The following is a 55,962-nucleotide window of genomic DNA, read 5'->3' on the forward strand; positions in this document are numbered from 1 at the left end:
GTCATCAGCGGGCTGAACTCGGTTTTGAGTTGAACCCTGCCTACCAGGGACAAGGAATCGCGAAAGAAGCAGCGCTTGCAGTCATCGAATATGGCTTTAAGGAACTTTCACTCAACCGAATCGAAGCACTCGTCTTACCGGAAAACACCGCTTCGCACCGATTACTTGAACGGCTTGGTTTTAAGCGTGAAGGGTTGCTCCGACAATATGAGAAAACGCGTGGTCAGTTTGATGATTTGTATATGTATTCGATACTAAGGAGTGACTGGTCTGTCTAACGCCTCATTTTAGATTCTTGGACTCTAAGTCTTTTATCCGTCGGTAGACTTCTTCTACTTCGGATTGCGCAAACCAGACATCGGGATGCTTTTCAAACATCAACAAACTGATATACAAATCGATGTTATCAGGATCTAGTTCGACTGCTTTTTTGGCATGGAATAAAGCGATTACGCAAGCTCCCTCGAGATGACAAAGTGGATGTAGCAACAATGAAGACGTCAGATCATGTATCTCACTTGATTCATGGTGTTGTAGTAAATAATTCATAAAGGCATATATAGTGAGATTAAACGTCTCAAACCCTAAACTCAAGATCATGTCAAATCGCTCTTTTTCCGTTAACTCCAAAAATAGTTTTGCTGCTTTCTCAAAGTCCATCTCAGCAATGTATTTTCGCAATCGGTACTCTAACTCTTCCACGTCGGTTATCCTCCTCGATTGAAAATACGCTGTTAATCAGCAACATCTTCCACTAACAAAGACATGTTCTTAATACTTAGAATGTGTCTTTTTATAATGTATTACACTATTCTCCCTGCAGATGCTCAACTGTCATTCCTTTTCATCGATAAGATCGTGCCTTCATGAACTCAATGATTGGTAAGATGACTAAAGCAATCGCGAACAAGACAATCAATAAGAGATTTGCTGACCCATGTATCCATTGATCGAGACAGATGAATCCGAAAATCAGGACGGTCAGGATTTTATAGCTAGTTAAGCCGCTCTCTGTCGTAATTTTTTGACCGAGTTCATCATCTGGTACCGGACGCTCGTCCTCCGTTGTCCGTGCCCACGTGAAATACGAGAAGAACATGATCAACAAAATCGCCAATTGAACGATTGAAAAGAACGTCACGTTATTCTCGATGACCATACTGATGACCGTCAGACTTGCTACTGCCACTATCGTCACTAAAAAAAGAAGCGTTTTTTTCTGCTTAGACATTTTATTCCTCCTGTTCTCCGATAAATAGATGATCGACTTGTGTCTGCAGAACTTTGGCAATATTAAATGCTAACTGCAACGTCGGATCATATTTATTGTTTTCAATCGCATTGATAGTCTGCCGACTGACCTGACACCGGTCAGCCAGTTCTTGTTGCGACAATTGCGCCGCTAAACGTCGCTCTTTGATGTGGTTTTTCACGTTCATTCCTCCACGACGTGTCAAATTCTTTTTACATCTCTACTGTAATCAACATCTTGTTTCATGTCAAAAACTTTTGACACATTTATTTTAATAGTCATTAAAAAAGACACATCCCGGCGACCAGAACGTGTCTTTTTATCATCGATTATGATGTTTGTCCTTTCGCTTGCACGACCTCACGAATCGTCTTTAAGACACTATCCGCATCATTGGTTTCAATAATGGTATGCGCAGATGCTTTCAATTCGGGAACAGCATTTGCAACCGCATAACTATAGTGTGCTCTCTCAAATAGTTCCAAATCATTATAGCCGTCACCGAACGCCATCGTCTCTTCCGGTGAGACTTCTAGAATCCGTTGCAAGTGCTCCACTGTCGTTCCTTTATGGACGTCGACATTTGCGATATCAATCCAGCCTGCTTCGGATGCAACCAAATACGCGTCTTCCTGAAATTCATTCAGCTGTTTGATCGTCTCGAAACATTGCAAGGCGGGGTCATGCACCGTTATCTTGACGAAATCCTCGTTCAGTTCCTGTAATCGTGCAATTGATGTAACTTTGCGATAGGAGCCACGGACGATCTCGAACTCCTCTGGAGAAATCGTATCCTTTACGAAGGCACCATCAGGCGTACACGCAATGATCGTATGTACATCGGATAACATTTCCAAACGGTTGATGAGTCGTTGCCCCAGCTGATTCGGTAAGAGTGATTGGTAGACGAACTCGCCTTGACGTTTGATGCGTGTCGCACTATCTCCAACGATCCACATGCTTGAAGCATCTGTCGCAAATAATTCCTCGATCCGCTCGCATTGTTTGCCACTGACCGGTGCAAAATGAATTTCTTGTTGCTCAAGCAATTGGCGAATTTCTTCAAACAACGGTCGATTGAAGTCCCCCGTACTGTTCAGGAATGTTCCATCCATATCGGTTAATATCAATTTAATCACGTCGTCTCCTCCAGCTCTGACCATTCTTGTTCTGACTTTCTCCCCTGCAGTATACTAAAAGAAAAGTCTGGCGTCTTGAAAGGAGTTGATTTCGTGAATCATTTCGTCTGGCAAGTTCGATTTTTACGACTTATCGTCTTCTGTATCATCTTCGGTCTGTTCGGTTTAGCGGGTCTTGGCATTCCACTTGTCTGGCATGGGATCAAGGAACACTTATTACTCGAGCGCCCTGGCTACAGTGTTCTGTTGACCGCGTATCTTGTCTTCATCCCGACCCTTTTGATTTTATTCCACGCGCTTCGCATTCTACGATACATCTCAATGACGCCTCCAGCTTTTCCGCTCATCACGGCATCCATTCAATCGATGAAGTTATCTTTTTATATCGTTACTATCTTAACGACATGTTTGTTCCCCGTCTTTTTCTACATTGGGCAGATTGACGATGCACCCGGTTTGATTGTCATAGGCATAGTACTAATCCTTGCTCCGTTGACGCTTGGAACACTGCTTGCTTGCATCCACCAATTATTATTGCGATATGTGTTGCCACTCGAATCATGAAAGAAATGGAGGTGACATCAGATGGTCTTGATCGTTTTTGCTATCCTCATCATCGCTGGTCTCGCTTGGTACTTTACTCCATCTCGCTCCTAAGAGCGAGATTTTTTTAGATCACGTCGCATTGATGACTGTCCTGATGTCCTTGTCTCAAGAGAATCTTCGATTGACAACGAAGGCATGTCATCAATCGAAAGGTTGCTTTTTTCGGACTGATCGCGTGTCTTCGTAATTCATTCTCATATACGTGCTTCGCTTTGATTCGATGATTGACTTCACTTTCCATGTTGTTCCCTCTTCTCTCATATTGTATTTTTTTTCTAACTTTAATGTGCCCTAAATCATGCAACATAAATCCTTTTTTAAATGAATCGTTTTAACGAGTGACTAAGATACTCTAAATATCGTTAAAAGGTCCTGTTTAATATGTATTTTCTTAACCGATAAATGAAATATAGACAGAAAATATGAGTTGAGAGGACTAGTTGAACGTGAAGAACACAACCAAGAACCATTCCATCCGAACACGCCTTTTAGTAATGATTAGTTTGATTTTGATTGCCTTTTTTGTTTTTAGTAGCCTTGCCTTATATTTCAATACGAAACAAACGGCTGTCTCGACACTAAAAGCGACAGCTGAAAAAGATGCACTACGCATCAGCAAGACGTTTGATACAGCGGCTTACAGCGAATTTTTACAATCTCCTGTCGTTTCCGAACAATACGAAACGTTACGAACAGAACTCGATACGTTACGTAAGCAAAATGGACTCCTGTATACATACACAGCACGCATCGATCAAAACAAGGTCCGCTTGTTGATTGATGGTTTACCAAAAGATAAGGCTGCAAAAATTAATGCTCCGGCAAGCGGTGCGACCGTCGCCGATATGAAAGACGTATTAATGGGAGACACACATACGACGGACGTCATCAATGATCCGATTTATGGACAGTATATTAGCGTTTATGTTCCGTTAAAAGATACGACAGGGAACGTCATCGGGATCCTAGGAACAGATATTGCTGCGAAGGAAGTTGATGCCCTCACAACGGCGTTATTAAAACAAAATGCACCGCTCTTCATCGGACTGTTATTACTTCTGTTAACGGTCACGCTCGTCTTACTTTACGTCGTACTCGGTCGGAAATTACGTCCGCTTGAAACGTTACAGTCGGTCGCCGCCGCAATTGCCGACGGACGACTCGATCACGCGAAACAGACGTTGACCGACTTACAGATTTCATCGAAAGACGAGATCTATGCGCTTGCGATCTCGATTCGCGATATGAACGAGATGTTACGGACGATGATCGTCGACATCAAACAGACAGCAACTCTCGTCTCGACGACGAGTCAATCGATTGACCAAAGTACGACGGAAGTCCTCGATGGTTCTCAGCAAATCGCCCATACGATGTCGGAAATTGCGACCGGGACCGAAAGTCAAACACAAGTCACTCTCTCATTGAATGACGAGATGAATCGATTCGCTCAGTTAATCGAGACGACGAATCGCTCCGGTCACGCGATTCATGGAACGACCGATCAAATGGATAGCCTGACGCGCATCGGACGGGAGCAGATGTCTGCGTCCGTTGAACAGATGGGTCACATTCACCAACATGTCACCCAGTCAGCGGAACAAATCGATTTACTGAAACAACAATCATCAGATATCCAGACGCTCGTCGGGATCATCCGCGGTATTTCTGAGCAGACGAATTTACTTGCACTCAATGCTGCAATCGAAGCCGCTCGGGCTGGCGAACAAGGCAAAGGATTCGCCGTCGTCGCGACCGAGGTCAAGAATCTCTCGAGCCATGTCGCAAGTAGCGTCAGTGAAATCGCGACCATCGTCTCGTCGATCGAAGCAAGTGCGAAACAGATGCAGCAGAGTTTCAAGACGACGGTCGAAGCAACAGTAGCCGGGAAACAGATCGTCCTTGATACGGACACGACGTTCGAACAGCTAACGGATCAAGTCACGCATGTCGCAACGGCAACAAAACAGATGACGCAACAGATGGAAGACGTTTTGCAGGCAGAACGGTTCATTCGTAATGCCTTAACGGAAATCGCCGCTGTTGCGGAAGAACATACCGCAAGTAACGAGGAAGTCGCCGCTGCCTCTGAACAAATGATCGCAACGATCACGACGTTGCATACGCTCGTCGGTGATTTAAACGAGCGAACGGAACACTTAGAACAAGAAGCCCGTCGCTTCGAGATTTAATCCTTCATTTGTTCTTTTCTAGTTCTCACTCTATACTGGTATGAACTTACATATGAAGGAGTCGAACTGGATGTCCCATTATGATGTCATTATCGTTGGTGCCGGATCCATGGGGATGGCAGCCGGCTACTATCTCTCACGCACTAATCAGAACATCTTACTATTAGACGCTCACAATCCGCCGCATGATCAGGCGAGTCACCACGGGGAGACCCGGATCATTCGCCATGCATACGGTGAAGGAGAAGCTTACGTCCCACTAGCGTTAACAGCGCAACGCCTCTGGTATGAGTTAGAACAGATCAGCGGTCGGCACATATTCTTGAACACAGGAGTCTTAAACGCTGGTCAACGCTCGTCTCGTTCGATGCAGACAATCATCAAGAGTGCTCAGCAATACGATTTACCGCTTGAGATTCTGACGGCTGAGGAAGTTAGAACCCGCTGGTCCGGCTTAACGATGCCTGACGATTATATCGGTTGTTTTGAACCGACGTCTGGTGTGTTGAAGTGCGAAGAGTGTATCGAAGCGTACCGTGACCTTGCGGTCGCGAACGGCGTCGACATCCGAACGAATGCGAAAGTGACGACGCTGACTGCCCGTGCAGATGGCGTTGATATAACCGTTGGACAGGACACCTATTCGGCAAACGCATTAATTGTCGCTGCCGGTGCCTGGTCCGGACCATTACTCGAGCAAATCGGACTCTCCTTACCGCTGCGCCCCGTCCGAAAGACCTTCGCTTGGTTTAAGGCAGAGGAAGAGGTGTTCAACGAAACGCTGTTTCCCGCTTTCGCCTTTGATACACCCGCTGGATACTACTACGGTTTCCCAAGTATCGGACGAGCTGGTCTGAAAATCGGACGCCATGACGGCGGGATCCCGGTTGATCCGAATCAGCCGCGCCGTCCATTCGGTCAGGAGACGGGTGATCTGACTGACCTACAACAGTTCACGAACACGTTCATGCCAGCAATCGATACGTTGTCTCATGGTAAAACCTGTCTCTATACGATGACACCGGACGAGGATTTCATCATCGATTTGCACCCAGACTACCCGCATATCGCGATTGCCGCTGGGTTTTCCGGTCATGGATTCAAGTTCAGCAGCTTAGTCGGAAAAGTCCTTAGTGAATTAGTCATCGAAAAATCGACTCCTGAACCAATTGCACCGTTTTCGATCAAGCGATTTAAACAATTGAAAACATGAAACGACAAAGACCGGCAACGAAAATTCGTTGTCGGTCTTCTCTATCGACGGTATGATTTCACATCGATTCATTCGATTCTTGCTGACTTTTTGCAGCTAGCTTCTCACGCTGCTTCTTCTCATCTTCAGTCCACCAGCCGTGGATAAGTAAGACGAGTCCAAGGATCAATGCACTCATCGGGAAGTATGTTAAATAGTATTCGCCCAGGTTTCCCCCTAGAAATTCTGGTGATAATTCAATATACGCTCGAAACATCTGAACGATGAAGAACAAGAAAAAGCTCGTGATCAGGGCATATGTACCGTAGCGATAACTTGGATTTTTCATAGGATGACTCCTTTCTTTACTATACTCTAGTACAAACCATTCAAGAGATACATCACATTTCCTCTTTTTACATTATCATTTTTAAGAATGTTTCCAAAAACATGCTAAGATAGTTTTAGGAATCTCATCGCTAAAGGAGTCAGATACTTCATGAACTTTAACCTATTCAAAAACCATGTCCGCTTTAAGATTGCGCTCGAATTAATTGATCTTAAAGACGGCTTATCGATCATGCAACTGAACCAACGTTTAACGGATGTACCGCAGTCGACCTTGTACCGACAAGTCAATGCGATGATGGACGATCAGTTGTTGAAAGTCGTCGCCGTTCAGCGTGTCGGAAAAGTCGAAGAGAAAATCTATGCTTTGAACACAAGCGGTTATCAGATTAGTGAAGCAGACTGGAACAGTGCAACGTACGAGGAAAAAGTGAATTTCGTGTCGTTCTACTTCATGTACGTTTTACAGCAGTACCAGACATACTTCGAACAGACCGTTAAGACGCATGGTCAGGATCACTCGACGTTCTCGATCGCGAAACTGCAACTGACGGATGAAACCTTCAATGATTTTCAACAGGATATGCGGACACTCCTCGAAAAATATCATCACTTGGAGACAGAGGATCAGGCAACCGAACGGACCGTCTCACTCGTCATCTTACCGTAGACACTTTCCGTATTCAGGAGGATGTGTTTACGACACAACTTTATTAGGGAGTGAACTGGAGAACATGAAACGGATCAAAGAATACCTTGATAAAACTGAAATGGATACGTTGAACAGAACATTTACCAAATGGAATCTTGAGAACTTAAAGGAAGAACAGATAATAAGAATCGGCGAAGGTGCTTGGCATACGGTTTATAAAATCGAGAAGCTAGATGACCGAGACCTTGTGATTCGAATAAAAAAGAACAAGGCGTATGGAGAATTACAACCGATTGATGAAATCGAGTTAACGACAGAGTATGAATCAACGAAAGCGTATTATTCAAACGTAAACGAAAGTAATCGAGATGTTTGTCCTACCTTTTATCAGTATTTCATCGAGAACGATATCGTGTTTACAGTGGAAACGTTCATGGGTCATGGAACGGATTTATTATCACTTCATAAGGATGAAGCCAATTCTTACGGTAAGCAATTAGGTCGAATTTATCATCGTATTCACAACAATAAAACATCTATGGAAGGTTTCGGAGAATTAGACTGGAACGGGAAGACGTTACGAGGTAGCGACTTTAATAACATTGATGCATTATGGCAGGAAGAAAATAATCAGATCTTAATCGCCTTAAGTACCCTCGTTCATTCTGGTCTTCACTTTGATAAAGAAAAAGTTGATACGTATATCAGTTCTTTGATTGAGAATAGACGAACTCAGATTCAAAAAATTTCTCTCGTGAATCAAGACGTAACACCAGAAAATTTAATTTTAACTGGGGACCATATCGCAATCATTGATCCGTTTCCAAGATTGGATTTTGATTTAAAATATGCAGCTTACTTTGTTTTTTGTTACAAATTTCTGTTACCAGCCTTTTCAAATGCCCCACGATACATAAAACATGCCTATGAAGAGAAAAGTAGTATTTTGAATGAAATTGCTGATGGGTTTATAAATGGATACTTCTTTGACCTGGATGAAGACGAATTCATCACTCAATCTCGACGATTAATGGACGAATATACATTATGGCTATTACAAGAAGCATATGAGCACTACGAAATCTTGCAGCAACTTCACCTCAATTCTAAAACAACGCAACAGATGGGGGATCGAGAAATGATAACTGCTCGATTACATCTATGCCTCGCAGAATTAGAAAAATGGTGTACTGAATAATAGTAGACACTCTCCCTTTTCAGAGAGAGTGTCTTTATGTACCTTTACAGGGCAACGAGCGCTGACGTATCGAGTTCCTCACTTTCGATTACGATCGCCGTTAACCCCGTACCTGTCTTTGTTTCATGCCATTCTCCTTGATTCCAAAATACCGCTTCCCCACTCTGTACTTTTATGTAGTCATCCGTTTCCCCTCTTACCCATCCTTCCCCCTCTACAACTAACAGAAGTTGTGGCACGACAGCCTGATGATAACCGACCACGCCATCCTTCTCTAAATGGATACATCCGATGTGCGTCACTTTCTCGGTCTGCATGATCCGTGACATCACAAAATTAGAATCGAACTTCGTAATTTTCTTACCAACTTCTTTTTTGAATTGATAAATCTGCATGTAGCTTTCCTCCGAATCATGATTCGTCTTTCAATCAAATTAGTCAATCTTTACGTTATTTGGAAAATTTCGATAAGGAAATTTTATCATAGCTTTCATTGATTGCGAACTAACATTGATTCATTTCAAACATTGACTTTTCAATTTTCATTATTGATAATGGTAATAGAAAAGGAGGGCTTTTCATGAATACAGATTTCTCTGCCTTATCACAAATCGACTGGGAACGATTTTTGCCGTTGTTACTGATTTACATCTCCATCAACTTGATTCTACTCAGCTGCGCCTGCATTGATTGGTTTAGACGCAAGGACCGAATCGCCACCCCGATTACATGGTTATTGATTATTCTCCTCGTCCAGCCGATCGGCTCGATTCTTTACTTTATCCTCGGAAGGAGGATGACCGCATGATCCAGATTTCGCACCTCAAGCTTTCACTTCAACGCCGTCTTATCCTAGACGATATTTCATTTACGATTCACGAACATGAATGCCTCGGTCTGATTGGACCAAATGGTGCCGGAAAAACGACACTCCTGAAATGCCTCAGTGGAATCATCGACAGTGACCGTGGTTCGATCACGATGTATGATCGCCCGATCCGACAACAAAAACAGGTCATCGGCTACTTATCGCAACAGACTGATTTCAAGCCTTGGATGACATGCGAACAGTCACTACGCTTTTTTGGAAGCTTGTCTGGTCTTAATCGCGCAACGCTAACCAAGCGGATTCCAATTGTCTTAAAAGAAGTTGGATTAGGCGACCAACAAACAGAAGTGATTGAACGCTTATCAGGTGGTATGCGCCAACGCCTCGGAATCGCCCAAGCGATTTTACATGAACCAACGTTATTGATTTTAGACGAACCCGCTTCCGCACTCGATCCAAGCGGTCGACATGATATCAACCAGTTGATCCTTCGTTTAAAAAAACGGATGACGATTATCGTCTCGACGCATCTCTTAGAAGACGCGAAGACTTGTTGCGACCGCTTTTTAGTTATCAAGCACGGTCGATTACTTGGTCCGATCGCGCATCAACGCGACGTCAATCCATATCAGATTCAAGTCGAGACGCTCACACCTGCCCCGCCCCTTTCTACTACTGTTTTTCCAAAGATACAGATGGATCGAATCAACTCGTGCTACTATCAGTTCTCAGCACAGGACCAGCTTGATCTTTCGCAAGTAGCCACGACCTTGATTGCCGAAGGATGGTCGCTTGCTTCGATTGCCTATCAACCGATTGGACTCGAGGAGCGTTTTCTCGACATGGTGGCGGACGTATGAGGACGTTTTATACGTTGACGATGACCGAGTGGCTGGAAGCGTGGAAAGAATGGAAAATCGTCTGGTTGCCGCTTTTCTTCATCGCTCTCGGCGTGACGCAACCGTTGCTGTTGATGTATATGGATGTCTTACTCGAACACGTCGGAAACGCGGACGGGATCATCGTTGATCCGAATCGTTCTGCCCCGCATCCGCTTGACGTCTTCAGCGCAACGATCCATGGGCAATTCAATCAACTCGGATTGATCGTCCTGATCATGAGCTTCATGGGGCTGCTCGCGTCAGACCGACAAACTGGTATGCAAGATTTTATTTTGACACGAGCCGTCTCGCGAAATGTCTATCTCCTGTCGAAATGGTTCAGCCACAGTATGATCAGTTTATTCGGTATTTCGATCGGCGCAGTCACGTCTTATGGTCTAACCGTCTATTGGTTCGGATCCCTCTCACCGATACTTGCGCTACGCATCATTAGCGATTTTAGTCTTTGGACATTATTCGTCGTCAGTCTGACGCTACTGATCAGCACCTATTTACAACGTGCCGTGCCGATCGGCATCTTATCGCTCGTCGTCTCCTTGTTACTCGTCGCACTTCCTTCGCTATTACCAGACGTTCTATTTTTCACACCTGGTGCACTTCTTTCGGAACCGCCAACTGCACCGTTTTTTTCTTCGTCCCATCTAATCAGTGTCACTTTTTGTCTTGTTTGGATTCTTCTCACGCTCGTCTGGTCGGCACTTCGATTCAAAAAAACGGCTGTCTAATCCACCTCTAAAGCACAAAAAAGGATAACGGAGCAGTTCACAGTCCGTTATCCTTTGTTTGGTTGTGCTTGGCGAATCGTTCGTTGCCTTGGGTGAATGGCAAGCTTTGCTTGTCGCATTCGTTCTACGGCAGGATCCGTCGCAGCATCAAATGCAACTAGGCTCGGATAATGTCCGACGAGGCGTCCTTGCTCTAAGATCGCGAAGCTGTCGCAAAGTTGTTCAGCGGCTTTGATATCATGCGTGATGAAGACATACGTTAAGCCATGTTTTCGCTTTAAATCAGCTAGTAACTCGAGAATCAATCGTTTGTTGACCATATCGAGGCTGCTAACCGCTTCGTCTAGGACAATCAGTCGTGGTTCAGCAGCAATCGCTCGTGCGATTGCAATCCGCTGGAGTTGTCCGCCACTGAACTGTGACGGATACTTCGTTAAATCTGCTGCTTTAAGACCGACCTGTTCAATGAGCGTGACGAGACGCTGTTGCCGCGCTTCTCCCTTTAAACGAATGAAGTTATCAAGCGGTTCCGCAATGATAGCACCAGCAGTCAGCTTCGGATTGACGGCAGCAAATGAGTCCTGGAAGACGACTTGGACGTCACCTTGAAAGGGATGTTTTGTCGCGTGGCGATCGACACCATTGAACCAAATTGTTCCGCCTGAAGGCCGTTCAAGTCCGAGCAACAATCGTCCGAGCGTACTTTTCCCAGCACCACTTGATCCGAGTAATCCGAGACATTGACCAGCTTCGAGCGTCAACGAGACATCCTGCAAGACGGTCTGTGCTGGTCGAAAGCGGCGTTTGTAGACGTGTGAGATCTGATCAATCTGCAAGAGGCTCATCCGAGCGCCTCCCTTCCGATATGCTGTGCGAGAAGTGACTGTGTATACGAATGTTGCGGACGATCAAACAACTCAAAGACGTCTGCTTGTTCAACGATCCGACCTTGTTGCATGACGAGAACATCGTCTGCGAGTTCAGCGATCACACCGAGGTCGTGCGAAATCAGTAAGATCGCCGTTTCATAAGTCGCCCGCAGCCGTTCGAGTAATTCAAGAACCGTCTTTTGATTGAAGACGTCAAGCGCTGTCGTCGGTTCGTCGGCAATCAAGACGCTCGGACGGAGCGCAACGGCTAAGGCAATCATGACCCGTTGCAACATCCCACCGCTCAGTTCGAACGGATAAGCTTTAAGCACTCGAGCGGGATCCGTCAAGTTGACTTCTTCGAGTGCCGTCATTGCCTGTTGTTTCGCTTCACGCTTTGAACAACGCGCGTGCGTCTGAATCGTTTCAATCATCTGGTGCCCGATCGTATAGACCGGCGTAAACGCGCTCATCGGATTTTGCATGATGAAGGCAATCTCACCACCACGAATCGTCCGCACAGCGCGTTCTGATAAAGAGAGAATTGATTTTCCATTCAGTGTGATATCACCGGTCACCTGCGTTGTCTGCGGATTTAGCAAACGCAATAAAGCGAGGCTCGTCACCGTCTTCCCACAACCACTCTCACCGACGAGACCGAGAATCTGTCCAGCGTGGATCGAGAAGGATACCTCTTCAATCAATGTCACCTGTTGTTTCGTACGGACGGTTAGACCATCAACTACTAATATCGGTTCGATACGGGCACCTCCTCTCATTTCATCGTTTTTGAAACACCAAATCGTTCTGCTAACTGTTCTCCTAATACGTTAAAGCTGATGATGACGAGCATGATCGCAAGTCCCGGATAAATCATCAGTTCCGGGTTTGTCCGGATATAGGATTTTCCTTCGTGAATCATCGCTCCCCATTCGGCAGTCGGCGACTGGACACCAAGACCAAGGAACGACATCGCTGAGATATCCATGATCGCCCAGCCCATTTCAAGCGTACCGATGACAAGTAGCGGCGGTAAGATGTTCGGCAAGATGTGTGTCCGGATGATTTTCCATGAAGATGATCCATTGACGCGAGCAGCGGCGATGAATGCTTCCGTCTTCAGCGTCATGACCATCCCGCGGAACATCCGCGCGTAATAGACCCACTGGACGAGCATCAAGGCGATGATGACTTGCTTGAGACCTGGACCAAAGATACCGACGAGACCGAGGACGAGAATCAGACTCGGAAATGCCATCACACCGTCACATAGGCGCATCAAGAGTTGATCGACCCATCCACCGCGGTATCCGGCAAGTGTCCCGACGAACAAGCCGATCGCAAGCGAGGCAATGAAAATCAACACGGCACAGCCGAGTGAGATCCGCGCGCCGTAAATCAAGCGGGACAACAGACACCGACCGAGCTGGTCAGTGCCAAGCGGATAAGCAGACGACGGACCGTGTAGTTTTTGCGTCAAGTCAACGAGATTCGGATCATGCGGTGCGATCCACGGGGCAAACAAGGCAATGCCTGCCATCCCGATCAAGACGACTGCACAAAGATAGAGAAGCGGTGTATACCGTAAGCGGATCATCGTTGCTGGAAGTGGAGTATTCATACCGTCCCTCCTTTTTTCGCTAGTCGCGGATCGAGTACGGCTTGGATGATATCGACCAGCAAACTACTACCAATAAAGACGAGGGCCGCGAGAAAGACATACCCTTGGATGACCGGCATATCCCGATCAAAGATCGCTTCAATGAAGTAACGACCGAAACCCGGCCAAGAGAAGACGGTCTCGACGATGATGGTTCCCGTCAGTAACTTTCCGAGATTCATCCCGAGACCCGTGATCATCGGCGGAATCGCCATCCGGAGAACGTGTTTACCAAGAATGCTTCCTTCCTTCAGTCCGCGTGTCCGCGCAAATAAAACATACGGTTCGTTCAAAGCTTCAATCACACTGCCGCGAAGCAAGCGTGTATACAGCGCAATCAACGGAAACGCGAGTGTCAATGCCGGTAAGATCAAGTGCATGACGCTTCCTGTACCTCCGACCGGAAACCAATCGAGCTTTACGGCAAAGAAGAAGATGAACAGATAGCCGAGCCAAAACGACGGGATCGAAGCACCAATGAAGGCGATTCCCCGACTCAGATGGTCAAAGAAGCCATTCTTCTTAATGCCGGCAAGGAATCCGAGCGGAATACTGACGACAAGCGCTAGCAACAGACTTGTCACTGCCAGCTCGACCGTTGGTGGTAAGCGAAGTAAGACATCTTCTAAGACCGGCTTTCCGGAAAGATACGATGTTCCGAAATCAAGCTGCGCCAAGCGGATGACAGCATCAAAATACTGTTTGTAGAACGGTTGATCAAGACCGAACTCTGCTCGTTTGGCAGCGAGTAATTCATCTGTCGGCTGGATATGGGCAGCAGATAGATAGGCCTCTGCCGGATCAACCGGCGACAGATGAATCAGTCCCGTCAGAATCAAGACAGCAAGTAACAAGATCGGGATGACGGATAATATACGTTTGACGAGGAAGACCCCCATGTCATCCCTCCTTTAGTTGATTCCGATCCGCGCAAATGGACTTTCGTCCCGGTTCGCCGGGAACTGGAAGTTTGTCACGTCCGATTGATAGATCGCCATCTTCTTCAAGTACGAGATGGGAATTAACGCACCTTGATCTTGGAGCGATGGCAGAATGTCAGCGTACATCTTCTGACGCTTCGTTTCGTCTGTCGTCTTCAAGACATCTTTGATCTCTTGCAAGAGTTGTTCTTTATTCGGATAAGCCGAAATCGCTTCCTTGAAGCCGAAGCCATCCGTATCAATCAGGTTCACGAATGTATGTGGATCATACGGTGCACCAAAGTTACTGTAGAAGTTGATATCAAAGCGGTTGTCTTTGAAACGCTGGACTTGATCCGGCAGTTCGACAGCTTCTGTTTTCAGCTCGACACCAATTTTCGACCATTCGGACTGCAGTGTCTCCGCCATTGCCTTTTGGACCTGTTCGGCTGCGTCATACATCATTCCGATTTGCAACGGTTGACCGTCTTTGACGCGGACTTTTTCACCTTTCGGCAGTTTCCAGCCTGCTTCGTCAAGGAGACGGTTTGCTTCCTTCACGTCATAATCCCGTTGCTTCACTTTCAGGTTCGATGTGTACGGCATGTTCGGTGGTAGAAGGTAATCAGCCGGGGATTCTAGTCCCGACGTGATGCCTTCGACGAGTGCGGCTTTATCGAACCCGTGCTGAAGCGCCTGGCGGACGCGTTCGTCAGACAGACGTTTATTTTTCGTGTTCAAGACGAGGAGACGCGTCGCGACTGGTTCAGACATCTGCGTTTTGTACGACTTATCCGTCTTCAACTGGTTGAAAGCATCGATGCTGATCGCCCCTTCCCCGTAAATCAGATCAACCTGTCCTTTTTCGAGTGCTAAGACACGTGTCTCCGCATCCGGGATGATGTCGACTTTGATGTGATCAACGTTCGGCTTCGGTCCCCAGTAGTTCTTGTTGACCTTAAACGTCGCGTACTGATCCGGTTTGTACTCGTCAAGCATCCAAGGACCTGTTCCGACTTCTTTTTTGACACCCTTTGACGTATCACCGTTTTCCGGGAATCCAGCTTCTCCGAGGAAACGCACTGGACGGACGACCGCGAGTTCTTGAATCGTCGGATAGTACGCTTCTGATAATGTCAGGCGGAATGTCTTCGCATCGACCGCTTCTGTCTTCTCGATTTTCGTGATGAAACCAAGCCAGCTATGTAAGGCTTTTTGTTTGAGGATCGCGTCGAAATTCTTTTTAACGATCGCTGCGTCGAACGTCGAACCGTCCGAGAACTTGACACCGTCACGGAGCGTGAACGTATACGTTTTTCCGTCCTCAGAAATCTTCCAAGACGATGCTAAGTATGGCTCAAGCTTTCCACCTTCGCCGTAGTGGACGAGTGGTTCATAGATCATCGATTGTGCGAACAGTTGTGATGGGTTATAGACGTGCGGGTTCATCGTTCCGACGTCGCGTGGCCACGCGAGCGTCACTGTATCTTTATCTTTTCGCTCTCCTGTCGACTCGCTCGGATTCGAGCAGCCAATCAATACGGATGTCAAAGACAGGATCGAGACGGTAGACAGTAGTAGTTTTTTACGGTTAACGTTCATAGTAGACAGAACTCCCAACTTGTATTGATAATCATTTTCAATTGTAAGAGGGAAAGGCAAGGATTGTCAATGGATAATCCAGATGTTAACTGGACATCTAGCCGCTTTTTGACAGGATTTCCACTCTCAACTGAGAAACATTCTGAACACACTTCTTTTTTGTCAATAATTGTAATCCACTGTATTAAGCGGTATCCTAGTTTGTATGCTGCGTCTCTTGCCTGAACAGGCGAGTCGCACGGAAAGGATGATCTGATGTCACGACTGTTTTCTGCCTTCTCTCTTGTATTTCTCTGTCTCATCTTGGTGCTTCCTTTGCTCCTAATCGATGGACTAATCTTATACGTCGGAGGCGTCGCCTTCGACTCACTCGTTGGTTGCCTGATGTTTCTCCTATGCTTCTATCTCGCGAGTCTACTTGTTAGCGTCATCTTCGACGGAGTGATGCGTGCGCTCGGTGGATTGTTTAAGCGCCAGATCTCAAACGTCCTCTTTGCCGTAGTGAACTATTTAGTAAGCTTAAGCGTCTTGCTTTGGATGGATTTCTACGTTAAGTCCATCACGATCTCGTTTGCGACGAAAGTCGTCCTCGTGTCTGTCCATACATTGTTGTTTTATTTGATCCATCAATCAAGCGAGTCGACTGCTGAAGCTTCCGAAGTGAACGAATCCCATGATCCAATCGTCAAGGAAGCTCTCCGCTTGTTAGAGAATGAGGATCCTGTGACGTGCGTCGAGACGTTATGTCTCAGATTTCCTGACCGTCCGAAAAAAGACATCATTCGAATCGTCCATCGCCTACATAACAACTAAACAGACCTGACTGTTTCTGAAAAATTTCAGAAACATCAGGTCTTTTGTATGCCATTCATTTCTTCGCCAACTCGTAAAACTGATACGTATTCTTTCCAGATGACTTGGCAGCATAAAGCGCAATATCCGCCTGTTGCAACAAGGCTTGCAACTCTGGACGAAACGCGGTGTCATAGATCACAACCCCGATGCTCGTCGATACACGATAGTCCGTTTCCCACTCACTTAACGAAGTGACGATCTGATCCGCGAGTCGCTCCCATCCTTTCCTTGAATCCGAATGACCGAAATGCAAGATGAACTCATCGCCACCTAGTCGCACGGCCATCGCATCGTTTTGTTCACGAACGAGTCGTTGCAAGCGCTGTGCGACTTCTTGCAGAACGATGTCCCCCGTCTCGTGTCCGAAAACGTCGTTGACCTGCTTAAAGCCATCAAGATCAAGGAAGAAGATTGCCCCTGCTTGTCCTAGATGATCATCGAACTGCTTCGTTAAGTATCGACGATTGTACAATCCCGTCAATACGTCTTTCCATGCATACCGCTCGAGCTCTAAATAATACAAAAATAACCGCACGATGCGCTGCAACAACTGAACATTCTTCTGTTCATACAAACTGACTCGGTTATTGATCGCACATAATGTCCCGAACGTCTCACCGCTCGTCAAGACGATTGGGATACCTAAGTAGGACCGGACGTGAGCCTCCTCCAGATCCTTTCGCCAATCTCCGAGTTGTTCTGCGTTCGGAATACTCTCTAAGACGACCGGTTGTTTCGTCTCAAAATCAATCAACTTACATAACGACTGATTCAATTCAAGTTGCATCCCTTCGATCATCGGGATGTCTTCTTTATCGTTTGCAATCTTCAACATCCGTTGTTGTCCTGCTTCGATTGCCGATAAGTACAACATCTGATCCGGTAAAATCTCTTTTGCGAAATCGAGCACATCGTCTGCGAGCTCATCAAAATTTTGATACATCTTCAAGTCTTCAAATGGTTGATTCATACAGCACCTCATTTCGAAGTCGTCTTCTGCGATGTCTCTGATTTGAAATTTTGATACATATATTACCACTTTCTCTTTTTAGAGGTGTCTAAACCTCTGTTGCTTAAAAGCGTCCGATGGTCCTATTTCTATATCCAAATGAGAAAGATTATCATTTTTTTATTTTCGTATAGTTTATAGAAGTAAAAAAATGATTCAGGTAATTCCTTGGAAATTAGCGTTGCGTCTTCCAAATTCGTTTGCTATGATTCTCGGTGAACATGACAATGATAATCATTATCACTTATTGAGAACAGATTAATCTCGTAGACATACATAATCCATCTGCTGCTCAATCCGTGATCCATGCGTTATCAAATTAAACAAGAGGAGCTGAATCATCATGGGGAAATGGAAAACACCACTCGTCGTGAGTTCGCTTGCTGTTTTACTCGCAGCATGCGGGAACGCAGGAGAAGCAGACACGAAGAAGAACGCTGAGGCACCAAAGACGGTCAAAATCAAGGACGCACACGGAACGGTCAACGTACCGGTCAATCCGAAGAAAGTCGTCGCGCTCGATAACCGGACATTCGAAACACTTGCTGCATGGGACGTCGAACTCGTCGCAGCACCAGTCGGACTACTCCCGGCTGAATCACCATACGCAAAAGACAAGGATATCGTCGACGTCGGCATGCACTTCGAACCAAACCTCGAAGCGATCGCTGGTGTCAATCCGGATGTCGTCATCGTCGGACAACGCTTCGCTGATCATTACGAAGATATCAAAAAGCTCGTTCCGAACGCTGCTGTCATCGACCTCGATATCACTTTACCAGAAGACTCAGGTACACCAGGTGAATTGCTCGTTAAAGGACTCGAAGACACGACAGAAACACTCGGACAGATTTTTGATAAGAAACAAGAAGCCGATCAACTCGTGACGACACTCGAGCAATCGATCAAAGACGTCAAAAAATCGTATAACGGACAGGATAGCGTCATGTCGGTCATCGTCTCTGGCGGTGATATCGGATTCTCGGCTCCGATGAGTGGACGTGTCTTCGGACCGATGTATGATCTGTTCGACTGGAAACCAGCCCTCGAAGTCAAACAAAAATCAGGCAACGATCAAGGCGATGAAGTCTCAGTCGAAGCAATCGCTCAAAGTAATCCGGACTGGTTACTCGTTCTTGACCGTGACGCACCGCTTGGAAACGCAGAAGGTGCCGTACCAGCGCAAGATGTCATCGACCGCGCACCAGCTCTCCAGAAAACAAAAGCAATCAAAAACGACAACATCGTCTATGCACCGAAAGATACGTACTTGAATGAATCGATCCAGACATACTCGGAATTCTTCACTGATATCGCGAAAGCTCTGGAGAAGTAATGGCACACGCACAGCAACAAATGAATGGAAGAGTTGAGCCTCCGGCTCGACCTTCCTTTTCTGTCGTTTGGACGAAGCCGTTCGTCTTTACTTTATGTCTCGTATTAGCGCTTGCGACAGCGTCCCTCTTCACGGGCGTCTATGAACTGCGTGGTGCCACGAACGATTTCGATATGTTCTGGATTACCCGTGTCCCGCGGACGCTCGCCCTGATGCTAACTGGTGCTGCAATGGCGATGGCAGGACTCGTCATGCAATTGATCACACAAAACCGCCTTGTCGAACCGACGACGACGGGAACAATCGAATGGGCAGGACTCGGACTGTTAGCCGTTTACTTACTTGTTCCGGCACCGTCGCTGATGATGCGGATGACCGGTGCTATCGTGTTCGCGTTCATCGGGACGATGGTTTTCTTCTGGTTTCTCCGTTCGGTCCGATTGCGTTCATCGCTGATCGTCCCGATCATCGGTCTGATGCTCGGCGCCGTCATCTCTGCGATTTCGACGTTTCTCGGATTATTTTTCCGCGCTAGCCAAGCAATCGAAGGCTGGTTCGTTGGTTCGTTCGCGTCCGTTCAAATCGGTCGCTATGAATATCTCTGGATCATCATCGGTGTCACGGTCTGTATCTTCTTCCTTGCGAGTCGCTTGACGCTCGTCGGACTCGGCGAAGACGTTTCAACGAGTCTTGGTGTCAACTACAACCGGCTGATGCTGATCGCGACCGGACTGATTGCTCTATCCGTCGGGGTCGTCGCAACCGTCATCGGCAATCTGCCGTTTCTCGGGTTGATTGTCCCGAATATCGTCTCGATGTTTCGCGGTGACGATCTCCGCAGTAATCTGCCTTGGGTCTGCCTGATTGGGATGGCAACGATTCTAATCAGCGATTTGATTTCACGCACGATCATCCGCCCGTTCGAACTGCCGGTTTCACTGATTCTTGGAACCGTCGGGGCAGCCGTTTTTATCGTCATTTTGTTACGTCGACGTAAGACTGGAGGTGTCAGATGAGTACCGCAATCAAACAACAGGAACATATACGCCCTCAACCGAACGTTACACGTGAAACCAATCGCCGGGCGTCTGCCTTTCAATCGAAACGACTCGAGCGACGTTACTGGATCCTCCTCGTCCTGTTCATCAGCGGCGGAGTGCTCAGCACGATCGGTCTCTTGCTCTACAATAATCCGGTTCCGTTTGATTCTCCGTCCTTTTGGCCGGTCGTCGAACGCCGGATCACAGCTGTCATCACGATGGCGATTGCGGCAATTTGTCAAAGTCTAGCAACCGTCGCCTTTCACTCTGTCACGCATAACCGGATCATCACACCGTCCCTACTCGGTTTTGACGCCCTCTATTCGACGATCCAGACATCGATGATTTTCTTCTTCGGTGCGGGAGCACTCGTCGGCTTTACGGGCACGAGTGCCTTTTTGACACAGGTCGCGATCATGCTCGCGATGAGTCTCTTGTTATACGGATGGTTATTGTCTGGTAAGTATGCGAACTTGCAACTGATGTTACTCGTCGGGATCATTCTCGGTACTGGTCTGAACTCCCTGTCGTCGTTCATGCGGAAGATGCTCGACCCGTCCGAGTTCGATATCTTACAAGCGCGATTATTCGGTTCGGTCACGAATGCCGACGCGGCTTATTTCCCGATCGTCATTCCAGTCGTCCTCGTCGTTGGTCTGTTGCTTTACTTTTCGTCCGGACGACTCAACGTTGTCGCACTCGGAAAAGAGGTCGCGACATCGTTCGGTGTCAATCATCGCGGCAGTGTCATCTACTTCTTGATTTTGATTTCACTCCTGATGTCGATGTCGACGGCTCTGATCGGACCATTGACGTTCTTTGGTTTCTTAGTGGCGACACTCAGTTATCAGGTCGCTGCGACGTACGATCACAAATATGTTTTCCCGATGGCATTTGCAATTGGTTTCTTCGTTTTGACAAGTGCTTATTTCTTCATGTATCACATTTTCAACACGCCAAGCGTCGTCTCCGTCATCATCGAACTGTTCGGCGGGCTGATTTTCCTTATCGTGTTGCTTAGAAAGAGGTCCCTATGATATCACTCGAACAAGTTAAAAAATCGTATACGGACGATGTCCGGATCGGTCCGATTGATCTATCGATTCCAAAAGGCGGCTTCACGGCATTGATTGGTCCAAACGGCGCCGGGAAGTCGACGACGTTAATGATGATCGGACGCCTGCTTGATCTCGATGCCGGGCAGATCGAAGTCGCTGGAATGGACGTGACAAGTAGTAAATCGAAAGACTTAGCAAAGATCATCACGATCTTGCGACAAGAAAATCATTTCGTGACACGGCTGACCGTCCGGCAACTCGTCGGTTTCGGACGGTTCCCCTATTCACAAGGTCGCCTGACAGCGGACGACGAAACGATCATTTCGAAGTACATCGATTTTCTTGAGCTGACATCGCTTGAGAACCGCTATCTCGATGAATTATCTGGTGGTCAGCGGCAACGGGCTTATGTTGCGATGGTGCTTTGTCAGGAAACGGAATACGTCTTACTCGACGAACCACTTAATAACCTTGATATCGCACGCTCAGTCCAGATGATGGGCTACCTGCGACACGTCGCTGATACGTTCGGACGAACGATCATCACTGTTTTGCATGACATCAATTTTGCTGCCAAATACGCTGATCACATCTGTGCGATGAAGGACGGACAAATCGCCGCCTTTGGAACGGTCAAGGAAATCATGGTCGAAGAGACGTTATCCGATATTTTCGAGACACGACTTGAGATCATCGAAGGGCCCTATGGTCCGATTGCTGTGTATTGATACTTTATTAATAGAAATGAGGAATGAACGATGCAGATCGATTGGCTCCCACTAGAACAGGTAACGCAAGAAGGCGAACATACCTATACGTTTCATTTAAAACGTCCAGATGATTTCGTTTGGGAGGAAGGCGCACACACGCATATGGCGCTCGAAGGTTTTAATGCAGGAGAAAAGCCGAACCGTAGTCTGATCCGGCATATGTCGATTTCGACGTTACCTAGCGAAGGGACGATCGGGATCACGACACGGATCAAACCGGAATGTTCCGTCTTTAAGCAGACACTTCAGCAATTGAAAATGGGTGAGAAGATTGCCTTATTCAAGACACACTCGAATATTCCGCTGCGTCGGGAAGGTCGTACGGTGTACTTACTCTCAGCAGGCGTCGGTCTAGCAACATTTCGTCCAATCATTTTGCAATACCAGACTGACAGAAGTGGCATTCCGCACATGCACTCGTTGAACGTCGACTCTGCCCGAACTGAACTATTCAAGACGAAGCTTCCTTCGCATGAGCAGTTTAGCCCCGCTTATGTTGAGAGTCGCTCCGCCTACTACGATGCTTTAAAGGATATAACAGCAGACAAGGAAGGTTTGTTCTACATCGTCGGTAGTGATGAATTCCTCCATGAAACGATTGACGTGTTGCAGGCTGCTAATATTCCGACGGCTCAGATCATGATTGATAAACGCCAAGATCAACTCGATACGTTTTTGGCATGACGTACTCATGCATGGACTTCAGTATTAACTGGAGTCTTTTTGCTTTTTCAAAATAAAGAATCAGTATTTCATCTGTAAATATTTGTTATTATAAGTACATCAACTGACTTTTGGAGGGGTGCTTATGAATTTTGTTTTTGATCTCGATGGTACGATCTGTTTTAAAGGAGAAGCAATGTCTTCAGAAATCGTACAAGCGCTTCATGCAGTCGAGCAAGATGGACATCGGGTGATGTTTGCTTCAGCCCGGCCTATTCGTGACATGCTACCCGTCATTCATCCATCGTTTCATGACAATATCTTAATTGGCGGAAACGGATCATTAGTGGCATCAGAACAAACCATCATTCATTCTAAATCTTTCGAAGATCATGACCTTTCACTCATCATGAATTTAATTGATAAACATGATGCTACATACCTCATCGATAGTGACTGGGATTATACATATAATGGACCTCATGACCATCCTATACTGACCAATCTTGATCCGGATAATGTAGCGCGCAATATCCCTCTTATGCATCATGAGCGAATCATAAAAATACTCATTTTGAGTGCCAACAATCTGTACGCCCTAGAAAACGAACTACAACGATTGGATGTCGTCGTGCACCATCATGGAACTGAGCAAGTATTGGATATTAGTCCGACTAGCATCAATAAACGAACTGCTTTACAGACGCTTGGAATCGAGAGCGAGGGATACGTAGCTTTTGGGAATGATGCGAACGATATCGAGCTGTTCAAAGGAGCAGAGTATTCGGTCATGATCGGAAACTATAAATCGCTCCGTTTTTACACAGATTATGTCATTGACTCCTCTATCGATTTAGAATCTCGTATAGCAGAACAAATCAAGCATCTCAGTCAAAAATTCGTCTATTCGACGACGCATTCCTAAAAACCGCAGTGTGAAACTGTCGTATCAATCGTTAAATTTCTGTCATATGTCATATAAGTGATTCATCCAAAGATCAACACGATGGGAGAGAACAATACGCCCATCAGGAGCATTCCTAAAAATAACAACGACACTTGATTTGAACACCGACAGCGTTTGATCCTCTAAAGCCTTTAGTCGTTTAATAGGAACGAACAAAATTAATGCAGCAATGACTAATCCAAGTGGCTCAAGAATCGTTCGGCTCACCGAAAAGAACAGATCAATCATTAAAAAGACATTCAATATAAAGAAAAAACCGAATAAACGAACAATCATGGCTTTATTCATGTGTGCTCCTTCTTCAACTATATAAGCTATAGTGGACATGGTTTTCTGTAATCTATTAAAATTTCTTCTTTGATTATAGTACATCACAGAATAATTTTGGAAACGCATTCAAATTACTGGTGATTTAGTGGTAACGTACGTCATACTGACTATAGATAAGAGAAAAGGAGTGTTGAAGATGGAGTACAAAAAAGGACTAGAAGGCGTCATTGCCGCAGAAACACAGATCGGTTTAGTGGATGGGACGTTAGGGAATCTCGTCTATCGAGGACACTGGGCAAAGGAACTCGCATTATCTTATTCATTTGAAGAAGTCGCGTATTTTATTTGGAATGGTGCGTTCCCGACTGAATCGGAACTTTTGACATTCAAGGAACAGATGACAAGCTACCGCGAACTTCCTTCTTACGTAAAGACGATTTTAGATACATTACCGAACGAGATGGATGTCATGAGTACGATGCGCACAGCAATCTCGGCGCTTGGTACACCCGCTTTCGCTTGGCCACCAACGATTGATCAAGCGATGCACTTAACGGCACTCCTGCCAACGATCATTGCTTATAAATATCAAAAAAATCAAGGTGCTGACTTCATCGAACCGAATCCGGAACTTGATCACGTCGCGAATTACATCTATATGATCAAGGGACAATTGCCGAGTGACGTTGAGATTAAGGCACTGACGGCGTATCTGATCCTAACGATTGAGCATGGCATGAACGCTTCGACGTTTGCTTCCCGTGTCGTCGTCTCGACGGAATCGGAAATGATCTCTGGCGTCTGTGCTGCAATCGGATCAATGAAAGGACCGCTTCATGGTGGTGCTCCGTCAGAAGTCATTGAAATGATTGATGAAATCGGAACGATCGATAACATCGAGCCGTGGATTCGAAACAAGTTAGAGAAAGGCGAAAAATTGATGGGCTTTGGTCACCGCGTCTATAAAACACGTGATCCCCGTTCAGAAGCCTTGAAAGTCGTCTCGAAAGACCTTGCGCAAGAGAGTGATTGGTTCAACCTGATTACACAAATGGAGCAAACGGCGATCGATTTACTCGAAGAATACAAACCAGGTAGAAAATTGTATACGAACGTTGAGTTCTTCGCGGCAGCTGTCTTAAAAGGACTCGATATTCCGAAAGAACTGTTCACACCGACCTTTACATCTAGCCGCATCATCGGCTGGACGGCACACATTCTCGAACAAGCGCAAGATAACCGGATTTTCAGACCACAATCGTCTTATACGGGTCAGATGCCGGAAAAAGCGGCTAAGTTTTAATGAGTAGTAGTCGGAGGAACTCTTTTGGCAAAAAGTGATCATTTACTTGCAATACTTTGGATGCTTCAGTCTGGTAAAAAAGTAACAGCCCAGTACATCTCAGAACAACTTGAGATGAATATCCGGACTGTCTATCGCTATATTGATACTCTCTCGGCAAGTGGTGTCCCGATTGTTGCCGAAGCAGGTCATCATGGCGGATACACCTTGTTACCTCAATTCATAGAAGCTCCCTTATTCTTCGATGCGGAAGAGCAGCAGTCTTTATACCATGCTGCTCTTTTTGCAGAGGAAGCCGGCTATTATGGCAATACAGCATTGAATCGCGCAATATTAAAAATAAAACAGCATGCTTTAGATACTTCGACAAGTGTTCCGACATTGGATGTGATGCCCTATCAATCTGAAATATCGGCGGAAACCGAGACCCTCTTACGGGAAATCGATCAAGCAATCCGTAGCCGAACAACCATACATATTCAATACTGCCGTGCGAATACGGAAGAAGTTCGATCGCGTGACATCAATCCATTTAAATTAACTTATTGGAAACACGCTTGGTACGTCACTGCCTTCTGTCAGTTAAGAGGAGAAATCCGTCATTTTAAAATCGACCGCATTCACAAACTCAATATGACGACAGATCAATTCGACATTCCAGATGATTTTGATGATTCAACTTCTTTTATAACCGAGTTACTACCAAAGCAAAAAGAAACTCAAGGTGAACTAATCCTTATTGGTGATACTTCCACCATCGATTCAATTTGCCAACACTGGTACTTCAAGCATTGTCTCGTTGAAAAAAATCATAATCGAGCTGTCTTTAAAATTGAGGCGAGCGTTTTAAACGGACAAGTCCCGAGTCTCCTCATTGCGTATGGAACATCGATCCAAGTCGTTTCTCCAGTTGAAATGAAAAGCAAAATCATTGATCGATTACGCGAATTAATCGCTTCACATCAATGATTTGTTTTCACTGACAGTAGTTGTCAGGGTAACCTTTCTATACTGAATGTATCTCATATAGTAAAGGAAGCGGTTATCTTGATTAAAACTGTCTATTTATATGTATTCGATTCAATTTCAGATTGGGAATATGGGTACGTAATGCCCGAGTTACATTCGCGAAGATATTTCAAAGCAGATGCTCCACAATTAAATGTTGTTACGGTAGGACCCACGCTACAACCCATCACGACAATGGGAGGACTGCGTATTTTACCGGATATCACGGTTTCTCAATTAGAGCTTACTTCAACGGCTGCTTTAATCCTTCCAGGTGGACAGTCGTGGCAAGAGCCTCTTCATGCCCCCTTACTGAATAAAGTAGGAGTCGCCCTAAGTAACGGCACACTCATTACTGCAATTTGTGGGGCGACAGAAGGATTAGCAAAGAGTGGCTTATTAGATCAGCGTCCACATACAAGTAACGATTTATCTTACTTACAATCCGTTTGCTCGAATTATGCGGGTACACCTTTTTATCAGCATACTCCAGTCGTTCGTGACGATTCATTAATCACAGCATCAGGCATGGCTGCGCTTGAGTTTGCTTATGAGACGATTCGAGCACTTGATGTGTTTACACCTGAAACGTTAGACGCATGGTATGGTCTTCATAAGACGAACGAACCCACATACTTCTTTGATCTCATAGCTGCAACATCTATTAATCAGTGAAGATGTTATCTAAAATAAGTAAAATCGATAACATATGATTTTTTTCAATAAACATCATTATAAAGAACGATTAAACGGCTTGATCCCTTTAACACTAAGGGTTCAAGCCGTTTAAGTTTTATTATGATGTCTATTTTCTTGACGATTCTTCATAGTTAAACAAGACACTTAATAAACAAGGAGGTTGTTAGCTATTGACGTCAATCGTATCTTGAATAATGTAATAGAGAAAATCTGAGAACGATTTGAAAGCATCATGATCATCATAGTCTTCTTCCGGTACGTTCACTTCTCTATACACTACTTTAGGCTCACCGTTCCTGACATTTTTGAAATCGAGACACGCATAAAATTCCTCAAGATCGTCAAAATAAAAAGCTACTAGATGTTCTGAAAGAGCATGTTCATACTCGGTTGAATGATACAATTCGAGATTCGTTTTTACTAATTCATCATTGAACATCGTAAAAAACTGGTTGTCTCCAAATATACCTCCTCCAAATTCCTTCAAGAAAGTCACGTAACTTTTAGGTAAGGTTACCTTCAATTTTTTTTCAATTACCTCGATTTCAGCATCAGATAAACCTTTTTCAAACTCAGATAACTCCGGATGTGCATGGATCAACGCTTTTGCTTCTGAATAAAGATCCTTCCGCCCCGTTTTGCTTTCACTCACTTTTTCAATAGTAGGAGATGCATCGTTCGCACCATCATCCAAATACGTTGAAACAGCGCTATCACATACTTCAAATAATAATTCTGTGAAAGAATCCGTATAATGCTCTTCCTCATCACTCGGGTAAAAACACACCTTTGCCTCTTGATCATTGAAGATCAAAGCCCGTAAGTCTAAACATACGAGCGACGAACTAAAGTCCTCCATCTGTATTCCGATTAGATATGAAGGAACTTCATTTTGAGATTTGCTACGTAGTTTCTCGTTATATTTTTCAAGTCTAAACACAATATCTAACTGATGATTAGACGGATTGATTCCCCAGATCTCATTATCATACGTCGCCAGGTAACTGAATTTTTTTAGAAATGCTCTGTACATTGGAGGAAGTGTGACCTGAAGACGATTTTCGACTTCAAGCATCTCATTTTCAGTTGCCCCTTTTCCTACTACGAAAGCTTGCGGATATTTCTCGATCAGTTTTAAGCACCGATTGAACTTGGCGTTAATATTCACCATGCTTTGTCTCCTTCGTTTCTTACGCAATGCTAGTCAGGTAATCTTTTAAATTCGAAGGAATAGGAGAAACAGAGTGGTTCCGCATACGGAATTTGTGTGTTCCCATCCTCTAACATCATGTAAAAATCTTTTAAGAATTTATTCTGTAATCTGTTCTAACGAGAAGTTCAATACTTCTACTTCACATCCTGCTGCTTCTACATCCGGGCTACAGGCGTACGGTCCAATCTTCAAATCCGTCACGTCATGCAAGTGTGCGATGCGAAGTTGCTCTCTTCGCTCTCCTGTCACGTGATACAACGTGACGTCTTGATTCAGGTAATGGAGTTCAAAGACCAGCGGTGCATCAAATAGTGTATTATCGACGTCCCGACACGACCAGTCCGAATAACCGAAGCTCGTCACGACGGCACCGAGATGTGACGAACCATCCGGAATGAATTCAGCCGATACTTTCACCCACTGATCGTCGTTCACATAGAGTAAAATTCCCGCTTGATCATACGTAGCGTTCGGTTTTAATTTCACTTCAATACGGCTTTTGAATTCTCTACTTGGAGCATCCTGCAGCAACGCATGCCCCGTCAGTCGGTTAAACTGATAATGCGTATTGCGCCAAAAATCTGTGTCCGGATCCGTCATGAAGCGTAATGGCGATTCTGCTTTGATTCGAGTTGGTCGATTGATCCATTTCATCGATAACATCCTCCCTCTTATCGTCCTCTTAACTTCCGCAATTTACGATAGCCACGAATGAGCATATCGAGCATACAATCCCTCCTATATTCTTTGAAACCTTGCCTCGACTATCTAACGAAGTCGTTGTATTTCTTTACTTAATGCCGATCGTTTCAACCGTTTATTCCGTATTAAGTATTGCACATCCGACCGGTTATCGTACATGAGTTGAATGATGTTCCTTCTTTCTTCAGACGACTCCACTTGCTATACCAATACGATGCCCCTTGAATCAGTAATAGTTCAAATAGGAACAACGATATCCAAAATGCGCTTAATTCAAATAGCTGAAGCTGTGGAAAAAGACGATTTCTGAACCAGCTAAGCGGTAAAATCGTGATGACCGTGAACAGCTCTCCTCGATATAGTTAGGCGAAGCGCTCAGCAACGATCTGCTTCATGGCGTCACCCAGTCAATCCGGAACTTCTGTCCTGGACCAATCTGCGTAATCAATGGACGATCTTCTGCAATGACTCGACCAAGGACATTAATCCGTTCATCTGCCGAAAGATCACGCTTCGTGATTTGCACCTCACCGGCGTATCGTCCGTATTTTTCATTATCAATCGTGATCGTTCCAAGCGGACGAGCAGTCGCATCTTGCGGAGTCAGATCAACAGTCGACGGATTCATTCGTGATTCAACGGATCGAATGACATCTCGCGCTGGATCAAACCGATTCGTTTCTGTATCGCGTGGATTCTGTTGTCCGTTCGCGAGTGCCCGTAGTACGATGACTCCGTCTTGTTCTGCTTCGAATTGCCGAATCGTTGCTTCCGTCAACCGTGGATCCCCAACAAGAATTCGGTCGACGGTCGGCTTTAAGTCCATATAACTTACGAACGGTGCCGCTCTTCTGTGATCTTCAAGTGTCGGTAACGTCTCGAACAACGGTCCGCGTAGTATTCCGTCGCCCGGTATGAATGCTTGAACGCGTAATCCTTGTGCGTGAAACCAGGCATTTTTTCCGTCAAACCATGTCCGGTCAAGCCCTGTCTCTGGTCGTGGATAAAAGTTATGCCACGCTTCCGTTCGTTCGATTTGAAGTCCGTGTGCCTTCATCTCAGCTAATTCGTCTGCCGTTAAGGTACTAGCATTCAGTGCGACCATCATCTGGTTCGATAACATCGCGATTTGCTGCGGGCTGATGCCGTAATCAAGGCGCAGTCCGGTGACACCCCACTCCGTTAACGTCGCTGCTGTCTCCCATGTCTTTCCGAGTGTCGCAAGTGAAGCTGGTGCGATGTCCGCGACAAGTTCATACCCGAGTGTCTTTGCTACACGACCGAGCGCTTGCAATCGTTCGACGTAAAGTGAAGAATCGTCCTCCGGAATATGTAGTGATGTAAAGAGCGACGAAAAGCCGACAGCGCGCATCCGCTGCAACCACTCAACCGTCTCATCCGTCATCGGTTCATTTAAATAAATTGATAATCCTTTCATCAACTCACTCCTTCCTTTCTCTACTTAGGGAAAAAGCAGCTGATTCCTTCTTTTTGGAAGGATTCAACTGCTTTTCAAAACCTTAAATACCGTCTGCCATTTCTTCTTTGAAACCGAACCAGTACGTGAACAGGAAACCTGCCGCGTACGAAATGACGAGACCGCCGATATACGTCAAGTACATTCCGTTATCGATCAACGGTGTTAACGATAAACCGGATACGCCGACACCAAGTGCTGTCGTCTTCATCGTCGCTTGGAAGGCACCACCGACTGCAGCACCGAGACATGCCGTTACGAACGGCCGACCGAGCGGTAACGTGACCCCGTATAACAACGGTTCACCGATTCCGAGGAACCCGACTGGAATCGCACCCTTGATGATATTACGCAGACGCGGGTTACGCGTCTTGACGAAGATTGCCATTGCCGCCCCGACTTGACCTGCTCCTGCCATCGCAAGAATCGGTAAGAGTGGCGTGTTGCCGATTGTGTTCAAGAACTCAAGGTGGATCGGCGTCAGTCCGTGATGGAGACCAACCATGACAAGTGGTAGGAAGAAGCCGGCAAGTAATGCCCCGGCAAGTGGTCCACCAACCTCAAGTACAGCATTGATTGCTTTCATGATCCCGTCTGACAAAAGTCCCGCAACAGGCATGATCGCATACAGCGAAGCAAACCCAACGATTAACACCGTCAAGAGTGGCGTAAAGATGATATCAATCGATGCGAACATGAAGCGACGGATATGTTTCTCAAGATATGTCATCAACCAAGCCGCGAAGATAACACCAAACAAACCGCCCCTGCCTGGAACAAGCGGTTCCCCGTAAATCGTAATGTCAGCAAGCACCGGGTTGAACAAAATTCCGCCCGCTATTGCGCCGAGTACCGGCGTCCCACCGAACTCTTTCGCCGTATTCCAGCCGACAAGGATTGCGAGATATGCAAAGACCGTCCCACCGATCAGTAGTAAAATCTGCATCCAGGTCTGTGTTTCATCGACACCCGCATTCTTCGCGAAGTTCGCACCCCCGTTGATGATACCGGAAGCGACAAGTCCCGGAATGAGCGGGATGAAGATGTTCCCGATTCGGCGCAAGAAGCGTTTGAACGGTGACTGTTGTTTTGCTTTCACCTTTTGTCGCTCGACAGCTGCTCGTTCTTCTGGTGTCAAATTCGGATCGACGGACTCTTCCCCGATTGCGAGTCCCGTTTCACGACTTAAGTGATCGGCTACCCGATTGACCGTTCCCGGACCAACGACAATCTGTAATGTCTCGTCGTCGATGACCCCCATGACACCATCAATCCGTTTTAAAGCGTCGATATTTGCTTGCGTCGGATCTTTTAACGATAAGCGAACCCGCGTCATGCAGTGCGAAAGCTGCCGGAGATTATCTTTTCCACCGACGTGCTCGAGTATCGCCTTTGCCAGCACTTCTTCCTTCTTCATCGTGTTTCCCCCTTAGAGTGCGTCTCGGACGAATCCGTTTGCTTGCTGTAACCGTTCAACGGCTTCCGTGTAAGGAATGTTTGCGAGAATCATGACGATAGCCGTTTTGACGTGACCGTTCGCTTCGCTGAAGATGCGTTCCGCCGTTACGGCATCGACTCCTGTCGCCTCACTGATCATCCGCTTCGCCCGGATCTCGAGCTTCTCGTTCGTCGACTGAACGTCGACCATCAGGTTTTGATAGACTTTACCGACACCAATCATCGCTGCCGTCGAAATCATGTTCAAGACGAGCTTTTGAGCTGTTCCCGCTTTTAATCGTGTGGACCCCGTCAAGACTTCCGGACCTGTTTCGACTTCGATCGCATAACGAGCATGCCCACTGATGATCGCATCCGTATTACAAGAGATTGCTGCTGTCACCGCTCCGACTTCCTTTGCATAATCAAGACCACCGATGACATACGGTGTCCGCCCACTTGCCGCGATACCGATGACCGTATCACGCGCTTCTAGTTGGAGCGCTTTTAAATCATCGACGGCAAGCGTTCGACTATCCTCTGCTCCCTCGACCGCCTTGATCAACGCCCGTTCCCCGCCAGCAATCAATCCGACGACCATATCTGGTGAGACCCCGAATGTCGGCACACATTCTGCCGCATCGAGAATTCCGAGTCGCCCGCTCGTACCGGCACCGATGTAAATCAAGCGTCCTCCGGCATTAAACGACGCAATGACATGTTTGACAACTTCCGCTATAATCGGAATCTGCGTCTGAATGACCGTTGCGACCGTCTGATCCTCGGCATTCATCACTCGTAAGACTTCTTCGACCGACATATCATCGAGATGCATTGTCCGCTCATTTCGACGTTCCGTTGCTAACTGATCTAACATCTGTTTCACCCTTTCTGTTATCCCTCCCTTTATTATACAATTAAGAAATTTTAATTCAATATTATTTATTTAATTTTGAAATTAAATTTCGATATAAACGAAGTTCTGTTCTTCTTTTTCAGGCTTAGTCTTCAAATCTCCTGCTTGTCATAATCTCATCGTTCGCGAAATCCAGTAACGCACACATTCGCTTCCGCACAATCGTTGGGACGAGTAACGGGATTCGTAGACCTAGGGCTGATCAATCGTCAGTTGATAGAGCAGCGTCGCATAGTATCATTAATAAACAAAAAGCTGATTTTCACCCGTTAGTTGCCTAAAGGACAAAAATCAGCTTCCCATGGGACCACTTTTTACGTCTCATGTTACTAGTAGCATCATTCGTATCGGAACCTGTATGAGGCTCTGAAGATATTTTTTACAGAAGTCGTTCACCAGAGGCATAAATTATTTTAATTTCTGATTCATTCCCATCCTGGAAGTGGGCGTGGTGGCTCCTCGACGAAGGCACGGTATCCATCAAAGCGCAGTCCTTGCCGTTGTGGATTGTGGTTACGAATCAACGGATCACCCGTCTCGTCTTCTTTCTGCCAAAATCGGTGTTCCGTCTGAAAGACCATAATCGAAGAATATTGGAAACGCTCCGCCATTAGATATTCCTGTACCGATTGGAGCACTTTCTCAAAGCGCGAATCCGAGTCGTAGCTAGCGCCGAGACTTTCTTTGTCTTGTTTCCCTTCGAAAATCTTTACTGAGAAATACGCATCCCGCTTCGCAATCGGATACTCGATTTCAACGCGAACCGAGTCGACAAAGCGAATCGGTCGTGGTTTGCTCACTTCTTCTTCGGAATTGTAGTCCTCTACATAATAATCATTCGTTGCAATCGAGAAGTCCTTAAACTCCCAGAACATATCTCCTTGTGCAATAATTGCATATTCAAGGAACGTGCCGAAGTTCTGTCCGATTGGGTCAGTCTCCTCTGTCGACAACTCATGAAACATCCAGTGCATATAAGGTGTCTCATCCGACTTCGCATCTTCCGTATGGATCAAGACATATCCTTCGTTCATCTCACCAATCATCAAGAAGTGATCATAGTCTTCATTGATCAGATCATCCTCTTTAGCCTGCATCGTCATTTCAATGACTTTTTCAAGCGAATAGAGCTCGATGCCGAGACCTTGAATCATGAACAATTCCGCTCCGTCATGTAAACGAAGAAATGTCTTGTATTCGCTTGGTAACGTTAGGTTGAACTGTGTTTCAAACGACTGAATCGCCCGTTCCGTCACTGGATCATTCAGATTAAATTGAGCGACTCCAGTGTCGTATCGCCGTTGAATAAAGGTCGATCCGTGATTGATTTTTTGCGTTAAGACTTCAAGTATCGCTTCGATTTGGTTCATTTCTTTCATACATCTCATCCTTTTCCTCTTCGCATTCGTGAATGATACGACTTCACCCTATACACCATACCATTTTTTCAATTATTTGGTGTATTCCATACTACTTGTTCTGTGGTATTCTCGTTCTAATATCATTTAAAAAAACACGAATTTGACGAGGTGACCCATGTCTAAATCATCATCGATGTTACTCATATTACTCGCTGCAATCTTTTGGGGCACGACGGGTACCTCGCAAGCCTTTGCGCCGGACGATGCACATCCGATTGCGATTGGTGCCGTTCGTCTGGCTGTCGGCGGACTGTTCTTGCTCTGTCTCGTCTTCTTAAAGGGAAAGCTGACATTGCGCGACTGGCCGCTGCGGACGATTTTACTTGCTGCCGTCAGCATGGCAGCTTACCAGCCCCTGTTCTTCTCGGCTGTTTTGATGACGGGTGTCGCCGTCGGTACCGTCGTTGCGATTGGTAGCGCACCAATCTTCTCCGGATGCATCGAGTGGCTGTTCTTAAAGAAACGTCCGGCGTTGCTGTGGTGGGCTTCAACCGGATTATCGATCATCGGTTGTCTGTTGCTTCTGAACAATCAAGGGACGGTCGCGATCGATCCGATCGGCATCGTTCTTGCACTTGGTGCCGGACTATCGTTTGCCGGGTACACGTTCGTCAGCCGTGATCTCGTCAAGACCCACGCACCGCTATCGGTCGTTGCCGTCATCTTTACGACAAGCGCCCTGCTACTATCTCCCCTGCTATTCTTGTTCGACCTCTCATGGTTGGTCACGTCACGAGGGGCTGGAATCAGTCTCCATCTCGGCGTCGTCGCAACCGGGCTAGCTTACTGGTTATTTGCAAAAGGACTATCGAACGTACCGTCGTCAACTGCCGTCACACTCTCGCTCGGTGAACCATTGACAGCCGCCTTGCTCGGTGTATTCGTCCTTGACGAACAGTTAAGTAGCACGGCTTGGTTCGGAATCTCGTTATTGTTACTCGGAATTGCTCTATTGATTGGCTCGTCCAGCCTAGCAGCACGACAAACCGTTTTAGCGGAAGAACGACAAACTCAGACAGGAGGTTAAGTCATGCAAGAAATCACGCTTGAAAAACTGCAATTTCGTGAGGATTATAATATCGGACTCGATCAGTTCTTGATTGATGTCGCAAATGGTAACCGATTGATCTTTCATTTTCGTGGGCATACGGAGGAGACGATGGTCATCGTCGGTGACTACAGTTGCAATTACTTCCGATTGACTTTCGAAGCGGATGCGATTCTGCTACGTTCACCGGACCTCTATGAACTGAAAGAAGACGTCGAAATCAATCCGATTCCACTCCTGACGCTGACCGATTCAAAACTACTGACGTTTACGCGTGAACTGATGGGGCTCGATCCTACGAAAGACTGGGTCCATTACTGGCTCAGGGCGTTCGAACAGGATTTTCATGTCTTGTCTTCCCGGCCACCGGTCTTGACCGACCTCGGACATAAACGAAGTGATGCGATCGTTACGTATTCATTTGATTCGTTCATCGCTGAATGACACAAAAAGCCCTACCTCGCCAAAGGTAGGGTATTTATCTGTCCCGCCCAACGACTTGCGCCGGACGGTTACTTGGATTATAGATACAAAGATAGCGTTTTTTCAACCGACTGGACGGAATCGACCGGACTGAACCGCTGTACGACACGTCCTTGGCGATCGATTAGAAACTTCGTATAGTTCCATTTAATCTTCGACGATAGTAGACCCGAGCGCTCGCGTTTTAAGAATGTATAAAGCGGATGTTCATTCGGTCTATTGACGTCGATCTTCTGAAACATCGGAAACGTCACGCCATAGTTCAGCTGACAGAACTGCATCGTCTCTTCCTGACTCGCGAACTCCTGTTGATTGAACTGATCACACGGAAAACCAAGCACCGTGACTCCTCGTTCCTCATATTGATCATAGAGCGCCTGCAGTTCACCGAGTTGTTTGACGAGCCCACACTTACTTGCCGTGTTGACGATCACGAGGACACGCCCCGCATAATCACTCAATGAAACAGTCTCTCCCGCTGCATTTTGTACAGTTGCATCATATACGGTTTGCATGCATCCCAGCTCCTTTGCCCCGAGTATAAGACAAAACGCGCATCCTGTCGTTTGCAGGCATGCGCGTGATGCTTTACCAGATCGTCTCTTCTTTATCGCTCAGTTTGATGACGAACGGTAGGATCAAGACGAACAAGAGACTGACGTATCCGAGCGATAAGTAATGTTGCGAGTCTTTCGAGATGTATTGCTTCACACCGCAGTTCGGACAGGCTTTACCATGTTTCGCAAATCCGACAGCGAGCACTTCCTTTGTTTTGAACTTATACTGGCAATTCGTACAACGCACCATCTAATCATCTCCTTCTTCCTTATCTACTGGTTGATTCAGGAAAAAGTTTCATGAAATTGAAGGCAACCGACAGCTTATCTCATAGATTCTTCCCGGTCGCTCAATCGAATCAGAAATGGCAAGAACAGCACAAACAAGAGACTGATATTCCCGAGTGATAGATAAAATTGTGACTTCCGGGACATGTATTGTTTCACGCCACAGTTCGGACATGGTTTGCCTTTACCGTGTATCGTAACACTGACAGCGAGTAGCTCTTTTGTTTTGAACTTGTACTGACAATTCGTGCAGCGTGCCATGTCATCATCTCCTTCTCATTTCATACGTTCCCTCTTATCATTTACGTTTCAGAAGAATAGGCGTGTGACCAATGATAGGGTTGAAGCTCTTGAAGTGATTTAAACAGAAGGACTTGCTCGGAATTCGTCACTGCCGCTAGAACATCTGCTCCAAAATAATTCAATCGTTCCTGACAGACACCACATGGCGTCAGAATTTTAAAAGATGCTTGTTCGTCATCCCGAACGACACACATCGTATGCGTGATGCGGCAATTGAGTTTGTGTGCCTCAAGAATCGCTCCGGTCTCTATACATAATTCGGTCGAGGCATTCATGACTTCTGGCGCTACGCTCGTCAAGATTTGACCGTCATCGGTCGCCATCGCTGCTGCCCCGCCCCATCCATTCGGGTATCTACTTTTAATCAAATCCGTCGCTGCCTCGAATAATCGTTGTTCGATCGTCATGACATCGCTCCTATCGATAAACGCATCTTCATAAATTCATAACTTCCGCCGTTCGTAGCCTGTTGGAACCGTTCGACTGGCTCGAAGCCACTTTTCGTATACAAGCGAATCGCCCGCTCGTTGAATGTCGCGACAGCTAATTCGATTTGTTTTGGTGCGTATCGGTCCATCACAAATGCAAGACCGGCTTCTAAAAATGCCGTTCCATTTCCTTGCCCCGTCAAGTCCGGTCGCATGCCAAGCCCAACGTCAACGATGTCTGCGTTTATTTCGAATACATAGTAGCCAATCAATTCTTCCCCATTCAACACAGCGAAGTAATGCTCGGTCCGTTCCTTTGGATTGAGAAACTCGGCTAAGTCGTCCTCGTCGTTCGGCATATCATAAAATGCAAACGGACCATCATACTGCCACTCGTAGGCAATTTGCTCCGCCTGCCGCTGCGTTAGCGTTGCATAGACATAGTTCATCGTGTTTCAGCTCCTCTTCGATTCGTTAACGCGATTGATTTTTTCGGTAGTCTAACAGTAGCGGCAATACATTTAATCCGATCGAGATGAACGTCAACACCCACAGTGCCCGCTCCATCCCCGGTACGACGTCTTGTAATGCTGCCCAGTCCTCCCGTGCGACGAATTCTGCGACGAGACGGTATTCTGCGCACAGCGTCAATGCTGTAAAACTCAGTCCGAGCACCATTAGGAAACGATAATCCTTACCGATCAAATAAAAGATGATGTTCAGTGCGGTAAACCCAATCGCCACTAACCCAAGTATGATCCACATTGAATCGTCTCCCCCTTATTCTACCTCTATATTTACTATATTTGGAATCTCTTAATCGGTATATCCGCCTGGAGGTGGATTTTCCGTTCGTTTAGCAAAATAGCGCTCGAGCAGTCGATGATGAAGTGCTGTTTCGACCAAACGGACGGTTTCGAGCGTCGCTGCAAAATCAACCTGTTCAAAATCTGTATGCTCGTGCAGATAACCGACGGATAGGTTAACGGACGGAATAGCTCGTAGCGCGAATAGTTTCGCATCACTACTTCCCCCCGTAAAGATGTCGCGTGTATCACGTCGGTCAAAGACGATTGTTGCGTCAACGTCCTCTAAAAAGAACGCGTCCATCGCTTCCGTACCACTACAACCGATTTCCTCTTCGACTGAAAATGCGAGTTTGATCGTTCCGCGGAAGTCAGTCGCTGGAATACATTCCATGAGTTCAAGAATCGCAGCGATTCTCAAGCGTTTTTCTATACAACAATTGTATTAATTCCATAAAAAACAATTATTTGTATTCTATATGTTTTACTACTTTATATTTACAAATATCAAAACTAAGATTATATCTTTAGATACTTATGCATAAAAAAGACGCCTTGTCTGTTATAAGGCGTCTGATAGATCAGTAATACTTATGTCCTTTAGAACAGTGCGATAGTTATCGCACGCTTTGACTGAATAAAAATAACATCGCGTATAAAGTATATTTTTGTGTCAAGGTTGTATCAAAAATTTTATTTAAGCATATAATAATGTTTGCAATTCTTGCTTTCCAGTTAAACGAAGAATTCCATTATCATAAAATTTTTTAATTTCGTAAAGCGCTCTCAAAAATTCCTTATTATTTTTCTTATAATGCTCCTCATATTTAATTTTACGAATTGCATTTTCAACATCTAATAACGATTCTTCATCAAGACTTTTATAACCGACAATATTTAACTGACGTTCAGAATCTGAATATATTTCATTAACTATATTCGTTAACTCAACCATGTAAATAACTTTATTAACATGTTTTTTTGGAGGATATTTACAATATACTTGTTTAATTAAAAATGGCCAGATTGTTGCTTTACACTCGTAAGCGGTAAATTTTTTTATTTTTCCTACTCGATGGGCATTACTTTTCGTTAATGGTTCAGTACAACTAATATGTATTACATCAACATCTGATTTAGTACTAAACTCTGATTTCTTAGAGTAATTTTTAATTTGAATTTCTTCTTCGCTAAAAACCCTTTCAAATATACCAATCCGAGAGGATAGTTTTCTATTTAAAAATTCTTCAATAAAAAAACCTCTAAATGTTTTAAACTCATCTTTTTGTAAATCTAGCATTTTATTAAAAAGTAATAATCTTTTTCTTGTTTCATCAATACTAAATCCCTGTCTTTTATGGTTTACTTCCAATAAATAAACATATCTTTCTCGAAGCTTAATTTTTTCGTTAGTGTAAGGTTCGGTCACACTAGAAAAAAAGTCAAAAACTACATTGAAATATTTTTTATCGTGTTCAACGAAACTATATAGTTCGTCTACCATGTTTCCGTATCTAGTAACCTTATTATCATAATCCGATTCTGGTTTTCTTCCATTCCAAACAAGTTCAGGAAAAGTTTTTTTATTATGGCTAAATCCTTTTTTTAAGTCTCCTTTGTTTTGATTATATTTATTTGTCATAATGAACTCCTTAATCTTTTACAGTTTCTTCACGAATGCTTGAAATCAAGTCATTTAAAACGTCGTCGGATAATATTGCCTTTTTATGAGGAGTTTGAGAAGCAGAAATATTATATAATGTTACAAATTTTTCGTAGGTCTCGTGCAACGCATCTATATGAAATTCTTTAGATGATAGAAACTCTTCCTCAGCATCCTCAACTATCATTTGATAGACACCAGATGCTATAAAAATTTTATCGTCACCCTTATTAAAATCTAAATCAAATCTCAAAAAAACATTTATAGTTTGTTCGATTTGTTCTGGATACGATATTCCGTATTCAAAATTCATATTAAACTTAGACTTTGGATTTTCATCTTTTAAATCCTTATTAACCTCAAAGTTATAGTCAGAAAGAAGCACATACCTTATTTTCATATTATTTCACCTATTTTTCAAAAAATTTAGTTAAGCTCTAATACTTCTTTTTCTTCAAAATCATAAAAGCTAAAACCCTTGGAAATAACCTTTTTAAAGCCAGAAATAGTAACCTTATTTTTTTCTTTTATTCTTAAAGCATTCATATCAGCTTTAAATTCACTTAATACAAAAGTCATAACTTGAAATTCGGCGTCTTCCTCTATGTTATGAATCATAGGAAACAAATCATTGATATAATTAATTTGCAACTGTAGTTCGTGTAAATCTAAGGAAGTTTCATTAGGTAAAGATGGAAACTTTAAATAATCTTTATAGCATTGTCTATTAAAACTATTATTATTATTTTTAACGTAATTGTAAAAAAGATTATCTACTTTACTCATTTCTGCTTGTAAATTTAAATGCTTTTGTCGTTTATCATCCATTCTTATTTGAACAGACACTTTAGGACCTACATATAAATCAAGTTTTTCAGAGTCAATTTTTATTTGATTTTTAATCACTTTCATTTTCAACATTTTACTCACCCCTTATACAATATGCTCTTCGCACCTCAGCTTTTCAACTTATCCACAGCCTTTTCCTATAGAAATCACCAATAGTAACATTAAAGTAACAATTTTGTAATCATTTTTTAATATTGTAGCACTTTTTGAACAGTTATTTAAAAAATTAATTCTTAAACAGATCGTGGATAGTTTATTTCTCCAAAAATCTAACTTTTTAAACTTTTCTACACATGTATTCATTGACACTATAAAAATCATCGTAATTTATTTCGTAGCGTTTGAATTTATTCGCTACCGCCTAACTTCTTAATGTATTCTTCAGTGTAAATCGAAAGGCAGTAAAGTGTTTCCCTTATGGATGTAATACGTGTTGTGATTAGTGTTTGTGTTCGAAATACTTGATTGATTTTCAGTTGACTCCACTTTCTTACCTTCCCAGAGTCGTATAAAATCTTTTTCGAACACCTATTCGCTTCGTATGCTCTTCTAATTTTATAAAAGTTCTTTGATCAAACAAGTCAGGAGTATGACTAACGTGTGACAACTAGTAGCCATTGAGATAAACAAATAATTCTAGCCTACTTGCTGACTGTTCTGTATCCATAAAACGAATTTACTTTCCAGTTGATCCATTTTGATAAGTATCTGATATGGTTCAAAGATGTATGCTGTCTAAAAACTTACCTCTTAACTGAAGACAGCACGCGACGTCATATTTTTCAGCTATGTCGCTTTTCACGCAAATGAGGCGTCATCGCTTCGTTAGTCGGAAGTCGATTTTAATCTTAGGGGCATCACGATCAAACAAACGACAATCGGAATCAAGGTCGGCTATTTTGTTTTGGAACACAAAGGACAAAATGGTTCGAGTAATAACTATTTCTGTATATGTCGTTAAGAAATTACGACGAATTAGGGATTAGCAAAGGTACCATAGCATGTGAATGAGCAATAATCCGATATGTCTTTGTGTCTACGTTGTAGAACTCCGATAATCAAGACTGCGACAGGGAAACATCGAGACGATCAAAATCGAAGATGCCGAAGATAATTTTAATGATATCCTCCATCGATTACGCCCTACACATGCCTCATGGAAATTGTGGAGACATACGCTCATGTATTGTAACCATTAAATTCGTATATAGTGACATATATAAAACGTAAAAAACCGCTCAATCGAGCGGCTCATGACTTTTTGACGAAAAAATTAAAAAAGTGGGAACTGAGTGGGAACTAGCTCCCACTCACCTCTTACAAATGGCTTAAGCCTGCGGACGTTTCCGACGCAAACCATAATACTGATAAAATTGAACTTCGATGTTCCCGTTATAGAGCTTCCGGCGTTTCGTCGCTGGACGACCGTACGCTTTTTCGAACTCAACATACGACGTAATCATATAGACACTGTAGTATGGGAATTCTTTATACGCTGTTCCGATCTTGCGGTACAGTTGATGAACTTCACGCGCATCCTCGAGACGTTCCCCGTACGGCGGGTTCCCGATGATGACACCGAAGTCTTCCTTCGGTTTGAAGTCTGCTGCGTCGCGTTGCATGACGTTGATCGCATCGCGGACATCTGCGAGTTCTGCGTTCGTTTTCGCGAGCTTGACCATTTCTGAATCGACATCGCTTGCGTAAATTTTCAGTGGTTTGTCCCACTCCGCTTTTTCGTTCGCTTCCTTGATTGCATCGAACCACGCTTTCTTCGGAATACATTTCCATTCTTGTGAGACGAACTCCCGGTTGATGCCTGGTGCGATATTACGCCCGATCATCGCTGCTTCGATTGCAAGCGTACCTGAACCGGTAAAGACGTCGTAAAGAGGCATATCCGGCTTCCAGTTCGTCAGCATCAACATCGCTGCTGCCATCGTTTCTTTCAGTGGAGCTGCTGAGTGGAATTCACGGTATCCGCGTTTGTGCAATGCGTCGCCTGACGTATCGATTGTTAATGTTGCGATGTCTTTTAACAAGGCTACTTCAATCGGATAGCTTGCGCCGGTCTTCGGCAACCATTCCGTTCCTTTGTTGTACTGCTCTTGCATGTGCGAGACGATTGCTTTCTCGGTAATTTTTTGACAGTCACGAATCGAAAAGAGCTTCGACTTGACCGAACGACCGTTGACGATAAAGTTCGCATCCCACGGCATCAATTCGTGCCACGGTAGTGCCTTGACTTGATCGAACAATTTTTCGAACGTCGTCGCGCGGAACTCGGCAACGACGAGTTTGATCCGGTCCGCTGTTCGAAGCCACATGTTCAAACGGGGAATGTCCTCCATCTCACAATCGATGTAGACCTTTCCATCTTCGACCGTACATTCGTATCCTAACGCACGGACTTCTTTTGCGACGAGCGCTTCGATTCCCATCGCCGCTGTCGCGATGACTAAGCGTTTTGCCATATTGCGTTCACTCCTTTATCTTTTCTTCCACTGTATCGTTTCATTGCAATAAAAAAAGAGCCCAGGGTGGACCTGGACTCTCGTTCAACTTAAAAATAACAGCCTATGTGGTCCTGTAAGCCATGTTCTGTTCCTTAGTGTTCCAAACGGTTTGACCCTCACACGCAGGCGACAATCATCTATCTCCGTATTTGCATACGCTCTCCTTCGCGTTCAATTCCGCTCCGGAAATTCCCCTACCAAATTTGGGTTTCTCGCTCGTGGGGTTTACCTCGTTCCACCTTCATGGTTTCCCATGAAGCTCCGTCACTGTGGCACCTTCAAGAAGTTTCGGCCATATCCGAAGACTTAGGCGTTCCTTCTGCCGTCAGCTTGACGCTGCCTACACTTATCTTTTTGTGTAGCACGATCACTACAGCCATCGCAGGCTGTGCGAGCATGGACTTTCCTCAAAGCACCGAAATGCCCCGCGATTGTCCGAACCAACATAGTCACTGCTTATGAGTGTAGCGTAGATGCCGCTTTCCTGCAAGAGGCAATTCTCGTTTTATAATCGAAAAAGTTGCGTACCCGCCTCATTTCACGGTATAGTACAAGAGTTCAGAAGGGGGCATGCAGTATGAAAAAACGACGCTCTGGTACGAACCGGCGAACGGTTCGCAAGTTGACGTTCCTGATTGAGATCGACGAGATCAAGGCACTTCATCTGCGAAACGGCATCTTCGCTTTCTATCGTCAAGGGGAGCTCATCCACGCGTTCGAGCCGTTTAACGTCAAGGCGCCCGATGCACTCTCAAAACGTAGCTATCATTTCGATCAACACGATATCTTGCTTATGAATGAACGTTTCCCTGAGCAAATCCCGTTGTATGATGATGCGATGACGTTACGCTCTTGGGCTGATCAGGTCGCTTATGGTTTATATCAATTGATCGATTCCAGTCGCTTGTCGTTCGTCCATGAGGATGACACAGGATACAAGATGGAAGCAATGATCACGTGGACTGGAGAGGCATTGACGCCTCCGACGCCCGTCTATAAAAAAGGAAAAGACCCGAAGTAATCTCCGGGTCTCGTACGGCGCTTCTCACTATGTGAGTGGCGCTTTTTTATTTTACGGTCAGTAAGCGTTCGACCGTCCGCGTATGACGTCCGCCACTCGTCTTGAAAACGAGTTTATAAGAACCTTTTTGTTTCAATCGATACGTAAACTTATACGTCCCGTTTTTTAATTTCGACTGGGTGAACGTTTTCACGACTTTCCCATCTTTGTAAAGACGGGTCGTCGTCTTCGCATTCGAATATTCGTCAAAATAAAACGCGAATAATTGATTCGATTTGACTGTTGACGGAAGGGACACTTTAGAAATCGGCGCCGGGAGCGTCGCTAACATTCCCGCATTCAAACGACCGACTCCGTAATGTGAACTTGTATCACCTGTTTTTTTCGTCGCAGCAGCGTATAGCTTACTGCGCATCGCTTCATTTGAAACAAATGGATTTTTTGATTTTGCTAGTGCCAATACCCCACTAACAACCGGTGTTGCCATCGATGTGCCATCGAGATAGCCATACTTATTCCCAACAATCGTCGAGTAAATCCCTTCACCGGGCGCCATGATATTAAGTCCTTTTCCATAGTTCGAAAATGTTGAAGCACGACCAAGCGTACCAACCGCCCCAACGGCAACGACTTGACTCATCGAACCTGGGAAGAGCACTTTATTACGTCCATCATTCCCCGCCGCTCCAACAACCAAAATGTTCTTCGCTTCTGCTTTTTTGATTGCTTCTTCCATATAAGGATCAAACTCATACTGTCCGAGCGACAGATTGATGACATCAGCCCCTTGTGCAATCGCGTATAGAATCCCGTCACCGATATCGATCGACGCGGCAAATTCTCCATCGAAGACATCAGCACCAATTAATTTAACACCAGAAGCGACACCGACGATTCCTTTACCATCTTCTCTTGCACCAACGATACCCGCGACATGTGTTCCGTGATCGTCTGATTTCCGAATGCCCGAGATCGTTGTCGTCTTATAGATGACGTCCTTGAATTCTCGGTGTTTCGTATCGATCGCATCATCAATGATCGCGACGCGAATATCTGATTTTCCACGGCTGTACTTCCAGTAAGTAGGAATCCGTGACTGATCGAGATACGTTTGCTGGAATTGGGCGGAATCCGTCGCTTTTTTGACTTCTGTGACAGGAATTAAATCTGCGTTGATGTCTTGTTCCTCTAGATGCGCAAGTGGTTCGACGAGCGAGAAGCCTTTTTGTTTGAGTGGACGGATTTCTGTCAATCCTTCCTTCGCTAACCAGTCTTGTTTTTGTTGTTCCGTAAAGGATGGATCGTATTGTACATATTGAGACTGCGCAAATGCAGACGTTGGCATGGCGACGACTGCCGCTAGCGTGAGTAGTGCAAGTTGTTTTTTCATGGGAACCCTGCCCTTCTCTGTTTACGCGCCGACCAAAAAACTGTCTGGACTAAAGCGGAACCGTACCGTCCGGTTCTTCGCTGACTTCAAAAGGAATGATCTTTCCGATCGTCACGTAAGCATAATAGCGTGCAAGGACCGCACGCCAACGCGTTGCATCGATACCCGTCAAGTCTTCACCTAACGGAGAACCGTCGAATGTCTCGAACTGTTGGCAAAAAAACGCTTCCTCTTCTTCATGCCACGTTACTTCCTCACCGATGAACCCGGTCGAAAAGCGGACAAAGTCCGCAATTGAGGGCCCAATCACTTCTGCTGGCAAGCGTTCGCTCATCCGTCCGACCAGTTCATACCGGTCGCGTTGTGCTTGTTCCGCTTCTTCAATCGAATGACACAATAGCACTTCACGATTTATTTCTACTAACACGACATAGTCACCACTCGGTAAATTGACGTGAATCATCCCTACACCCCTTGGATTGGATTCGTGCGGCTTCTAGGTGTCATTTTTTCTTCGATAATTTATAATGTCCATTTTCGATCAAACGTTAATTCAATCGGCTCGTTATCTTTCGACTTTAACATAACGACCCGTGTCGTTTCAATTTGATCGATGAGATCCGCTTGACGCAGCGACTGGATTTCCTTTGATGAACTGGCTTCAATTCGGTCTCTGTACGGGGCAAGCAACTCTTGTTGGTTGCTCGCGAGTGCGTACCAGGCAAGACGAGCGAATGGTTCATCCTTCGCTGTCTCGAGCGCATAACTCTCGAAGATATCTGGAAGATAACTGCTAAATTGGTCAAGCGCGTCGATGCGTTCCGCAACATCTAAAATCGTCAACCAACTTGGGAGTGATAATAACGATTCACTTGACCACCAGTCCAGTAAATCAACATGTTCTTTAAGTAGTTGCTGGGCTTCTGGTCGATCAATCATATGTTGTAAGGTCTGGATGAGTTCGTTCCAAGCGAGCGACCAATATTCTTCAGATGGATTTGCTGAAAGGAAGAATTGACGATAGACCGTCAGTAACTCGGAAACGTCCGTTAATGGTTCGACTTCTAAGCGCTGATTGAATCGACTAACTGCTTTTGTAAAATAACTTGGTTCAAGTGTCAGTGCCATATAAAGTAATTTTGGTGCATTTTTAATTTCTCCTTGATCGACCGTCTCAAATAATTCTTGAATCCATTCTGGTTGTGGTTGTGTCATAATCCTTTTCCTCCGTCTAGTAAATTTGTTTACTATACCCGAAAAAAGATTAGTTAAATCCTGCCCTTCCTAAATTGCTCCAATCCGACTCGCTGTTTCTTCTGAACAGAGGACGATCAATGTTCCGTTTTTCGGAATCGTTTCATCGAGGCGACGATTCAAATCGAGCCGTTTCCCGTCAGATAAAATCGTGACGCCTTCTTCAAGCAAGGCATGATAGGCGTCCCGGTACGTCGCCCATTCCGGTCGTGTCGGAATGGAGAACATCCCCTCGCCATCCTTCGTCAACAAATCTGTCACGACTTTCGTCACACCAGGATGATGCGACGCGAGAATCGCCATCCGGGCAATTGTCTCGTCGCCGAGCAAGACTTCATCGACCTTGACCTGTTCAAAGCTATCGAGGTGTTCCTCAAGCATCATCTCAACGATCGTATAAATGTTCGGATTCGCGCGTTCGATGCTTGACGCAATCAGGAGCGTCCGTCCGTCCGCATGAACCGGTGGAATCGAATGATCCGCGAGGACGATCGCGCGGACTGCCTTTTCGATGTGTGCCCGCTCGAGCGTCGACGTCAATGCCGGGTCACCACAGACGTAATGAAACCGTGGATGACTGAATGGCTCGCGCTCTAAATCATCGACGAGGACGACATCCGTATGTTCGAGTAATGACTCGATGACGTGCTTCGAACGGCGACTATACCCGAAGACGACTGTATGCCCTGTTTCCTTCACTTGTAACAACCCTCTTTCCTTTTGATTACGAATCAACTGGACACCATCGACCAGTTTTGAGATTAATCCACCGACGATTCCGATCCCGAAGATGAAGACAAAGATCGTTAGAATCCGACCGGTATCGGAATTCGGGAAGAAGTCTCCGTATCCGACCGTGACGACGGTCGTCATCGTCCAGTAGACAGCGCGGAAGTAGGATCCGAACGTTTCCGGTTCTAGGGCATACATGATCCCTGCGACACCGAAGACAAAAATCAAGGACGCATACCCAAGCGTCCGCATCCGTAGAAACGAGACTTTTCGTAAAAAACGTAACCAGACCATGTTTTTTTTCATTCCTTTCGAACAATCTGGTCTCTTGCCCTGTCAATAAGGGCGAAGGAGGTGATACACATGACACAAGCAGAAGAGATTAAAACGAGTCTCGTCATCGTCTTCGAACGCAAAGACAAAGTGACAGCAAACGGCGATGCCGTCGTCGCTCGTCGCCGCTACAACGGTTTACGTTCGAATCTTCCAGCAGACGTCGTCGCTTCGATCGGTCAAGCGGTCGGCAATTTGCTTGAAGGACGCTACGCGCTGACGGAAATCAGCCGTGACTACGCTTTACTGAAGGCATAACCCACCCTCTACATTTATGAAAGGAGTGACTATTGATGGAACATACGATCGTCCTGACGTTCGATACGGTGACGAAAAAGCCGTATCGCTTACGTATCGCTGGTGCGAAGGAGAATGCGACCGTTGCCGAGATCAAAGCAATCGGAGACTTGTTCGTCGCGCATGACCCGTTCATGAACGGCGTCACACGCCTCGCATCCGCTGAATTGCAAAACAGTTCGGAATCGCCATTCGTCTTGTAAGCTTTTTCAGACCATCGTCACGGGATTACGTGACGATGGCTTTTTTTTGGTATACTAGAAACATCAACCAGCTGAAAGGAAGTCAATTTATGGCCAAACGCCCACTCACTCCTCGCGAATGCGAACTCGTCGTCTGTAGTCTCTACGTAATGGAACTCATCCCGTTCGAAGGCATCATGGAACGTCTCGAATCCATTACGCTGCGAGACATCATCGGCCCCGTCGCACGTGGCGAATCGACGCGGGAGCAAGCTGCTGACGCGCTTGACCAATACATCAAGGTTCGACGTCGCCGGTTCCGTAACGTCCCACCAGAACACCTGTGGTCGCTTGACGACCGGATTGAACAGGAAGCACTCCGGATGATTCGCAAGCGCTCGCCACTCTCGGCAGGAGAAAAGCTTCAGCCGAAAGCCATTCCCCATGAAATGGGCGATACGGTCGAGATGAAAGTGACCGAGATCCAGGATCGCAATAATAAAGTGACTTTGATCGGGAAAGTCGGTAATGTCACGGCGAAACTCCCGGTCGCGAACCGTCAAGCCTATAAAGGCAACAAGACGATCTCCGCTTGGATTACGGGTGTCGAGAAAAAACCCGCCTTACTTCATCTATCGACATCCGATTACGGTAAACACCAGCCGTCGGAAGATGTCAAGGCAGCGTACGCGACTGCTGTCACAGCGTTACGTCGTTATTTCGAGACGAACGATCTCCCGACAACCGAAGAAGTCGATCTCGCGAAATCATTGTTCCAACGGATGATCCGTCGCGACCAGAACGATTGGTTCACGGTGTATGTCGCAATGGGTCGCCCGCAACTCGATCACGTCCGCCGCTGGGTCAAGGTCATCCAGATGCTCGCCCGCTCACTGCGCGGAGACGAGGAAGCGACACAACAGCTCGCTTCGCAGGAAGACCGTTTTTTCAAAGATGCCTTATTGCGTGCCTGTAAAGCAGCAGAGAAAAATTTCACGTCTTGATGCTTTCGCCTTATGATGGATCGATTCCTAGTCAAATTCAAAAAAAGAACGCTTCGCACCGGATAACTTTTTCCGGTGCGAAGCGTTTTTTTAGGCAGACTGACGAGAGACCAGCTTGTAACAGCCAAAGCCGAACAAGAGGATCGTCCCGATGCTACAAGCGATGACGACTACTGGTAAAACGATGGGTTGTCCGAATAGAGGTATAGCGAGGTAATCCTGGAACAACACGAATACCATCAACGACTGCCCTTGGGTCAAAAGAAGAAGCGACCGAATCGTTTCCCCTGCCACGATTCCTCCGACGATCTTTTCGAGGACGAACGGACTAATCAACCAGACTGATGCCAGTATCAGAACAGCGAGGACATGACGGACGAGTAACGAGAAAAACGTGAATGTCATGACTAACGAAACACCGACTAGCCATTGCATCAAGATAGCGAGCAGATACAGTTGTCCGAACGTCAGTGGGTATGGAGAGTTATGGTAGCTATACTGAATTGGCAAATCCCATCCGCTCGACTGACGGAAAAATAAGAGCCATTGCACGATATTGTAAAAGAGGATGATGCCCGTGACGAGCAATATGGATAAAGCTAATTTTGCCGTCAGGACGTCTTTTCGACCGTGCTTTGAGCTATATAGCAGTTGCAACACCCCTGTCTGCGCTTCGCGGGAGTAACTCGTTGCGGTTACTAACGTCAAGACGATCGCAAGTAACGCAAATCCCCCAATACCGAGAAACACGATGAATTGATCAAGTGTCTGGAAGTTACCAACCCGTTGATAATCAATCTTCGCAATCAACGACGCTTCTTGTGCGAGTTTTCGTTTCTTGATGTCAGATGTAGTAGAGCGAGCTTCCTGACGAAATTCGTCGATATATTGCGATTGCAATCGATGCGATCGCTCAGCCTTGAGAACCTGCAAATATATCCCGTATTCGTCCTGTTCTGCATTCGTGATATCGTTCTTCATCAAACGCTTCTCCCCCGCCTTTGCCTGTTGGACAAAATCCCTCGTCAATTTCCCTTCAAACGGTGCATTCGTTCGTTCCGTTCCAGGTAATCCCATCCGACCGAACGAAAAAATTAGACCGACGACGAACACGAGACACAGCAGTACCCATATCATGCGTTGTTGCTTCACTTTCTGCCATTCAAACTTCAACAACTCGCGGCTCATGTCAGCTCCCTCCTTTTGACAGATCGCATCATGAATACGTAAAGGATGACGACAAGAGCCATCCAAACGAGGATCACAAGAATCGGTAAGACGAACGGTATATCCGTCTGGAACAGTTCACGCGTCAGTACGCCGCGGCTTGGGAAAAAGAAGATCAGCACTTGCACGAAGTCTGGGAAAAAGACTTCTGGAATGACGTAACCGTAAGTTAACGGTAATCCGATCAAAACCATTACGTAAACGAAGGCGTGACTGTACTGTTTCGCAAACAACGACGCACATAAAATGGCTGTCGCTAGCGCCACAAAGGCGAGTTCCTGATAAATGAACGTACACAATACATATCCACCAATCGATAACGGATACGGTGCTGCGGCAAGTCCATCCATCGCTTGCATCGATGCCGACCAATCAATCGGTCCGAGTTGATAACGGACGACTAAGATCGTCGCAAGATACGTCAACAGGTGGATCACCGTCACGTATGTAACGGCAGCTATCCATTTCGTACGTAATAAGGCGTGTCGTCCATTCCGCGACGTCAACTGATACTGCTCGACTCCGGTCATGCGTTCACGTGTATAACTGATCGACAAGAGCAATAGTCCAATCAGCGGGAATAAGAGACCGGATTGATTGACGAACGTCGCCACGATTTCTGCCGAATCATGATAGTGAATTGATGATAGGTTGATACTGCTGACGAGCTTCTGCTCTAACGTATCGCGTTTTAAAACGTCGAGGCGTTGTTGCCGTTGAATTTGCGCTTCTTTCATATGTAAGATTTGGGCATAGATTTCATTCTTGTACAATATGTCGTCTTCTCCTATTCGCGTTTCGGGATCATTGATGATAGTGCTATCTGCCTTAATCATCTTAAAGACCTGTTTCGTCGCTGGTCCTTCGAAGGAAGAATAGCGAGACTTGACGACATGATCAATCGGTTCCACTAATGTCGGGAAGAAAAAGATTCCCATTCCGATTAACAGCAACCAGACGGTCAGTGATTTATATAACTTGTAGGATTCAAACCGTAACATCGACATCAGGCACCACGCATCGATTCGTCTAAGTGATAAAGATACAAGTCTTCGAGTTGCGGTTCTACCTGAATCGCGTCGGGATGTGGGAGATCGGTTGAGATGATCCGGACGCGGTTTTTACCAGAACGCGTTTGTTGGATGGCACCGATTTGGTACGTCTCTTGCAAGAAGAGTAATGTCTCGTCTGATACGTCGACGGACCAGATCGAAGTCGCGATCTCGTCAAGCAACATATAGGGATTAGCTTGACGGATGATCTTTCCTTGCTGCATCAGAATGATTTCTTTCGCAATCGAACCGACGTCCGAGACAATGTGTGTCGACAGTAAGACGATTCGCTTTCGCGCAATCGTTGCGATGACGTTGCGGAAATGAATCCGCTCTTTTGGATCAAGTCCCGCCGTCGGTTCATCAATGATCAGAAAATCCGGGTCATTCAGCAATAGTTGCGCGATACCAATCCGTCGCTTCATTCCACCCGAGAAGCGCCGCAGTTTCTGGTCCTTTTGTTCCAATAAATTCACATCAATTAGAGCTTGTTCGACGCGAGATGCAATCGCCGCTTTAGGCACGCCTTTGATCGTTGCGAGGTACGTTAAAAATTGCTTTGCTGTAAAATCACCGTAAATCGGTGTCTCTTGCGGTAAATAGCCGATTCGTTCGCGGTACGTCTCTTCTAACGGTGAAACGACATGACCGTCGACTCGAATCACTCCTTGTGATGGACGTAACAGTCCGGCAAGAATCTTCATCAACGTCGTCTTTCCTGCTCCATTTTCACCAAACAAGGCATAAACACCGGCTTCCAGTGTCAACGTGATATCCTGCAACGCTTGTTTGCGATTCGGATAGATTTTCGTTAATTGTTCGATTTCTAGTTTCATATCATACCTGCCCTTTCAAAAAGACGTCATCCGGTTTCGGTATGACGTCTTGATTTCATTGAATTACAAAATTAGAAATATTCGTTTTCTTTTTATGGTTCGCATCCTCAATTTCACCTTGATAAAGGAGTCGACCTTGTTTCAAATCGACGACGGATACTTGAAAGCCGTTTTTCGTCTCTGATGTCAGATAAAGTTTCATGTCATTCGTCATGTTTACCCAATCGACATTTCTCAATACAAGTGGACTCGTTACACTGTGCTTGGATAATCGCTTTGTCTTCATGTCGAATGTCGACCATTCTAGTTGTTTCGTATCCTCTTCTTGAAAATGGAACCCGACGAGATATCGCCCATTTTCATGCGCGACATAACTGACGTTCTGCTGATCCAATGCTTTGATCGGTCGAACGTTTTTTCCGTCATCAAGAAAATAAGATTCCTTGACTTCTTCGCTTCCATCGCCATCGAAAGTCCCTTCCGAATAGACGACTTCGTTTTGGTGAATGGCTACAAACTCGCGTACTCGATCCGCTGGTACTGGCTTTTGAAGAACGATATCTTGCACCGTATCACTCGCTAAATCCAATACGATAAGCTTCGTATCTTGTGATTGATTGATATTATCTAACTGAACATAGACTTTCATCGCCTGCTTATCGATGACCTTTGCTTGCAAATCCATCCCCGTCTCGAACTTCGAAGGATAGTCAAACGTCTTCTCGAACACTTCTTTCGTTTGATACGTGTACATCTTGAATATCAATTGATTGTTTTTGATCTGAATCGCGTAATCAAACGCCTGATTTCGACTCGTAATCGTCTCTTGTTGCGTGACGAACTCGTAGTAACGATCCGGTACATCTGGGAGATTATTTGTTCCAAAAAATTGATTGAAGTAGCTATTAGACTTCCCTTCTACAGAACCCTTACTCGTGATTTCGTAAATCTGTGAACGTTTTCCATCTGTCTGTAAGCTTAATATAAAGGGGTCTATGTTTTTTGTTTGTCCACTGACCGTTTGAATGGAAAAGGCTGCGTCCTTGATCGTGAACGTATAACCGATGTAGCTTCCAACTGTTACTAGACTGATCAGCCCGAATAACAGGAGTTGTCGATATCTTTTCATGAAGTTCTCTCCTTATACTGACAGTCGCGTTTGGACTAATCGTAAATTTTTGTAGGATACGTAAAGCGTCAAAAGCAAGATGTATCCAAAGTACAATTGAATATGAAGTTCCCCGGAATTGTACGGAAATAATCCGGATAATAACCCTATGACGAACCAACCACCAATTAGTACGACAGCATACAGTCCGATTTGTAAAATCGCTCTTCCTCTTCCAAACGATCGCTCGAGTAAGACTGTTAAAAAGACGAACGAGGTGACGATGAACGCAAGTAGTAAAATGAACAAGACGTCACTTGGATACATCGTATAGAATGCACTCATGAATTTCGTATACTCGTTGATACTTGATGTAGCTTGTTGTGGTTCTGGTAACAGCCATAAGTAGAGATTGCGACTAAGCAACAACAGCACCCACTGGATTCCGATCAAACTAGTGACGACAAGTAAAAGTGCCGTCATTTTCGATGCAAAAATCGCACGACGTGATCCCGGTAATAATAGTAGTCGATAGATGTACTTCGTCTCACCCATCCAGTCGCGGTACCAAATCCAGAACGCGAACAAGATGATCATTCCCATCGCTAATACAATGATTGAGTCATAAAAATCGATCGCTACCGCAAACTTTAACGGACCATCTCCTCGTTCGATCGCGTCCATTTCTGATATCTGCTCAATTCGCATCGTTGCCTCGATCGAGTGCTGATAATCGTAAATTTGATAGAGTAGAGATGCAATTTCCGCGACGATCAACCCTGAAATCAACAACACCAGTAATTTCGTACTCCGTTTTAATTCTTCATTCGTTAATAACAACCAGCGTTTCATCCTTGATATACCTCCCGCATCCGGTCTTGGACCGATTGATGATGACGACCGCGTAACTCATCCGTCTCTTTGACTTCGACGATCTTTCCGTCCCGTAAGAACAACACTCGGTCAATCACCTGTTCGACTTCAGCGATTTCATGAGTCGTCATCAGGATGCTCCGTCCTTCCATGAACTCACTTGAAAAAATCCAGGCAATCTGTTCCTTCATGAAGAGATCAATTCCCGCGAGCGGTTCGTCGAGTAATATGTACGGTCGATCGAGGGCGAATCCTAAGACGAGATTGAACTTCGCCTTGTTCCCTTTAGATAAGTTCGCCATTTTATCCGTCGTAAACAGTTGGAACGTCTGTAGCAACCGTTCCGCCGTTTCTTGATTCCAGTCCGAATAATGATCCGCCATGAATGCGAGCGCTTGTCCAATCGTCATATAGCTCGGCATCGTCTGAAGATCAGGCACGAATGCGATCTGGTCGCGCGACGTTTTGCCGTCGACCGTCACCGTTCCGGCGTCCACCGGAATCAGACCGAGAATTGCTTTTAAAATCGTCGACTTCCCTTCCCCGTTCAAGCCGATCAGACATGTCACTTCGTTTAGACCGACGGAAAACGTCACGTCACGTAAGACGTGTTTTTTTCGTCCGTATCGCTTTTGTAACCCCTTTACTTCAAGCACTAGACTCACCCTCCTTGATTATCACCATTGTATTAAGACAATAGTACATCTGTTAACTGTATGGTACATGCCATACAGTCGGTCGTCAACCTGTTTTTTCCTGATATTATCCAAGAGCCGGACAATCATGTCCGACTCCGCGATTATTTCGACTTCGTTTCTACTTTTTATAACCGGAAGAAAGGAGAGCGATTCGTTCAATCGAAATCACTTCCTAGGGAAAAACAAGCAAGAGCGACCCTGCAACGAAGTGAAGCGGCGTGATGCTTGTCCCAGGAAAACGATTTGAGATGAACAAAAAAATCTAAGTCGTCTTCACAACGTCCGACGCTTATTATTCGTTCATCTAAAAAAAGAGAGGACGCCCTAATGGACGTCCCCTCTGAACACGTGACTGGTGCTTCAATAAATATCAATCGTTGACTCCAGTGCCCGGCATGTCCGACGCACGGTCGGTAAGAAGTCGGTCCGTTTTGCGACACCGCCTTCAATCTGGACATGCTGAATGCCCTTCGTCCGCTGCATCGCTGTTAAGACGGTGACCAGTTCGATGAACCAATTCGAGATCAGTTCGACGACCTGTTCGTCAAAAGCGGCAGCACCATACACATCATACCCGTTCTCGCAGAGATGGTTCGGGAAGCGGGCTTTGAACCGATGAATCAAAGTGTCCGTCGTCGGAATTAAAAATTCGTCGTAGACGACACGTTGTTCGGCATCAAGCGTTTGTTCTGTCACACCATCCATCATCAAATGTGGCTGATTGCCGATATTCAATGTCCAACTCGTCTTCTTTCGCTCGCCAGTGGAAGTGATCGTTCGCATG

General features: G+C 45.5%; 67 protein-coding genes and 1 other RNA gene (1 of these 68 only partly in view). 25 read left to right on the plus strand and 43 right to left on the minus strand.

Features of this window, described 5'->3' with window-relative positions:
- Positions 1-278, plus strand: partial view of a GNAT family N-acetyltransferase gene (locus ACV3PA_RS12005; protein WP_456124907.1) — the 3' portion only. It extends 271 nt beyond the left edge of the window; 278 of the gene's 549 nt are visible here — the last part of the coding sequence; the start codon falls outside the window, past its left edge; it ends in the stop codon at positions 276-278.
- Between the two features lie 4 nt (positions 279-282).
- Here ACV3PA_RS12005 and ACV3PA_RS12010 read toward each other — a convergent pair whose 3' ends face one another.
- From ACV3PA_RS12010 to ACV3PA_RS12025, 4 genes are all read right to left on the minus strand, one after another.
- The gene (locus ACV3PA_RS12010) at positions 283-702 is read right to left on the minus strand and encodes a hypothetical protein (RefSeq protein WP_456124908.1); all 420 of its coding nucleotides are present in this window, start codon (positions 700-702) and stop codon (positions 283-285) included.
- 142 nt (positions 703-844) lie between these two features.
- Complete coding sequence (locus tag ACV3PA_RS12015) at positions 845-1,231, minus strand: hypothetical protein (protein WP_456124909.1); 387 nt, start codon at positions 1,229-1,231, stop codon at positions 845-847.
- Between the two features lies 1 nt (position 1,232).
- The gene (locus ACV3PA_RS12020) at positions 1,233-1,433 is read right to left on the minus strand and encodes a helix-turn-helix transcriptional regulator (protein ID WP_456124910.1); all 201 of its coding nucleotides are present in this window, start codon (positions 1,431-1,433) and stop codon (positions 1,233-1,235) included.
- A gap of 148 nt (positions 1,434-1,581) precedes the next feature.
- A complete protein-coding gene (locus ACV3PA_RS12025) occupies positions 1,582-2,391 on the minus strand; it encodes an HAD-IIB family hydrolase (protein ID WP_456124911.1) in 810 nt (269 codons plus the stop codon).
- Between the two features lie 93 nt (positions 2,392-2,484).
- Between ACV3PA_RS12025 and ACV3PA_RS12030 the strand changes: the two genes are divergently transcribed.
- The gene (locus ACV3PA_RS12030) at positions 2,485-2,955 is read left to right on the plus strand and encodes a DUF2975 domain-containing protein (RefSeq protein ID WP_456124912.1); all 471 of its coding nucleotides are present in this window, start codon (positions 2,485-2,487) and stop codon (positions 2,953-2,955) included.
- 106 nt (positions 2,956-3,061) lie between these two features.
- Here the strand turns inward: ACV3PA_RS12030 and ACV3PA_RS12035 are convergent, their stop codons facing one another.
- On the minus strand, positions 3,062-3,238 hold the full coding sequence (locus ACV3PA_RS12035; RefSeq protein ID WP_456124913.1) for a hypothetical protein: 177 nt from the start codon (positions 3,236-3,238) through the stop codon (positions 3,062-3,064).
- A 205-nt stretch (positions 3,239-3,443) separates the two neighbouring features.
- Here ACV3PA_RS12035 and ACV3PA_RS12040 point away from each other — a divergent pair, with 205 nt between their 5' ends.
- Both ACV3PA_RS12040 and solA read left to right on the plus strand, forming a co-directional pair.
- Positions 3,444-5,189: a methyl-accepting chemotaxis protein gene (locus tag ACV3PA_RS12040; RefSeq protein WP_456124914.1), complete on the plus strand. Its 1,746-nt coding sequence runs from the start codon at positions 3,444-3,446 to the stop codon at positions 5,187-5,189.
- Between the two features lie 70 nt (positions 5,190-5,259).
- Complete coding sequence (gene solA, locus ACV3PA_RS12045; RefSeq protein WP_456124915.1) at positions 5,260-6,402, plus strand: N-methyl-L-tryptophan oxidase; 1,143 nt, start codon at positions 5,260-5,262, stop codon at positions 6,400-6,402.
- Between the two features lie 58 nt (positions 6,403-6,460).
- On the opposite strand, the gene ACV3PA_RS12050 is transcribed toward solA, so the two are convergent.
- Positions 6,461-6,730 carry a hypothetical protein gene (locus ACV3PA_RS12050; RefSeq protein ID WP_456124916.1) on the minus strand — a complete coding sequence of 90 codons (270 nt, stop codon included), beginning with the start codon at positions 6,728-6,730 and terminating at the stop codon, positions 6,461-6,463.
- A 150-nt stretch (positions 6,731-6,880) separates the two neighbouring features.
- Here ACV3PA_RS12050 and ACV3PA_RS12055 point away from each other — a divergent pair, with 150 nt between their 5' ends.
- Both ACV3PA_RS12055 and ACV3PA_RS12060 read left to right on the plus strand, forming a co-directional pair.
- Positions 6,881-7,399, plus strand: coding sequence for a transcriptional regulator (locus tag ACV3PA_RS12055; protein ID WP_456124917.1), 519 nt, complete (start codon positions 6,881-6,883; stop codon positions 7,397-7,399).
- Between the two features lie 64 nt (positions 7,400-7,463).
- Entirely contained in the window at positions 7,464-8,579 is a 1,116-nt protein-coding gene (locus ACV3PA_RS12060) for a hypothetical protein (protein ID WP_456124918.1), read from the plus strand.
- Between the two features lie 44 nt (positions 8,580-8,623).
- On the opposite strand, the gene ACV3PA_RS12065 is transcribed toward ACV3PA_RS12060, so the two are convergent.
- A complete protein-coding gene (locus ACV3PA_RS12065; RefSeq protein ID WP_456124919.1) occupies positions 8,624-8,974 on the minus strand; it encodes a cupin in 351 nt (116 codons plus the stop codon).
- Positions 8,975-9,159: 185 nt separating this feature from the next.
- Between ACV3PA_RS12065 and ACV3PA_RS12070 the strand changes: the two genes are divergently transcribed.
- The 3 genes from ACV3PA_RS12070 to ACV3PA_RS12080 are packed head-to-tail and all read left to right on the plus strand — an operon-like array spanning position 9,160 to position 11,035.
- Entirely contained in the window at positions 9,160-9,387 is a 228-nt protein-coding gene (locus ACV3PA_RS12070) for a PLDc N-terminal domain-containing protein (protein WP_456124920.1), read from the plus strand.
- Complete coding sequence (locus tag ACV3PA_RS12075) at positions 9,384-10,268, plus strand: ABC transporter ATP-binding protein (protein WP_456124921.1); 885 nt, start codon at positions 9,384-9,386, stop codon at positions 10,266-10,268. Before ACV3PA_RS12070 ends, ACV3PA_RS12075 begins: the two co-directional genes overlap by 4 nt.
- A complete protein-coding gene (locus tag ACV3PA_RS12080) occupies positions 10,265-11,035 on the plus strand; it encodes an ABC transporter permease (RefSeq protein WP_456124922.1) in 771 nt (256 codons plus the stop codon). Before ACV3PA_RS12075 ends, ACV3PA_RS12080 begins: the two co-directional genes overlap by 4 nt.
- A gap of 47 nt (positions 11,036-11,082) precedes the next feature.
- Here the strand turns inward: ACV3PA_RS12080 and ACV3PA_RS12085 are convergent, their stop codons facing one another.
- From ACV3PA_RS12085 to nikA, 5 genes are read right to left on the minus strand one after another with little or no spacing between them, the layout of a single operon-like run.
- A complete protein-coding gene (locus tag ACV3PA_RS12085) occupies positions 11,083-11,880 on the minus strand; it encodes an ATP-binding cassette domain-containing protein (protein ID WP_456124923.1) in 798 nt (265 codons plus the stop codon).
- Positions 11,877-12,683: an ABC transporter ATP-binding protein gene (locus tag ACV3PA_RS12090; protein WP_456124924.1), complete on the minus strand. Its 807-nt coding sequence runs from the start codon at positions 12,681-12,683 to the stop codon at positions 11,877-11,879. The genes ACV3PA_RS12085 and ACV3PA_RS12090 overlap by 4 nt, the downstream gene beginning before the upstream one ends.
- Positions 12,680-13,525 (minus strand): nickel ABC transporter permease subunit NikC, encoded by an 846-nt coding sequence (nikC, locus tag ACV3PA_RS12095; protein ID WP_456124925.1) that lies wholly within the window; start codon positions 13,523-13,525, stop codon positions 12,680-12,682. The genes ACV3PA_RS12090 and nikC overlap by 4 nt, the downstream gene beginning before the upstream one ends.
- Positions 13,522-14,463, minus strand: coding sequence for a nickel ABC transporter permease (gene nikB / locus ACV3PA_RS12100; protein WP_410502968.1), 942 nt, complete (start codon positions 14,461-14,463; stop codon positions 13,522-13,524). Before nikB ends, nikC begins: the two co-directional genes overlap by 4 nt.
- A gap of 12 nt (positions 14,464-14,475) precedes the next feature.
- Complete coding sequence (gene nikA / locus ACV3PA_RS12105) at positions 14,476-16,086, minus strand: nickel ABC transporter substrate-binding protein (RefSeq protein WP_456124926.1); 1,611 nt, start codon at positions 16,084-16,086, stop codon at positions 14,476-14,478.
- A gap of 255 nt (positions 16,087-16,341) precedes the next feature.
- Between nikA and ACV3PA_RS12110 the strand changes: the two genes are divergently transcribed.
- Positions 16,342-16,899 (plus strand): hypothetical protein, encoded by a 558-nt coding sequence (locus ACV3PA_RS12110; RefSeq protein WP_456124927.1) that lies wholly within the window; start codon positions 16,342-16,344, stop codon positions 16,897-16,899.
- A 55-nt stretch (positions 16,900-16,954) separates the two neighbouring features.
- Here ACV3PA_RS12110 and ACV3PA_RS12115 read toward each other — a convergent pair whose 3' ends face one another.
- A complete protein-coding gene (locus ACV3PA_RS12115) occupies positions 16,955-17,911 on the minus strand; it encodes a GAF domain-containing protein (protein ID WP_456124928.1) in 957 nt (318 codons plus the stop codon).
- 382 nt (positions 17,912-18,293) lie between these two features.
- Between ACV3PA_RS12115 and ACV3PA_RS12120 the strand changes: the two genes are divergently transcribed.
- The 6 genes from ACV3PA_RS12120 (at position 18,294) to ACV3PA_RS12145 (ending at position 23,742) form a co-directional block, all read left to right on the plus strand.
- On the plus strand, positions 18,294-19,286 hold the full coding sequence (locus ACV3PA_RS12120; RefSeq protein WP_456124929.1) for a siderophore ABC transporter substrate-binding protein: 993 nt from the start codon (positions 18,294-18,296) through the stop codon (positions 19,284-19,286).
- A 20-nt stretch (positions 19,287-19,306) separates the two neighbouring features.
- The gene (locus ACV3PA_RS12125) at positions 19,307-20,302 is read left to right on the plus strand and encodes an ABC transporter permease (RefSeq protein WP_456125973.1); all 996 of its coding nucleotides are present in this window, start codon (positions 19,307-19,309) and stop codon (positions 20,300-20,302) included.
- Entirely contained in the window at positions 20,299-21,363 is a 1,065-nt protein-coding gene (locus ACV3PA_RS12130) for an iron chelate uptake ABC transporter family permease subunit (RefSeq protein WP_456124930.1), read from the plus strand. The genes ACV3PA_RS12125 and ACV3PA_RS12130 overlap by 4 nt, the downstream gene beginning before the upstream one ends.
- Entirely contained in the window at positions 21,360-22,112 is a 753-nt protein-coding gene (locus ACV3PA_RS12135; protein ID WP_053453119.1) for an iron ABC transporter ATP-binding protein, read from the plus strand. The genes ACV3PA_RS12130 and ACV3PA_RS12135 overlap by 4 nt, the downstream gene beginning before the upstream one ends.
- 30 nt (positions 22,113-22,142) lie before the next feature.
- Positions 22,143-22,838: a dihydropteridine reductase gene (locus tag ACV3PA_RS12140; protein WP_456124931.1), complete on the plus strand. Its 696-nt coding sequence runs from the start codon at positions 22,143-22,145 to the stop codon at positions 22,836-22,838.
- A 124-nt stretch (positions 22,839-22,962) separates the two neighbouring features.
- A complete protein-coding gene (locus ACV3PA_RS12145) occupies positions 22,963-23,742 on the plus strand; it encodes an HAD-IIB family hydrolase (protein ID WP_456124932.1) in 780 nt (259 codons plus the stop codon).
- Between the two features lie 42 nt (positions 23,743-23,784).
- On the opposite strand, the gene ACV3PA_RS12150 is transcribed toward ACV3PA_RS12145, so the two are convergent.
- Positions 23,785-24,072 (minus strand): hypothetical protein, encoded by a 288-nt coding sequence (locus ACV3PA_RS12150; protein WP_456124933.1) that lies wholly within the window; start codon positions 24,070-24,072, stop codon positions 23,785-23,787.
- A 178-nt stretch (positions 24,073-24,250) separates the two neighbouring features.
- Between ACV3PA_RS12150 and ACV3PA_RS12155 the strand changes: the two genes are divergently transcribed.
- The 3 genes from ACV3PA_RS12155 (at position 24,251) to ACV3PA_RS12165 (ending at position 27,040) form a co-directional block, all read left to right on the plus strand.
- Positions 24,251-25,357, plus strand: coding sequence for a citrate synthase/methylcitrate synthase (locus ACV3PA_RS12155; protein WP_456124934.1), 1,107 nt, complete (start codon positions 24,251-24,253; stop codon positions 25,355-25,357).
- Positions 25,358-25,381: 24 nt separating this feature from the next.
- On the plus strand, positions 25,382-26,326 hold the full coding sequence (locus tag ACV3PA_RS12160; RefSeq protein ID WP_456124935.1) for a helix-turn-helix transcriptional regulator: 945 nt from the start codon (positions 25,382-25,384) through the stop codon (positions 26,324-26,326).
- 75 nt (positions 26,327-26,401) lie between these two features.
- Positions 26,402-27,040, plus strand: coding sequence for a type 1 glutamine amidotransferase family protein (locus ACV3PA_RS12165; RefSeq protein ID WP_456125974.1), 639 nt, complete (start codon positions 26,402-26,404; stop codon positions 27,038-27,040).
- A gap of 187 nt (positions 27,041-27,227) precedes the next feature.
- On the opposite strand, the gene ACV3PA_RS12170 is transcribed toward ACV3PA_RS12165, so the two are convergent.
- The 6 genes from ACV3PA_RS12170 to ACV3PA_RS12195 form a co-directional block, all read right to left on the minus strand.
- Entirely contained in the window at positions 27,228-28,235 is a 1,008-nt protein-coding gene (locus tag ACV3PA_RS12170) for an SMI1/KNR4 family protein (protein ID WP_456124936.1), read from the minus strand.
- 138 nt (positions 28,236-28,373) lie between these two features.
- Positions 28,374-28,931 carry a DUF1349 domain-containing protein gene (locus ACV3PA_RS12175; RefSeq protein ID WP_456124937.1) on the minus strand — a complete coding sequence of 186 codons (558 nt, stop codon included), beginning with the start codon at positions 28,929-28,931 and terminating at the stop codon, positions 28,374-28,376.
- 439 nt (positions 28,932-29,370) lie between these two features.
- Entirely contained in the window at positions 29,371-30,417 is a 1,047-nt protein-coding gene (locus ACV3PA_RS12180; protein ID WP_456124938.1) for a DUF871 domain-containing protein, read from the minus strand.
- Between the two features lie 82 nt (positions 30,418-30,499).
- Positions 30,500-31,873, minus strand: a complete 1,374-nt coding sequence (locus tag ACV3PA_RS12185) for a PTS transporter subunit EIIC (protein WP_456124939.1) — start codon at positions 31,871-31,873, stop codon at positions 30,500-30,502.
- A gap of 12 nt (positions 31,874-31,885) precedes the next feature.
- The gene (gene murQ / locus ACV3PA_RS12190; protein WP_456124940.1) at positions 31,886-32,779 is read right to left on the minus strand and encodes an N-acetylmuramic acid 6-phosphate etherase; all 894 of its coding nucleotides are present in this window, start codon (positions 32,777-32,779) and stop codon (positions 31,886-31,888) included.
- Positions 32,780-33,234: 455 nt separating this feature from the next.
- Positions 33,235-34,188 (minus strand): SMI1/KNR4 family protein, encoded by a 954-nt coding sequence (locus ACV3PA_RS12195; protein WP_456124941.1) that lies wholly within the window; start codon positions 34,186-34,188, stop codon positions 33,235-33,237.
- 157 nt (positions 34,189-34,345) lie between these two features.
- Here ACV3PA_RS12195 and ACV3PA_RS12200 point away from each other — a divergent pair, with 157 nt between their 5' ends.
- Together ACV3PA_RS12200 and ACV3PA_RS12205 are read left to right on the plus strand one after the other, a co-directional pair.
- Positions 34,346-35,257 (plus strand): EamA family transporter, encoded by a 912-nt coding sequence (locus tag ACV3PA_RS12200; protein ID WP_456124942.1) that lies wholly within the window; start codon positions 34,346-34,348, stop codon positions 35,255-35,257.
- A gap of 3 nt (positions 35,258-35,260) precedes the next feature.
- Entirely contained in the window at positions 35,261-35,722 is a 462-nt protein-coding gene (locus ACV3PA_RS12205) for a hypothetical protein (RefSeq protein WP_456124943.1), read from the plus strand.
- A gap of 77 nt (positions 35,723-35,799) precedes the next feature.
- Here the strand turns inward: ACV3PA_RS12205 and ACV3PA_RS12210 are convergent, their stop codons facing one another.
- The 12 genes from ACV3PA_RS12210 to rnpB all read right to left on the minus strand — a co-directional run bounded on the left by ACV3PA_RS12210 (position 35,800) and on the right by rnpB (position 43,614).
- On the minus strand, positions 35,800-36,276 hold the full coding sequence (locus tag ACV3PA_RS12210) for a glutathione peroxidase (RefSeq protein ID WP_456124944.1): 477 nt from the start codon (positions 36,274-36,276) through the stop codon (positions 35,800-35,802).
- 73 nt (positions 36,277-36,349) lie between these two features.
- Positions 36,350-36,568: a hypothetical protein gene (locus ACV3PA_RS12215; protein ID WP_029341406.1), complete on the minus strand. Its 219-nt coding sequence runs from the start codon at positions 36,566-36,568 to the stop codon at positions 36,350-36,352.
- A gap of 74 nt (positions 36,569-36,642) precedes the next feature.
- Positions 36,643-36,867 (minus strand): hypothetical protein, encoded by a 225-nt coding sequence (locus ACV3PA_RS12220; RefSeq protein ID WP_456124945.1) that lies wholly within the window; start codon positions 36,865-36,867, stop codon positions 36,643-36,645.
- A gap of 41 nt (positions 36,868-36,908) precedes the next feature.
- Complete coding sequence (locus ACV3PA_RS12225) at positions 36,909-37,316, minus strand: cytidine deaminase (RefSeq protein ID WP_456124946.1); 408 nt, start codon at positions 37,314-37,316, stop codon at positions 36,909-36,911.
- On the minus strand, positions 37,313-37,786 hold the full coding sequence (locus tag ACV3PA_RS12230; RefSeq protein WP_456124947.1) for a GNAT family N-acetyltransferase: 474 nt from the start codon (positions 37,784-37,786) through the stop codon (positions 37,313-37,315). Before ACV3PA_RS12230 ends, ACV3PA_RS12225 begins: the two co-directional genes overlap by 4 nt.
- A 25-nt stretch (positions 37,787-37,811) precedes the next feature.
- Positions 37,812-38,102, minus strand: coding sequence for a hypothetical protein (locus ACV3PA_RS12235; protein ID WP_456124948.1), 291 nt, complete (start codon positions 38,100-38,102; stop codon positions 37,812-37,814).
- Between the two features lie 51 nt (positions 38,103-38,153).
- Entirely contained in the window at positions 38,154-38,537 is a 384-nt protein-coding gene (locus ACV3PA_RS12240; RefSeq protein ID WP_456124949.1) for a hypothetical protein, read from the minus strand.
- 303 nt (positions 38,538-38,840) lie between these two features.
- Positions 38,841-39,785, minus strand: coding sequence for a hypothetical protein (locus ACV3PA_RS12245; RefSeq protein ID WP_456124950.1), 945 nt, complete (start codon positions 39,783-39,785; stop codon positions 38,841-38,843).
- A 10-nt stretch (positions 39,786-39,795) separates the two neighbouring features.
- The gene (locus tag ACV3PA_RS12250; RefSeq protein WP_456124951.1) at positions 39,796-40,206 is read right to left on the minus strand and encodes a hypothetical protein; all 411 of its coding nucleotides are present in this window, start codon (positions 40,204-40,206) and stop codon (positions 39,796-39,798) included.
- 26 nt (positions 40,207-40,232) lie between these two features.
- Complete coding sequence (locus ACV3PA_RS12255; protein ID WP_456124952.1) at positions 40,233-40,727, minus strand: hypothetical protein; 495 nt, start codon at positions 40,725-40,727, stop codon at positions 40,233-40,235.
- Between the two features lie 1,256 nt (positions 40,728-41,983).
- Entirely contained in the window at positions 41,984-43,129 is a 1,146-nt protein-coding gene (locus tag ACV3PA_RS12260) for a THUMP domain-containing class I SAM-dependent RNA methyltransferase (protein WP_456124953.1), read from the minus strand.
- A gap of 111 nt (positions 43,130-43,240) precedes the next feature.
- Positions 43,241-43,614, minus strand: an RNA gene (rnpB, locus tag ACV3PA_RS12265) — RNase P RNA component class B.
- 134 nt (positions 43,615-43,748) lie between these two features.
- Between rnpB and ACV3PA_RS12270 the strand changes: the two genes are divergently transcribed.
- A complete protein-coding gene (locus ACV3PA_RS12270; protein WP_432237478.1) occupies positions 43,749-44,192 on the plus strand; it encodes a hypothetical protein in 444 nt (147 codons plus the stop codon).
- 46 nt (positions 44,193-44,238) lie between these two features.
- Here the strand turns inward: ACV3PA_RS12270 and ACV3PA_RS12275 are convergent, their stop codons facing one another.
- The 4 genes from ACV3PA_RS12275 to ACV3PA_RS12290 all read right to left on the minus strand — a co-directional run bounded on the left by ACV3PA_RS12275 (position 44,239) and on the right by ACV3PA_RS12290 (position 47,862).
- On the minus strand, positions 44,239-45,582 hold the full coding sequence (locus ACV3PA_RS12275; RefSeq protein ID WP_456124954.1) for a S8 family peptidase: 1,344 nt from the start codon (positions 45,580-45,582) through the stop codon (positions 44,239-44,241).
- 49 nt (positions 45,583-45,631) lie between these two features.
- A complete protein-coding gene (locus ACV3PA_RS12280; protein WP_023467922.1) occupies positions 45,632-46,045 on the minus strand; it encodes a hypothetical protein in 414 nt (137 codons plus the stop codon).
- A gap of 59 nt (positions 46,046-46,104) precedes the next feature.
- The gene (locus ACV3PA_RS12285; RefSeq protein WP_456124955.1) at positions 46,105-46,797 is read right to left on the minus strand and encodes a hypothetical protein; all 693 of its coding nucleotides are present in this window, start codon (positions 46,795-46,797) and stop codon (positions 46,105-46,107) included.
- A gap of 69 nt (positions 46,798-46,866) precedes the next feature.
- Positions 46,867-47,862 (minus strand): potassium channel family protein, encoded by a 996-nt coding sequence (locus ACV3PA_RS12290; RefSeq protein ID WP_456124956.1) that lies wholly within the window; start codon positions 47,860-47,862, stop codon positions 46,867-46,869.
- A 69-nt stretch (positions 47,863-47,931) separates the two neighbouring features.
- Here ACV3PA_RS12290 and ACV3PA_RS12295 point away from each other — a divergent pair, with 69 nt between their 5' ends.
- The 3 genes from ACV3PA_RS12295 (at position 47,932) to ACV3PA_RS12305 (ending at position 49,384) form a co-directional block, all read left to right on the plus strand.
- Positions 47,932-48,159 carry a DUF1659 domain-containing protein gene (locus tag ACV3PA_RS12295; protein WP_050677064.1) on the plus strand — a complete coding sequence of 76 codons (228 nt, stop codon included), beginning with the start codon at positions 47,932-47,934 and terminating at the stop codon, positions 48,157-48,159.
- A gap of 35 nt (positions 48,160-48,194) precedes the next feature.
- Positions 48,195-48,401, plus strand: coding sequence for a DUF2922 family protein (locus ACV3PA_RS12300; protein WP_035408457.1), 207 nt, complete (start codon positions 48,195-48,197; stop codon positions 48,399-48,401).
- 89 nt (positions 48,402-48,490) lie between these two features.
- Entirely contained in the window at positions 48,491-49,384 is an 894-nt protein-coding gene (locus ACV3PA_RS12305; protein WP_456124957.1) for a hypothetical protein, read from the plus strand.
- A 90-nt stretch (positions 49,385-49,474) separates the two neighbouring features.
- On the opposite strand, the gene ACV3PA_RS12310 is transcribed toward ACV3PA_RS12305, so the two are convergent.
- The 7 genes from ACV3PA_RS12310 to ACV3PA_RS12340 all read right to left on the minus strand — a co-directional run bounded on the left by ACV3PA_RS12310 (position 49,475) and on the right by ACV3PA_RS12340 (position 55,961).
- A complete protein-coding gene (locus ACV3PA_RS12310) occupies positions 49,475-50,572 on the minus strand; it encodes an ABC transporter permease subunit (RefSeq protein ID WP_456124958.1) in 1,098 nt (365 codons plus the stop codon).
- Positions 50,569-51,612, minus strand: a complete 1,044-nt coding sequence (locus ACV3PA_RS12315) for a hypothetical protein (RefSeq protein ID WP_456124959.1) — start codon at positions 51,610-51,612, stop codon at positions 50,569-50,571. Before ACV3PA_RS12315 ends, ACV3PA_RS12310 begins: the two co-directional genes overlap by 4 nt.
- A 5-nt stretch (positions 51,613-51,617) precedes the next feature.
- Positions 51,618-52,499, minus strand: coding sequence for an ATP-binding cassette domain-containing protein (locus tag ACV3PA_RS12320; protein ID WP_456124960.1), 882 nt, complete (start codon positions 52,497-52,499; stop codon positions 51,618-51,620).
- A gap of 55 nt (positions 52,500-52,554) precedes the next feature.
- Positions 52,555-53,628 carry a hypothetical protein gene (locus tag ACV3PA_RS12325; protein ID WP_410502929.1) on the minus strand — a complete coding sequence of 358 codons (1,074 nt, stop codon included), beginning with the start codon at positions 53,626-53,628 and terminating at the stop codon, positions 52,555-52,557.
- A gap of 12 nt (positions 53,629-53,640) precedes the next feature.
- Positions 53,641-54,459: a hypothetical protein gene (locus ACV3PA_RS12330; protein WP_456124961.1), complete on the minus strand. Its 819-nt coding sequence runs from the start codon at positions 54,457-54,459 to the stop codon at positions 53,641-53,643.
- Positions 54,456-55,136 carry an ABC transporter ATP-binding protein gene (locus tag ACV3PA_RS12335; protein WP_410502927.1) on the minus strand — a complete coding sequence of 227 codons (681 nt, stop codon included), beginning with the start codon at positions 55,134-55,136 and terminating at the stop codon, positions 54,456-54,458. The genes ACV3PA_RS12330 and ACV3PA_RS12335 overlap by 4 nt, the downstream gene beginning before the upstream one ends.
- A gap of 402 nt (positions 55,137-55,538) precedes the next feature.
- Complete coding sequence (locus ACV3PA_RS12340; protein ID WP_050677057.1) at positions 55,539-55,961, minus strand: hypothetical protein; 423 nt, start codon at positions 55,959-55,961, stop codon at positions 55,539-55,541.
- Position 55,962 lies beyond the last annotated feature (1 nt).

The organism is Exiguobacterium sp. EA-TM-5, from assembly GCF_053878415.1.

Coding starts and splice junctions, on each gene's coding strand:
- ACV3PA_RS12015 (WP_456124909.1), bottom strand. CDS start 1,231: ATGTCTAAGCAGAAAAAAACGCTTCTTTTTTTAGTGACGATAGTGGCA.
- ACV3PA_RS12035 (WP_456124913.1), bottom strand. CDS start 3,238: ATGGAAAGTGAAGTCAATCATCGAATCAAAGCGAAGCACGTATATGAG.
- solA (WP_456124915.1), top strand. CDS start 5,260: ATGTCCCATTATGATGTCATTATCGTTGGTGCCGGATCCATGGGGATG.
- ACV3PA_RS12050 (WP_456124916.1), bottom strand. CDS start 6,730: ATGAAAAATCCAAGTTATCGCTACGGTACATATGCCCTGATCACGAGC.
- ACV3PA_RS12055 (WP_456124917.1), top strand. CDS start 6,881: ATGAACTTTAACCTATTCAAAAACCATGTCCGCTTTAAGATTGCGCTC.
- ACV3PA_RS12060 (WP_456124918.1), top strand. CDS start 7,464: ATGAAACGGATCAAAGAATACCTTGATAAAACTGAAATGGATACGTTG.
- ACV3PA_RS12065 (WP_456124919.1), bottom strand. CDS start 8,974: ATGCAGATTTATCAATTCAAAAAAGAAGTTGGTAAGAAAATTACGAAG.
- ACV3PA_RS12070 (WP_456124920.1), top strand. CDS start 9,160: ATGAATACAGATTTCTCTGCCTTATCACAAATCGACTGGGAACGATTT.
- ACV3PA_RS12075 (WP_456124921.1), top strand. CDS start 9,384: ATGATCCAGATTTCGCACCTCAAGCTTTCACTTCAACGCCGTCTTATC.
- ACV3PA_RS12080 (WP_456124922.1), top strand. CDS start 10,265: ATGAGGACGTTTTATACGTTGACGATGACCGAGTGGCTGGAAGCGTGG.
- ACV3PA_RS12085 (WP_456124923.1), bottom strand. CDS start 11,880: ATGAGCCTCTTGCAGATTGATCAGATCTCACACGTCTACAAACGCCGC.
- ACV3PA_RS12090 (WP_456124924.1), bottom strand. CDS start 12,683: ATGAGAGGAGGTGCCCGTATCGAACCGATATTAGTAGTTGATGGTCTA.
- nikC (WP_456124925.1), bottom strand. CDS start 13,525: ATGAATACTCCACTTCCAGCAACGATGATCCGCTTACGGTATACACCG.
- nikB (WP_410502968.1), bottom strand. CDS start 14,463: ATGGGGGTCTTCCTCGTCAAACGTATATTATCCGTCATCCCGATCTTG.
- nikA (WP_456124926.1), bottom strand. CDS start 16,086: ATGAACGTTAACCGTAAAAAACTACTACTGTCTACCGTCTCGATCCTG.
- ACV3PA_RS12110 (WP_456124927.1), top strand. CDS start 16,342: ATGTCACGACTGTTTTCTGCCTTCTCTCTTGTATTTCTCTGTCTCATC.
- ACV3PA_RS12115 (WP_456124928.1), bottom strand. CDS start 17,911: ATGAATCAACCATTTGAAGACTTGAAGATGTATCAAAATTTTGATGAG.
- ACV3PA_RS12120 (WP_456124929.1), top strand. CDS start 18,294: ATGGGGAAATGGAAAACACCACTCGTCGTGAGTTCGCTTGCTGTTTTA.
- ACV3PA_RS12125 (WP_456125973.1), top strand. CDS start 19,307: ATGAATGGAAGAGTTGAGCCTCCGGCTCGACCTTCCTTTTCTGTCGTT.
- ACV3PA_RS12130 (WP_456124930.1), top strand. CDS start 20,299: ATGAGTACCGCAATCAAACAACAGGAACATATACGCCCTCAACCGAAC.
- ACV3PA_RS12135 (WP_053453119.1), top strand. CDS start 21,360: ATGATATCACTCGAACAAGTTAAAAAATCGTATACGGACGATGTCCGG.
- ACV3PA_RS12140 (WP_456124931.1), top strand. CDS start 22,143: ATGCAGATCGATTGGCTCCCACTAGAACAGGTAACGCAAGAAGGCGAA.
- ACV3PA_RS12145 (WP_456124932.1), top strand. CDS start 22,963: ATGAATTTTGTTTTTGATCTCGATGGTACGATCTGTTTTAAAGGAGAA.
- ACV3PA_RS12150 (WP_456124933.1), bottom strand. CDS start 24,072: ATGAATAAAGCCATGATTGTTCGTTTATTCGGTTTTTTCTTTATATTG.
- ACV3PA_RS12155 (WP_456124934.1), top strand. CDS start 24,251: ATGGAGTACAAAAAAGGACTAGAAGGCGTCATTGCCGCAGAAACACAG.
- ACV3PA_RS12170 (WP_456124936.1), bottom strand. CDS start 28,235: ATGGTGAATATTAACGCCAAGTTCAATCGGTGCTTAAAACTGATCGAG.
- ACV3PA_RS12175 (WP_456124937.1), bottom strand. CDS start 28,931: ATGAAATGGATCAATCGACCAACTCGAATCAAAGCAGAATCGCCATTA.
- ACV3PA_RS12180 (WP_456124938.1), bottom strand. CDS start 30,417: ATGAAAGGATTATCAATTTATTTAAATGAACCGATGACGGATGAGACG.
- ACV3PA_RS12185 (WP_456124939.1), bottom strand. CDS start 31,873: ATGAAGAAGGAAGAAGTGCTGGCAAAGGCGATACTCGAGCACGTCGGT.
- ACV3PA_RS12195 (WP_456124941.1), bottom strand. CDS start 34,188: ATGAAAGAAATGAACCAAATCGAAGCGATACTTGAAGTCTTAACGCAA.
- ACV3PA_RS12200 (WP_456124942.1), top strand. CDS start 34,346: ATGTCTAAATCATCATCGATGTTACTCATATTACTCGCTGCAATCTTT.
- ACV3PA_RS12205 (WP_456124943.1), top strand. CDS start 35,261: ATGCAAGAAATCACGCTTGAAAAACTGCAATTTCGTGAGGATTATAAT.
- ACV3PA_RS12210 (WP_456124944.1), bottom strand. CDS start 36,276: ATGCAAACCGTATATGATGCAACTGTACAAAATGCAGCGGGAGAGACT.
- ACV3PA_RS12215 (WP_029341406.1), bottom strand. CDS start 36,568: ATGGTGCGTTGTACGAATTGCCAGTATAAGTTCAAAACAAAGGAAGTG.
- ACV3PA_RS12220 (WP_456124945.1), bottom strand. CDS start 36,867: ATGGCACGCTGCACGAATTGTCAGTACAAGTTCAAAACAAAAGAGCTA.
- ACV3PA_RS12225 (WP_456124946.1), bottom strand. CDS start 37,316: ATGACGATCGAACAACGATTATTCGAGGCAGCGACGGATTTGATTAAA.
- ACV3PA_RS12230 (WP_456124947.1), bottom strand. CDS start 37,786: ATGAACTATGTCTATGCAACGCTAACGCAGCGGCAGGCGGAGCAAATT.
- ACV3PA_RS12235 (WP_456124948.1), bottom strand. CDS start 38,102: ATGTGGATCATACTTGGGTTAGTGGCGATTGGGTTTACCGCACTGAAC.
- ACV3PA_RS12240 (WP_456124949.1), bottom strand. CDS start 38,537: ATGGAATGTATTCCAGCGACTGACTTCCGCGGAACGATCAAACTCGCA.
- ACV3PA_RS12245 (WP_456124950.1), bottom strand. CDS start 39,785: ATGACAAATAAATATAATCAAAACAAAGGAGACTTAAAAAAAGGATTT.
- ACV3PA_RS12250 (WP_456124951.1), bottom strand. CDS start 40,206: ATGAAAATAAGGTATGTGCTTCTTTCTGACTATAACTTTGAGGTTAAT.
- ACV3PA_RS12255 (WP_456124952.1), bottom strand. CDS start 40,727: ATGTTGAAAATGAAAGTGATTAAAAATCAAATAAAAATTGACTCTGAA.
- ACV3PA_RS12260 (WP_456124953.1), bottom strand. CDS start 43,129: ATGGCAAAACGCTTAGTCATCGCGACAGCGGCGATGGGAATCGAAGCG.
- ACV3PA_RS12270 (WP_432237478.1), top strand. CDS start 43,749: ATGAAAAAACGACGCTCTGGTACGAACCGGCGAACGGTTCGCAAGTTG.
- ACV3PA_RS12275 (WP_456124954.1), bottom strand. CDS start 45,582: ATGAAAAAACAACTTGCACTACTCACGCTAGCGGCAGTCGTCGCCATG.
- ACV3PA_RS12280 (WP_023467922.1), bottom strand. CDS start 46,045: ATGATTCACGTCAATTTACCGAGTGGTGACTATGTCGTGTTAGTAGAA.
- ACV3PA_RS12285 (WP_456124955.1), bottom strand. CDS start 46,797: ATGACACAACCACAACCAGAATGGATTCAAGAATTATTTGAGACGGTC.
- ACV3PA_RS12290 (WP_456124956.1), bottom strand. CDS start 47,862: ATGGTCTGGTTACGTTTTTTACGAAAAGTCTCGTTTCTACGGATGCGG.
- ACV3PA_RS12295 (WP_050677064.1), top strand. CDS start 47,932: ATGACACAAGCAGAAGAGATTAAAACGAGTCTCGTCATCGTCTTCGAA.
- ACV3PA_RS12300 (WP_035408457.1), top strand. CDS start 48,195: ATGGAACATACGATCGTCCTGACGTTCGATACGGTGACGAAAAAGCCG.
- ACV3PA_RS12305 (WP_456124957.1), top strand. CDS start 48,491: ATGGCCAAACGCCCACTCACTCCTCGCGAATGCGAACTCGTCGTCTGT.
- ACV3PA_RS12310 (WP_456124958.1), bottom strand. CDS start 50,572: ATGAGCCGCGAGTTGTTGAAGTTTGAATGGCAGAAAGTGAAGCAACAA.
- ACV3PA_RS12315 (WP_456124959.1), bottom strand. CDS start 51,612: ATGTTACGGTTTGAATCCTACAAGTTATATAAATCACTGACCGTCTGG.
- ACV3PA_RS12320 (WP_456124960.1), bottom strand. CDS start 52,499: ATGAAACTAGAAATCGAACAATTAACGAAAATCTATCCGAATCGCAAA.
- ACV3PA_RS12325 (WP_410502929.1), bottom strand. CDS start 53,628: ATGAAAAGATATCGACAACTCCTGTTATTCGGGCTGATCAGTCTAGTA.
- ACV3PA_RS12330 (WP_456124961.1), bottom strand. CDS start 54,459: ATGAAACGCTGGTTGTTATTAACGAATGAAGAATTAAAACGGAGTACG.
- ACV3PA_RS12340 (WP_050677057.1), bottom strand. CDS start 55,961: ATGCGAACGATCACTTCCACTGGCGAGCGAAAGAAGACGAGTTGGACA.